At 42.3% G+C, this 57,671-nt stretch carries 48 protein-coding genes and 2 tRNA genes (2 of these 50 cut by a window edge); 31 read left to right on the forward strand and 19 right to left on the reverse strand.

Features of this window, described 5'->3' with window-relative positions:
* The 3 genes from AACU25_RS27290 to psbD form a co-directional block, all read right to left on the reverse strand.
* Positions 1-1,281, reverse strand: partial view of an iron uptake porin gene (locus AACU25_RS27290; protein WP_096581045.1) — the 5' portion only. It extends 504 nt beyond the left edge of the window; only the first 1,281 of its 1,785 coding nucleotides appear in the window; it begins with the start codon at positions 1,279-1,281; its stop codon lies beyond the left edge, outside the window.
* 404 nt (positions 1,282-1,685) lie between these two features.
* Positions 1,686-1,967 carry a 4a-hydroxytetrahydrobiopterin dehydratase gene (locus AACU25_RS27295; protein WP_096581047.1) on the reverse strand — a complete coding sequence of 94 codons (282 nt, stop codon included), beginning with the start codon at positions 1,965-1,967 and terminating at the stop codon, positions 1,686-1,688.
* A gap of 720 nt (positions 1,968-2,687) precedes the next feature.
* Positions 2,688-3,743, reverse strand: coding sequence for a photosystem II D2 protein (photosystem q(a) protein) (psbD, locus tag AACU25_RS27300; protein WP_045869084.1), 1,056 nt, complete (start codon positions 3,741-3,743; stop codon positions 2,688-2,690).
* A 401-nt stretch (positions 3,744-4,144) separates the two neighbouring features.
* Between psbD and AACU25_RS27305 the strand changes: the two genes are divergently transcribed.
* The 5 genes from AACU25_RS27305 to AACU25_RS27325 all read left to right on the forward strand — a co-directional run bounded on the left by AACU25_RS27305 (position 4,145) and on the right by AACU25_RS27325 (position 7,339).
* Entirely contained in the window at positions 4,145-4,417 is a 273-nt protein-coding gene (locus AACU25_RS27305; RefSeq protein ID WP_045873276.1) for a UPF0367 protein family, read from the forward strand.
* 13 nt (positions 4,418-4,430) lie between these two features.
* The gene (locus AACU25_RS27310) at positions 4,431-5,108 is read left to right on the forward strand and encodes an ABC transporter ATP-binding protein (RefSeq protein ID WP_096581049.1); all 678 of its coding nucleotides are present in this window, start codon (positions 4,431-4,433) and stop codon (positions 5,106-5,108) included.
* Between the two features lie 217 nt (positions 5,109-5,325).
* Positions 5,326-5,877 carry an NYN domain-containing protein gene (locus tag AACU25_RS27315; protein ID WP_096581051.1) on the forward strand — a complete coding sequence of 184 codons (552 nt, stop codon included), beginning with the start codon at positions 5,326-5,328 and terminating at the stop codon, positions 5,875-5,877.
* 149 nt (positions 5,878-6,026) lie between these two features.
* Positions 6,027-6,098 (forward strand) — tRNA-Asn (locus AACU25_RS27320).
* 23 nt (positions 6,099-6,121) lie between these two features.
* Positions 6,122-7,339: an aminotransferase class V-fold PLP-dependent enzyme gene (locus AACU25_RS27325; RefSeq protein WP_096581053.1), complete on the forward strand. Its 1,218-nt coding sequence runs from the start codon at positions 6,122-6,124 to the stop codon at positions 7,337-7,339.
* Between the two features lie 159 nt (positions 7,340-7,498).
* Here the strand turns inward: AACU25_RS27325 and AACU25_RS27330 are convergent, their stop codons facing one another.
* Positions 7,499-9,691, reverse strand: coding sequence for a CHASE2 domain-containing serine/threonine-protein kinase (locus AACU25_RS27330; RefSeq protein WP_096581055.1), 2,193 nt, complete (start codon positions 9,689-9,691; stop codon positions 7,499-7,501).
* Positions 9,692-10,048: 357 nt separating this feature from the next.
* On the opposite strand from AACU25_RS27330, the gene AACU25_RS27335 reads away from it, so the two are divergent.
* From AACU25_RS27335 to truB, 3 genes are all read left to right on the forward strand, one after another.
* Complete coding sequence (locus AACU25_RS27335) at positions 10,049-10,966, forward strand: DMT family transporter (RefSeq protein WP_096581057.1); 918 nt, start codon at positions 10,049-10,051, stop codon at positions 10,964-10,966.
* A 332-nt stretch (positions 10,967-11,298) separates the two neighbouring features.
* Positions 11,299-13,083, forward strand: coding sequence for an alpha/beta hydrolase (locus AACU25_RS27340; protein ID WP_096581059.1), 1,785 nt, complete (start codon positions 11,299-11,301; stop codon positions 13,081-13,083).
* Positions 13,084-13,343: 260 nt separating this feature from the next.
* Positions 13,344-14,216 carry a tRNA pseudouridine(55) synthase TruB gene (gene truB, locus AACU25_RS27345; RefSeq protein WP_096581061.1) on the forward strand — a complete coding sequence of 291 codons (873 nt, stop codon included), beginning with the start codon at positions 13,344-13,346 and terminating at the stop codon, positions 14,214-14,216.
* A 316-nt stretch (positions 14,217-14,532) separates the two neighbouring features.
* Here truB and AACU25_RS27350 read toward each other — a convergent pair.
* A tRNA-Ser gene (locus AACU25_RS27350) sits at positions 14,533-14,619 on the reverse strand.
* Between the two features lie 94 nt (positions 14,620-14,713).
* Here AACU25_RS27350 and AACU25_RS27355 point away from each other — a divergent pair.
* The 11 genes from AACU25_RS27355 to moeB all read left to right on the forward strand — a co-directional run bounded on the left by AACU25_RS27355 (position 14,714) and on the right by moeB (position 24,033).
* Positions 14,714-15,082 (forward strand): 2Fe-2S iron-sulfur cluster-binding protein, encoded by a 369-nt coding sequence (locus AACU25_RS27355; protein WP_096581063.1) that lies wholly within the window; start codon positions 14,714-14,716, stop codon positions 15,080-15,082.
* Between the two features lie 113 nt (positions 15,083-15,195).
* On the forward strand, positions 15,196-15,741 hold the full coding sequence (locus tag AACU25_RS27360) for a thermonuclease family protein (RefSeq protein WP_190446045.1): 546 nt from the start codon (positions 15,196-15,198) through the stop codon (positions 15,739-15,741).
* Positions 15,742-15,929: 188 nt separating this feature from the next.
* Positions 15,930-16,739: an inositol monophosphatase family protein gene (locus tag AACU25_RS27365; RefSeq protein WP_096581067.1), complete on the forward strand. Its 810-nt coding sequence runs from the start codon at positions 15,930-15,932 to the stop codon at positions 16,737-16,739.
* 390 nt (positions 16,740-17,129) lie between these two features.
* Positions 17,130-18,107, forward strand: a complete 978-nt coding sequence (locus tag AACU25_RS27370; RefSeq protein ID WP_096581069.1) for a J domain-containing protein — start codon at positions 17,130-17,132, stop codon at positions 18,105-18,107.
* A complete protein-coding gene (locus AACU25_RS27375) occupies positions 18,107-19,318 on the forward strand; it encodes an ATP phosphoribosyltransferase regulatory subunit (protein ID WP_096581071.1) in 1,212 nt (403 codons plus the stop codon). Before AACU25_RS27370 ends, AACU25_RS27375 begins: the two co-directional genes overlap by 1 nt.
* 62 nt (positions 19,319-19,380) lie before the next feature.
* Positions 19,381-19,608, forward strand: a complete 228-nt coding sequence (locus AACU25_RS27380; RefSeq protein WP_096581073.1) for an indolepyruvate ferredoxin oxidoreductase subunit alpha — start codon at positions 19,381-19,383, stop codon at positions 19,606-19,608.
* Positions 19,609-19,943: 335 nt separating this feature from the next.
* Positions 19,944-20,672, forward strand: coding sequence for an ABC transporter ATP-binding protein (locus tag AACU25_RS27385; protein ID WP_096581075.1), 729 nt, complete (start codon positions 19,944-19,946; stop codon positions 20,670-20,672).
* 201 nt (positions 20,673-20,873) lie between these two features.
* On the forward strand, positions 20,874-21,617 hold the full coding sequence (locus tag AACU25_RS27390; RefSeq protein ID WP_096581077.1) for a carbonic anhydrase: 744 nt from the start codon (positions 20,874-20,876) through the stop codon (positions 21,615-21,617).
* 359 nt (positions 21,618-21,976) lie between these two features.
* Positions 21,977-22,336, forward strand: coding sequence for a four helix bundle protein (locus AACU25_RS27395; protein ID WP_096581079.1), 360 nt, complete (start codon positions 21,977-21,979; stop codon positions 22,334-22,336).
* On the forward strand, positions 22,336-22,794 hold the full coding sequence (locus AACU25_RS27400; protein ID WP_096581081.1) for a M67 family metallopeptidase: 459 nt from the start codon (positions 22,336-22,338) through the stop codon (positions 22,792-22,794). The genes AACU25_RS27395 and AACU25_RS27400 overlap by 1 nt, the downstream gene beginning before the upstream one ends.
* 66 nt (positions 22,795-22,860) lie before the next feature.
* Complete coding sequence (moeB, locus tag AACU25_RS27405) at positions 22,861-24,033, forward strand: molybdopterin-synthase adenylyltransferase MoeB (RefSeq protein WP_096581083.1); 1,173 nt, start codon at positions 22,861-22,863, stop codon at positions 24,031-24,033.
* Between the two features lie 533 nt (positions 24,034-24,566).
* On the opposite strand, the gene AACU25_RS27410 is transcribed toward moeB, so the two are convergent.
* Positions 24,567-26,339, reverse strand: a complete 1,773-nt coding sequence (locus tag AACU25_RS27410) for an SWIM zinc finger family protein (RefSeq protein ID WP_096581085.1) — start codon at positions 26,337-26,339, stop codon at positions 24,567-24,569.
* Between the two features lie 383 nt (positions 26,340-26,722).
* Between AACU25_RS27410 and lpdA the strand changes: the two genes are divergently transcribed.
* The 3 genes from lpdA to AACU25_RS27425 all read left to right on the forward strand — a co-directional run bounded on the left by lpdA (position 26,723) and on the right by AACU25_RS27425 (position 29,638).
* A complete protein-coding gene (lpdA, locus tag AACU25_RS27415) occupies positions 26,723-28,150 on the forward strand; it encodes a dihydrolipoyl dehydrogenase (protein WP_096581087.1) in 1,428 nt (475 codons plus the stop codon).
* Between the two features lie 128 nt (positions 28,151-28,278).
* Positions 28,279-29,166 (forward strand): indole-3-glycerol phosphate synthase TrpC, encoded by an 888-nt coding sequence (gene trpC, locus AACU25_RS27420; RefSeq protein WP_096581089.1) that lies wholly within the window; start codon positions 28,279-28,281, stop codon positions 29,164-29,166.
* A gap of 223 nt (positions 29,167-29,389) precedes the next feature.
* Positions 29,390-29,638 (forward strand): DUF5340 domain-containing protein, encoded by a 249-nt coding sequence (locus tag AACU25_RS27425; RefSeq protein ID WP_096581091.1) that lies wholly within the window; start codon positions 29,390-29,392, stop codon positions 29,636-29,638.
* 780 nt (positions 29,639-30,418) lie between these two features.
* Here the strand turns inward: AACU25_RS27425 and AACU25_RS27430 are convergent.
* The 6 genes from AACU25_RS27430 to petM form a co-directional block, all read right to left on the reverse strand.
* The gene (locus AACU25_RS27430; RefSeq protein ID WP_096581093.1) at positions 30,419-30,646 is read right to left on the reverse strand and encodes a DUF2949 domain-containing protein; all 228 of its coding nucleotides are present in this window, start codon (positions 30,644-30,646) and stop codon (positions 30,419-30,421) included.
* A 489-nt stretch (positions 30,647-31,135) separates the two neighbouring features.
* Positions 31,136-31,666: a DUF192 domain-containing protein gene (locus AACU25_RS27435; protein ID WP_096581095.1), complete on the reverse strand. Its 531-nt coding sequence runs from the start codon at positions 31,664-31,666 to the stop codon at positions 31,136-31,138.
* A gap of 599 nt (positions 31,667-32,265) precedes the next feature.
* Entirely contained in the window at positions 32,266-32,952 is a 687-nt protein-coding gene (nblR, locus tag AACU25_RS27440) for a response regulator transcription factor NblR (protein WP_045867913.1), read from the reverse strand.
* A gap of 412 nt (positions 32,953-33,364) precedes the next feature.
* Entirely contained in the window at positions 33,365-34,282 is a 918-nt protein-coding gene (locus AACU25_RS27445) for an NAD(+) kinase (protein WP_096581097.1), read from the reverse strand.
* 139 nt (positions 34,283-34,421) lie between these two features.
* Positions 34,422-35,420: an SDR family oxidoreductase gene (locus AACU25_RS27450; RefSeq protein WP_096581099.1), complete on the reverse strand. Its 999-nt coding sequence runs from the start codon at positions 35,418-35,420 to the stop codon at positions 34,422-34,424.
* Positions 35,421-35,618: 198 nt separating this feature from the next.
* Positions 35,619-35,723, reverse strand: coding sequence for a cytochrome b6-f complex subunit PetM (gene petM, locus AACU25_RS27455; protein ID WP_045867910.1), 105 nt, complete (start codon positions 35,721-35,723; stop codon positions 35,619-35,621).
* Between the two features lie 260 nt (positions 35,724-35,983).
* Between petM and pdxA the strand changes: the two genes are divergently transcribed.
* Positions 35,984-37,084 carry a 4-hydroxythreonine-4-phosphate dehydrogenase PdxA gene (pdxA, locus tag AACU25_RS27460; RefSeq protein ID WP_096581101.1) on the forward strand — a complete coding sequence of 367 codons (1,101 nt, stop codon included), beginning with the start codon at positions 35,984-35,986 and terminating at the stop codon, positions 37,082-37,084.
* Positions 37,085-37,296: 212 nt separating this feature from the next.
* On the opposite strand, the gene AACU25_RS27465 is transcribed toward pdxA, so the two are convergent.
* Positions 37,297-40,707 carry an ATP-binding protein gene (locus AACU25_RS27465; protein ID WP_096581103.1) on the reverse strand — a complete coding sequence of 1,137 codons (3,411 nt, stop codon included), beginning with the start codon at positions 40,705-40,707 and terminating at the stop codon, positions 37,297-37,299.
* Positions 40,708-41,376: 669 nt separating this feature from the next.
* Here AACU25_RS27465 and AACU25_RS27470 point away from each other — a divergent pair.
* From AACU25_RS27470 to AACU25_RS27500, 7 genes are all read left to right on the forward strand, one after another.
* Positions 41,377-41,961, forward strand: coding sequence for a KaiA family protein (locus AACU25_RS27470; protein ID WP_190445931.1), 585 nt, complete (start codon positions 41,377-41,379; stop codon positions 41,959-41,961).
* 104 nt (positions 41,962-42,065) lie between these two features.
* Positions 42,066-42,380 (forward strand): circadian clock protein KaiB, encoded by a 315-nt coding sequence (gene kaiB / locus AACU25_RS27475; protein WP_045867907.1) that lies wholly within the window; start codon positions 42,066-42,068, stop codon positions 42,378-42,380.
* Between the two features lie 284 nt (positions 42,381-42,664).
* Positions 42,665-44,227, forward strand: a complete 1,563-nt coding sequence (gene kaiC, locus AACU25_RS27480; RefSeq protein WP_096581105.1) for a circadian clock protein KaiC — start codon at positions 42,665-42,667, stop codon at positions 44,225-44,227.
* Positions 44,228-44,330: 103 nt separating this feature from the next.
* Entirely contained in the window at positions 44,331-46,580 is a 2,250-nt protein-coding gene (locus AACU25_RS27485) for a TolC family protein (protein ID WP_096581107.1), read from the forward strand.
* A gap of 196 nt (positions 46,581-46,776) precedes the next feature.
* Complete coding sequence (locus tag AACU25_RS27490) at positions 46,777-47,154, forward strand: hypothetical protein (protein WP_045867904.1); 378 nt, start codon at positions 46,777-46,779, stop codon at positions 47,152-47,154.
* 159 nt (positions 47,155-47,313) lie between these two features.
* Positions 47,314-47,817, forward strand: coding sequence for a hypothetical protein (locus AACU25_RS27495; protein ID WP_096581109.1), 504 nt, complete (start codon positions 47,314-47,316; stop codon positions 47,815-47,817).
* 358 nt (positions 47,818-48,175) lie between these two features.
* Complete coding sequence (locus tag AACU25_RS27500; RefSeq protein ID WP_096581111.1) at positions 48,176-48,955, forward strand: photosystem II electron transport protein, Sll1252 family; 780 nt, start codon at positions 48,176-48,178, stop codon at positions 48,953-48,955.
* 147 nt (positions 48,956-49,102) lie between these two features.
* Here AACU25_RS27500 and AACU25_RS27505 read toward each other — a convergent pair whose 3' ends face one another.
* From AACU25_RS27505 to mnmA, 3 genes are all read right to left on the reverse strand, one after another.
* Positions 49,103-49,879, reverse strand: a complete 777-nt coding sequence (locus AACU25_RS27505) for an SDR family NAD(P)-dependent oxidoreductase (protein WP_096581113.1) — start codon at positions 49,877-49,879, stop codon at positions 49,103-49,105.
* 159 nt (positions 49,880-50,038) lie between these two features.
* A complete protein-coding gene (locus AACU25_RS27510; protein ID WP_096581115.1) occupies positions 50,039-51,445 on the reverse strand; it encodes a hypothetical protein in 1,407 nt (468 codons plus the stop codon).
* 738 nt (positions 51,446-52,183) lie between these two features.
* On the reverse strand, positions 52,184-53,239 hold the full coding sequence (gene mnmA, locus AACU25_RS27515) for a tRNA 2-thiouridine(34) synthase MnmA (RefSeq protein ID WP_096581117.1): 1,056 nt from the start codon (positions 53,237-53,239) through the stop codon (positions 52,184-52,186).
* Between the two features lie 422 nt (positions 53,240-53,661).
* Between mnmA and AACU25_RS27520 the strand changes: the two genes are divergently transcribed.
* Positions 53,662-54,495, forward strand: a complete 834-nt coding sequence (locus AACU25_RS27520) for a hypothetical protein (RefSeq protein WP_096581119.1) — start codon at positions 53,662-53,664, stop codon at positions 54,493-54,495.
* Between the two features lie 425 nt (positions 54,496-54,920).
* On the opposite strand, the gene psb28 is transcribed toward AACU25_RS27520, so the two are convergent.
* From psb28 to AACU25_RS27535, 3 genes are all read right to left on the reverse strand, one after another.
* Positions 54,921-55,289, reverse strand: coding sequence for a photosystem II reaction center protein Psb28 (gene psb28 / locus AACU25_RS27525; RefSeq protein ID WP_096581121.1), 369 nt, complete (start codon positions 55,287-55,289; stop codon positions 54,921-54,923).
* Between the two features lie 356 nt (positions 55,290-55,645).
* Positions 55,646-57,271 (reverse strand): serine hydrolase, encoded by a 1,626-nt coding sequence (locus AACU25_RS27530; protein ID WP_096581123.1) that lies wholly within the window; start codon positions 57,269-57,271, stop codon positions 55,646-55,648.
* Between the two features lie 166 nt (positions 57,272-57,437).
* Positions 57,438-57,671, reverse strand: the final stretch of a protein-coding gene (locus AACU25_RS27535) for an RNA methyltransferase (protein ID WP_096581125.1). The gene runs 513 nt beyond the window's last position; 234 of the gene's 747 nt are visible here — the last part of the coding sequence; its start codon lies beyond the right edge, outside the window; it ends in the stop codon at positions 57,438-57,440.

Genomic DNA, 57,671 nt, shown 5'->3' on the forward strand with positions numbered 1-57,671 from the left:
AGTACCAGCAGCATGATAACCGTGGACATAGGTAGCAGCCAATGCCAAGCGATCGCCTACTGCAAAGTTCAACTGTCCTAAAGCAGCATAGCTACCATTGAATAAACCTGTATTGTTACCAGGGTTATTGGCATCTGAAGCTAAGTAACCTAAGGTAATGGAGCTGGGCTTAAATATACTGCCACCGCTGCTAAAGGGTAGATTAACCGCGATACCAGCACCACCACCAATCCGATAGATGGGGCTTTCAGAAGCAAAGGTAGTTAAAGCTCCGTTACCACCGTCATCTCCATCATGGAAATAAGGATTGTTAACAGCCGCATAGTGGTCATGACGACCGCCACTAGCAGCAAGATAAACTTGAGCTGGCCCAATGGGAGCTTCATAGGTTAATCTATCAATTCTCACACCATTATTACCAGTGCTACCAACTTGATAGGTTTGAGTTCCTTCTCTGGTACCATTCAGTGGGGTATTCAGAATAGTATTAGCTTGGTCTCTCAAGGAGAAAGCGGAAGCATTACCAGCAGCTAGACGAGTTGTTAACTTGTCTCTACCAGTGAAGCTGGTTTCCAACGCTAAACGAACTCTGTCTTGGAATACAGTATTGTTAGCATCACCTGTTCTGCCACCAAAAGCATCGCTCACAGCAAAAATAGCTTCACCGACTAGCTTGGTGGTAGTGGAGAACTGATTGGCTTCCAATTCAGCAGTACGTGCTTCTAAAGAATCAACGCGACCGCGTAAGGTTGCTAGTTCTGCAGAAAATTCTTCTTGTAACCTTTGTAAGGTGGCTAAATCTTGCTTGGTTACCAAATCAGCTGTTGCTGTGGCAATCAATTCGTTAACACGGTCTAAACAAGCATTCAAACCAGCCGCAAATTCATAACGGGTTAAAGCACGGTTACCGCGATAAGTACCATTTGGATAACCTGCGATACAACCATAGCGCTCAACCAACGATTGCAATGCTTGGAAAGCCCAGTCAGTTGGTTGCACATCGGAGAATTGTGAAACCGATGTCACTTGAGCTTGAGAGTTACTGCTACCTTCTTTGCTGTAGCGGTTAACTTGATCTAAAACTTTGGCATCATCGCTGCTTGGGGCAGCTTGCGCGATGATTTCTGCTGCCTTGGGAGCGATTTCAACTGCTGCTTGTTTATCAGCTGCAGATACTTCTTTTGTAGTATTGGGAGCTGCCATTGCTGATGCTGAAACTAGCAGCGTTGCTCCTAAAACTGCTGGACTGACGACCAGGGATTTCCATAATATATGAGACATTTTGTCTTTTCTCCTCACACCTTGTATAGATAATTGTTTTCGTTGCACCTAATTCTCAAACATGCGACATCTCGTTAGGGCCTTTCGATGAGGCATAGTTGCCACTACTACAATTCTAGTTTTTGCAAAGCTAATCACCGATTAACTTGATGTTAAATATTGATGGAATTAACTTATGCAAAAACACACCTTTATAGCATATCATTATAAAACATCTCAGGCAGATGACAACATCACAGCGATCGCCAAAACAACTGTCACACCCTTAACCTAATATATTTCTTCTGGGAGTAGCTTTAGAGAATTTACTAAATTCCTATTTACTTAAGTAGTAAGTATGAACTACGTACACCAGAATGCATAAAAATTAGTTTTTCCGCTTCTGCCTCCAGTATTTTTTCAGGTCAGTTAATTTGGGAAATTACCTCTGCTAGATGAAAATCTTTTGGTGTTAAACCACCTGAGTCATGTGTGGTTAATTGGATTTTCACTTTGTTATAGGAAATCTCTATATCAGGATGATGTCCTGCGGACTCAGAAGGTTCCACTAATTTGTTAACAAACTCAATTGCTTGAATAAAATCTTTAAAAGTACGCGTAGTCTTTAATTTAGATCCTTCAACAGTCCAGCCTGAAAGCCCACTTACTTTTTCTTGAATTTCCGTCTGCGTGAGTAGCTGCGCCATATTCAACTCCTCTTGTTGTAATATTAGTTACTTTTTAGCTTTCAGGGTGCTACTAGTATTTGTACTGCATCTATTATGAAGATTGCATAGATGCTGATTTTATGTTTTAAGTAAATACTTTTGTTATTAGCCACCTCCAAAAACTATCCGCTCTGATTTAGATCGGATAATCTAAGTCAGAGCGGTCTAGTCGGGTCTTCAGGTTGCAACCAGACTGCCGGAAGGAACTCCGTGCATCAGCCTAGCTACTTGAGCTACACTTAGTATCTCTAAGAGAACTAAGGCTAACTTTTAGAGAACAGCCCCGGCGCACAGCCGGCTAACTGCAACCTGATGACCCATGCGTTTACTACTTTCTATCATGGGCATCACCTCCTTGTTGCCTAAGCGGTCTTAGTCTCAATAAGGCAGAGTATCTTTACTCCGGGTTTAGAACCTTTACTAAATATAGCACATAAATTTTCTCTAATTCACCAACTGGGGGCTTCCAACTAAAAAAAGATACTATCGCTGAGTTTGAGGAGGAGGCATGAATGAAACGCGATTACTCGCGTCTCAACCAGCAGGGGGGAAAAAGAAAATGTTCTCGGAGTATATTGGAGAATTTATTTTCTGGCAGTTCCCAACTAGATAAAAAAATCCCCCGTCCAAAATGGTCGAGGGATTTTCAAACCTAGAGAATGATGAATGTTAAAGGTCAATCAACTCTTGATGAGCTAATTAGAGAGCATTACCACGAGGTAGCACTTCTTCAGGGAAGACAAATTGTTCGTGGGGCTGATCTTGAGGAGCCATCCAAGCGCGGATACCCTCGTTCAGCAAAATGTTTTTGGTATAGAATGTTTCAAATTCTGGGTCTTCAGCCGCCCGCAATTCCTGCGATACGAAGTCGTAAGCCCGCAGGTTGAGAGCGATACCGACGATACCCACTGCTGCCATCCACAGACCTGTGACTGGCACAAACAGCATGAAGAAGTGTAACCAGCGTTTGTTGGAGAAGGCAATCCCGAAAATCTGTGACCAGAAACGGTTTGCAGTCACCATTGAGTAGGTTTCTTCTGATTGGGTGGGATTGAAGGCGCGGAAGGTGTTCGCAGCTTCACCGTCTTCAAACAGTGTATTTTCCACTGTGGCACCGTGAATCGCACACAGCAATGCACCACCCAATACACCTGCTACTCCCATCATGTGGAAGGGGTTGAGGGTGAAGTTATGGAATCCTTGTACAAATAGGATGAAGCGGAAAATTCCTGCTACGCCAAAGCTGGGTGCAAAGAACCAGCTCGATTGTCCCAAGGGGTACATCAAGAACACGCTGACAAATACTGCAATTGGTGCAGAGAATGCCAAGGCGTTATAGGGGCGGATTCCTACTAGACGAGCAATTTCAAACTGCCGCAACATGAAGCCAATTAATCCAAAGGCTCCGTGTAGCGCCACGAATGTCCATAACCCCCCTAGTTGACACCAACGGGTGAAGTCTCCTTGCGCTTCTGGCCCCCACAGCAGCAGGAGGGAATGTCCCAAACTATCGGCTGGGGTGGATACAGCTACTGTGATAAAGTTACAGCCTTCTAAATAAGAAGATGCTAAACCGTGGGTGTACCATGACGTGACGAAGGTTGTGCCTGTGAGCCAACCGCCTAGTGCCAGGAAAGCGCAGGGGAATAATAGTATCCCTGACCAACCTACGAATACAAAGCGATCGCGCTTCAACCAGTCGTCTAGAACGTCAAACCACCCTCTACTGGGGGCGCGCCCAACTGCGATGGTCATGAGAATAAATCTCCAAAATGTTTATAAGTACGGGTTTTTACTTCTGTATTATAGATCGCTAAGATTTAGCTCTCTATGAACAGAAAGTGAACTGGCTTTTGTTTCCAGTTTACAATTTTTTACTGTCTCTAATTATGTTAGGTGCAAATCTCTAATATTTCCAGGTATATTTAAATTTTTTTTAAGATTTGTATATATTTATGGGAAAGGGGCATAGGGCATGGGGGATTGGGTAATAGGTAATTGGTAATTGGTAATTGGATTTCCCCCTAATTTCCCTTATCCTCAGTCTCTTATCCCCTTGCCCCCTGCTCCCTGCCCCTTTTCCCTCCACCGCCCTACACCAGTAATCAAGCAGCTAGCGCTAGAATGAGTGCTACAGTTAAATTGATTAATGCTAAATGTTTACCATCGACTTAACCGTCAGAAATACGGCTTTCCCAGTATCGGTACAACGTAAGTCAGCAGAGGATGCTGAGGCTGTCTATCAACTGATTTTGGCAGCGATGCGGTCTGGTAACCCGGACATTGTGGAACTAAAGTGTGAAGGCAAGACAGAGAAAAAAATTGCTGTTCGTGCTAGTGAAATTTCTGGGGTACAGATTATGCAAAAAGATGGTGTTACCACTAGCAGTGGTAGGCCACCTGGATTTGTTTCCCTGACTGCTGAGTAAGCAGGTTATCTAAATGGCGGAAGCGGGAATTAAAGTTAAGGATTTACACTTTAGTTGGCCAAGTGGGCAGAAAGCCATTAAATCTTGCTCTCTAGAAGTCCCTAGAGGCGAATTTTGGATGCTTCTGGGTACAAATGGCAGTGGTAAATCAACGCTACTAAGATTGTTAGCAGGATTATTAGCTCCCACATCAGGAGAAATTGGTGTGTTGCATCCCGTGGGCTTTGTGTTTCAAAATCCCGATCATCAACTGGTAATGCCCACAGTTGGTGCAGATGTGGCTTTTGGATTAGTCGAAGAAAAATTGCCCCCTGCAGCAGTTAGAGCCAGAGTAGAGGAGGCTTTAGGGGCTGTGAATTTACACACCCTACAACGTCGCCCTATATATGCTTTGAGTGGTGGACAGAAACAGCGAGTGGCAATTGCTGGTGCGATCGCACGTCGCTGTGAAATCTTACTATTAGATGAACCCACTGCCCTCTTAGATCCAGATAGCCAACTAGATTTAGTGGCTGGTGTCCGTAACCTTGTCAAAAGTCGTGGTATTACAGCGCTGTGGGTAACCCATCGCTTAGATGAGTTGAATTATTGTGACGGTGCTTTCTTATTAGAAAATGGTTTGCTTGTAGATCAAGGTGAACCCCTGCGCCTCAAACAGCGTTTGATGGAAGTACACAAAGAAGTGTCATAAAATCACAATTTCTTTGCTAGTTCTTTGTCCGCATCTCACAATTCAACAAAATAACTTCAACAACTGCAACGCGCCTGTGAAAGGCGCGTTTTCAATTTTTAGCTGTATTTTTAAACAACTTTTGTGTTCTGTAACATAGTGTGACAAGCGGTGCTTCAATTACTATATAAAGTTATGAACGAATCTTGTCAACTCTAGATAATTGTGATTAAAAACCATGCCCCGTTCCTTAACCCAAGCCGTTTTGTTAGTAGACGGCTACAACATAATTGGCGCTTGGCCTTGTTTGAAAAAAACTCGTGATAATTCAGGACTTGAAGCTGCACGAGTTGAATTAGTGGAAACGATGACTAGTTATAGTTCGTTTCAAGGTTACGATACTCAAATCGTTTTTGATGCCCAATATCAAAATACCTGTAGTAACAAAGAAGTTATTACAGAGCTATTATCAGTTCACTATACTGATTTTGGGCAAACAGCAGATACCTATATTGAAAAACTCTGTGCGTCTTTACGCTACCAAATAATTCAGTCGCGAATTTCTCGCGTGATTGTCGCTACGTCAGATCGGGCACAGCAGCTGATGGTACAGGGGTATGGTGCTGAATGGTTGTCTGCACAACAACTATGTGGCGAAGTAGAAACTACTGTTTGCCGGATGCGACATAAGTATCAATCACGCAAACAATCTAAAAGCAGATTTTTGGCTAACGCCATTGATGCTAAGTCTCGGGAGCGTTTGGTAGAACTGCGAATGGGATTGAAGTAGATCGATATTTTGAATCTGTGAAATCTCTGCTTTAAATCCAGAGCCTATTTGGACTGCAAAAATTACCCAGTTTTAGGCATTTAAAAAAAAATTGGCCCAGGTACTTGCCAAATATTATTTTTACCTTTAAGATTAAAAACTGTGAGCAATCCTCAGTAGCTCAGTGGTAGAGCGATCGACTGTTAATCGATTGGTCGCTGGTTCGAATCCAGCCTGGGGAGTTAAAAAGGATAAAAGGTGAAGAATGAAGGATGAAAAGGTAAATTTCAAACTTCAATCTTCAGAATATGCAAACTTATGGATTCTTGATTCAGGAATAACATTTCTGAATCATGGGTCTTTTGGTGCTTGTCCGAAAGCGGTGCTAAGAGTTCAGCAAGAATTGCGATCGCAGCTGGAACAAGAGCCAATCAACTTTTTTGGCAGAGCGTGGGAACCCCTGATAGATAACGCTAGAAGCAAACTATCGGAGTTTGTGGGTGCAGATAGCGAGGATGTGGTATTTGTCAATAATGCGACGACTGGTGTAAATGCAGTATTGCGATCGCTTACCTTCACTGCTGAAGATGAAATTTTGACAACCAACCACGAATATAACGCTTGCCGCAATGCTTTAGATTTTATTGCTAGTCGCACTGGTGTAAGAATAGTAATTGCTAAAATTCCGTTTCCGATTGAGTCGCCACAGCAGTTAATAGCGGCGGTAATGGAGCGAGTTTCGCCAAAAACAAAGTTAGCCCTAATAGATCATATAACCAGCCAGACAGGGCTGATTTTCCCGATTCAGCAGTTAATTCAGGAATTGCAACAGCAAGGCGTAGATACACTCATAGATGGTGCCCATGCTCCGGGAATGATAGCGCTGAATCTGCGAGAAGTTGGGGCAACTTATTACACAGGCAATTGCCATAAATGGCTATGTGCGCCCAAGGGAGCCGCATTTTTGTACGTGCAACGAGATAAACAGCCAGAAATTCGTCCTCTGACAATTAGTCATGGTGCTAATTCACCCAGAACTGATAAATCGAGATTTCAACTAGAATTTGATTGGATGGGTACAGACGATCCTACAGCTTATATGTGCGTTCCCGAAGCGATCGCTTTTATGGGTTCCTTGCTTCCTGGTGGTTGGGATGAGCTGAGGCAGCGAAATCATCAGTTAGTGTTAGAAGCCAGACAGTTACTTTGCCAGTCCCTGGGAGTTTTACCACCTTGTCCCGAGTCAATGATTGGGTCGATGGCAGTTGTACCCATGCCAACTGCATCGGAAAATCGGCATTTTATGTCTGTACATGATGAATTATTTGATAAATTTGGCATTCAAGTACAGGTAGTACCCTGGCAGGAATCCCCGCGCCTGCTGCTGCGGATATCCGCACAAATTTACAATACGCTAGAGCAGTATGCATATTTAGCAAAAGCGCTGAGTCAGCTCGCAGAGGATTGGGGAGAAGGGAGATGAGGGGGACTGGAGATTGGGGAAAAGGGGAAAGGGGAAAGGGGAAAGTGGAAGAACCAACAGCAAATGACAAATGACGAATGACAAACTCCAATTACCAATTACCTATTACCAATTACCCAATGCCCAATGCCCAATGCCCAATGCCCAATGCCCAATGCCCTAAAAATTTTCCAAAGTATTCAATACTTCATTGGCTGACTGATATCTTTGGGTAAAGTCGAGGTGTACCATTTTATCTAGGACTCTGGCAAAGGTATCGGTCGTTTCTGCTAGTTCCCACCAATATTTCCAAGCCTGATCGTCTGTTTCGGATTCTACTGGGAGAATAACTGCTCCTGTATTGATATCTCTGCGGAAGACTTTGGGGTATACCCCTGTTAAAGCTTGGATAGCAATCATTCCTAAGGCAAAAATATCGCTGTTGAGGGTGGGTTGACCACTCAATTGCTCAGTTGCTGCATAGCCAGGTGTACCAATGGCGATCGTTTGGTTGTCTTGTTCTTGTGGTTGTACTTGCTTGACTGCACCAAAGTCTATTACAACAATGCGTCCATCTGATTCTCGCCTAATTAAATTACTAGGTTTGAGATCTCGATGAATCACACCATAGCTGTGAATAAAAATTAAGACTTGCAAAACATCCTTGAGAATATCTATAACTTCAGTTTGTGGGAGGCGTTTATCTGAATTGATTTCTTCAGAAAGAGGATGCCCAGATATAAATTCTTGTACTAAATAAAATTGCTTATTTTCTTCAAAAAACGCCAGTAAAGATGGTATTTGTGGGTGGTTACCCACAATTTCTAAAATTTTGGCCTCTGTTTTAAATAAGCGTCTGAGAATATCTAAATATTCAGTATCTTGGCTAGCAGGACGCAACTGTTTAACTACACATTGAGGATATCCAGGGCGTTGGGTATCTTCTGCTAAGTAAGTATAGCTAAAGCCACCAGAACCTAAATTACTAGTAATTCTATAACGCTTGTTGAGTATGGTGTTTGTTTGGAGTTCTTGAGTGATGGGAGAGAACGTATGTGTGATGGCGGCTACTGTGGTAGCGTCGTTACTCCGGCTAACAAAGTTTTGCAGTTGAGCAATTAATTCTTTTTGCTCTTGGACTTTTTGCATCATCACTGCTTGTTCTTGCTTGCTTTGGTAGGCTGTATAAGCTAGCACGCCTCCGCTTGCAAATAATAATCCCAATACTGGAGATACTACAGGAAACCATCCAGCTTGGGTAAAAATTACAAAGCTGCTACCACATAACACTAATATGCTTGTGGCTTCTGCGATGCCTAAGCCAAGTGGATGCTGAATGCGCCAAGCGATTAATCCCCCTACTAAAGTCCATCCCCAAATCCACAATACTTCTCCCCACTCTGGTAAAAACCAAAATAGCGGCTGCTTGTTGAGAACTACACTCAGAATTTGGCTGATGCTGTGGGCGTGAAGCTCAATTCCAGGAATTTTCCCAGAACGATCTGATTTACCCGTACCATAGGGCGTGTTAAAAAAATCATTGAGGCTAGATGCTGTAGAACCAATTAAAACGATGCGGTCTTTGACTAATTCTGGTTTTACTTGGTCGGAAAGTAGTTCAGTAATTGTCACCTGCTGGGCAATTTGGCGGGGAGAACGATAATTGAGCAGGATTTGATAACCTGTGTTATCAGCGTGCTGATACGCACCATCATTAGGTTGTAGAGGTTTGAAGATAATATTACGCAGTTGCAGTTGTTTGTTAGAGGTTAATTGGGGTTGAATGCCTCCTACTGCTAAATATTTGAGTGCTAACTGCCAGCTAAAGGAAAAAACAGCTTGGCATGAATCTTTGGGATCTGTACCTACTGAGAAAAGATTACGGCGAATTACGCCATCAGTGTCTTCTACAACATCGCTAAATCCTAATCGTTCTGTTTCTATGCCTTGAGGTGGTGCTGTTCCGGAATTTCCTGGGTTGGCTTTTTCGGAATGTTTACATACAGGAGTGATAATATCGCTATCTTGTAGGCGCTTTAGCAGTTTTTCATGTCCTGGTTGTACTGGTAAGTCACGAAAAATATCTAAACCTATGGCCCGAGGTTCAGATGCTTCTAGTTTGCCTAAAGCCCGGTCTAAAACTTCCCCAGAAAGGGGCCAATTCCATTTTTTGAGGTCTTGTTCTGTGACTGCAACAATTAACAACCTGGGATCTACCCCTGGATCGGCGCGCATTTGCATCATGCGGTCATACACTTTTAGTTCTAGCGGTTCTATAACTCCCAGTTTTTGAATACCTAGCATCAAAACAGTAATACAGGCACTGGTAATAATAGCTGGCTGTATGAATAAAGTTTTAAAATCTGCAAACATAATTACTAAATGAAAGTATTTTCAAAAATAAGTATGTTTTATAGTAAATTTTCCATGTCTAAGTTATTCAAGACAATTTACAAGTTGTAAGAAAGTAAAAATACTTTGTGCTGATGAATGCGCTACTGGTGTCTTAGTAACCTATGAAAAATTTTGGCAGTGATGCGTTACGCTATCGCTAACGCATCCTACGTGAACGAATTTATTTAGCTGTTTCACATTTAAATTGCATATTTTGTACAGGCTAGATACCAATTCCTCAAGATTTATAGACATTTGAAATATGCAAAATAGATGTAGTTTAGCTTGACCACTAATTCCTAAATACAATCTATAATTTTCTCTTTACCTTTAACTATGCATCAAAGTTCTGGTCGCTGGCGTTTAGGGCTGGCTTTATCGCTGCTAACGGTGATATTGTGGGGTGTTCTACCTATCGCCCTGATGGTGACTCTTAAAGCGCTTGATGTCTATACAGTTATATGGTTTAGATTTTCGGTAGCTTTTGGTTTGTTGGCTGTATATTTAGGGGTACAAGGTAAATTACCGACATTCGCACAATTGCGTTCTGCATCTTGGAAGTTATTAGCGATCGCAACCATTTTTTTAGCGTTGAATTACTTTTTATTTTTGCAAGGTTTGTCACTGACTTCACCTGCAACTGCGGAAGTAATTATTCAGTTGTCTGTAGTTTTCTTGGGTTTGGGAGGGTTAATTGTTTTTCGAGAACGTTACAAACTACATCAATGGATGGGAGTATGTGTACTGACTCTCGGTTATATTTTATTTTTTCACGAACAGTTGACTAATTTAATTACAGACCATCATAATTATCTTTTTGGCAGTGCCTTAATTGTCTTAGGTGCAGCAGCATGGGCTATTTATGCTTTAGCACAAAAACAATTATTACAATCTTGGTCTTCTGCACAAATTATGCTTGTTGTTTATGGTGGATGCGCTGTTTTATTTGCTCCCTTAGCGACAAGTCAAACAATTTTTACACTTAGTAATTTCTATTTGGGCGCATTGGTTTTTTGTGCATTAAATACAGTAATTGCCTATGGTGCTTTTGCTGAATCATTGGCACATTGGGAAGCCTCACGAGTGAGTGCAGTATTAGCTTTGGCACCTGTTGTAACTTTAGTTGCAGTTGGGATTGTATCAGTAATTGCACCTTCATTACTTCTACCAGAAAAATTTACATTTTTAGGACTGATTGGATCTGCTTTAGTTGTTACTGGCGCTGTGGCAATTGCTATAGTAAAAACTGAATAAATCGTAGATATTTCAGAGTTTTTACTGTCTCTTGATTGTACTAAATTAATCATCAATGGAAAGCTACATTAGAAATACTGAGGCAGGGTATTTTTTTCTTTGTTATGATTTCACAGTAAGCATCAACCAGTTGAGTAACTCTCTTGCCAAGTAGATATTTGTAGTATCAGGATGGCTTTGTTACATTTAATTTTTGGCATTGTAACAACGAGATAAATACTCAAAAATCTGCGAATTAATGAGGCGATTAATATTAAATAACCTTACCAGGGTGTCCGAATAACTACCAGAGCCAACGCCTCGTGACACCACATCACCGAAACAGTTGAGCGATGATTAGTTTGTATGGTAAGTGGGCCAGCAGCCTGAGAAGAATTTCAATAGTGCTGGTTCTTTCAGTGTTGCTGCCAACATTTGGAATGAGTAATTCTGTGTTAGCAGCAGAACAAGTTTATGGTTCTTATTCAGCTTTCAGACTTTCTATACCGATAACTTCTTTAGAAACTTATGCCCAAACTGGTGTAATTGATAACAAGCTGAATGTTTACCAACAGTACCTACCACCACAAAAACTCCAAGATTTACGGAGAATTTTACTTACCCCTGTAAAAGTAAGTCCGGTCGTGGTTGCACAATTTCTCTACACACCACAAGGGGAATTTATTCTCCGACGGTTAGCAGAAGCAATTAAAACAACATCTCCACAAACACAACCGGAATATCAAACTTTACGTGAGGCGTTTATTTCTGCGGCTGCGGAACCGGGAGGGCTAACATTATTAAATCTGTTACGCAAGTATCCCAATAGCAGTATTAATATCGATTTAGCGCACAGTATGGGGATAGCTGGGGAACTAGAACAGCTGATCAATGAAACTAGCCTGGCGATCGCAGAAGTTAACCGTAAGTCCAATATAGAAGCTACTAACCAAGAATCAATAAATTTCTCGCAATTGCCAGATTTACGACAACTAGGAAAATTTACAGCGCAAAAATACGCACTGGAGTTTTTCGACTTGTCACGACGTAGGCAATTATCAACGGATGTTTATATACCTAATGTCCAAAGTCCAGCACCAGTAATTGTCATTTCTCACGGTTTGGGTACAGATAGCAGCAATTTCCGTTATTTAGCTACTCATTTAGCTTCCTATGGATTTGCCCTTGTTGTGCCTAATCATAGCGATGCGGAACAATTGCGATCGCCAATTAATAACAAGACTATTGAAGTTACACAAGCAGATGAATTTACCAATCGACCCTTAGATGTGAAATACATCCTGAATCAACTGGAAGCAGCGAACCAGTCTGATTCTCGGTTTAGAGGTAAGTTAAATCTGCAACAAGTAGGAGTGTTTGGACAATCTTTAGGCGGTTATACAGCCTTAGCTTTAGCGGGCGCTAAGATTAACTTTGAGCAACTGCAACGAGATTGTCAGCCAAAGTTACTCGAAGATACTTGGAATATGTCTTTACTTCTCCAATGTCGCGCCTTAGCGTTAAAAAATGGGCAGTCTGGGGAAGAAATCAACTTGCGGGATGAGAGAGTTAAAGCTGCGATCGCAGTTAACCCGATTACTAGCTCTATTTTTGGTAAAGCTGGCTTGAGCCAAGTTAAAATTCCCGTGATGCTGGTTGGTAGTAGTGATGATACGGTTGCACCAGCTTTATTTGAGCAAATTGTCCCCTTCTCCTGGTTTGCGAATTCTCAAAAGTATTTAGTAATGCTAATTGGTGCAAGTCACTTTTCTACCATTGGTAATGGTAATAGCGATCGCGAGGCTGTAGGGTCGCTGGCTCAAGTTATTGGTGATAATCCAGCTCAAGCACATCGTTACATGAATGCTTTGAGTTTACCCTTCTTCCAAACGTATGTTGCAGGAACTTCAACATACTTCGCCTATCTGAACGCCGCCTACGCCAAAGCTATTTCTAGTCAGCCTTTAAGTGTGAGTTTTGTGCAATCTCTACAACCCACCGAATTAGCACAAATCGTTGACACCGAAGGTAAAGCAGCTAAAGGATTGAGCCAAAAGTCACCTAACTCCATCGTTAGTTTTGGATTTTGGATGTTGGATGTAGGTATGGCGCTGCTGCATGTGATTATGTTTCTGTAAGTTGGGGATTGGGGATTTCCAACCAAAAAAATATCCTATTGCTTTGTCAGCAGAGGGGCAGGGAGCAGGGAGCAGGGGGGAGTAAAATTCATATTAAGTCCAGAAATTGGCAGAATTTTTTGAAGCTCCCTTAGGAGTTAGGAAAATTCTTGTGAGTGAATGAGGTGGAGTTTCATACAAAAATTATGTTGAGTGCGATCGCTCGTGTCTCTACATAATTTTTGTGGGAGAATATCATCTTCGGTTTCTAAAATTCAACTGTGCAAGGTTTTCTTAACTTAAACAAACCATTTGACTGGACTTCTCATGATTGTGTGGCGCGGGTGCGGAAACTCCTGCGCCTCAAACGTGTGGGACACGCGGGAACTTTAGATCCAGCAGCTACGGGGGTTTTACCCATCGCATTTGGTAGAGCTACCAGATTATTACAATATTTGCCAGGTAATAAAGCTTACAATGCCACCATTAGGTTTGGCGTGCAGACGAAAACCGATGATTTACAAGGGGAAGTTATTACTTCTGCGCCTTGTCCTCGCTTGAGCTTGGCTGAGGTAGAAACAGCTTTACCGCAATTTTTAGGAAAAATTGAGCAAATTCCCCCTAGTTATAGCGCTATTCAAGTAGATGGACAGCGTTTATATGATTTAGCAAGGCGAGGGGAAAAAGTAGAAGTTCCTGTACGCACAGTAGAAGTGTTGCAAATGGAGATTTTAGCTTGGCGGGAAGGGGATTTTCCGGAGTTAGATATTGCGATCGCTTGTGGTGCTGGAACATATATTAGAGCGATCGCGCGGGATTTAGGTGCAGTTTTACAAACTGGGGGAACCCTCGCCGCTTTGACGCGTACTGTAAGTAGTGGTTTTGAGTTAGCAGAAAGTTTAACATTGAGCGATTTAGAAACTCAACTGCAAGCCGGCATATTTCAACCAATTCCTCTTGATGCACCTTTACAACATCTGCCCTCAGTTATTTTACCAGCAACATCTGCTCAAAAATGGTGTCAGGGACAACGGGTTAGTGTAAGTTCAGATATACCCGGTATTGTGCGAGTTTATGAAGCCGAGACTCGCTTTTTAGGAATTGGAGAAGTCAATAATGAATTGTTAATTCCAACTACAGTTTTGCCACTTTAGTTATCAAATCATTGTAGAAAAACATGGTGGTAAGCTGTTACGCATTTAAATTGTATATTTCGCGCTTAGTTGGTCAAAAGGAGTCAGTGTCTTCGGTCGCCAGACTTGTTCGCGTAGCGTATCCAAAGGATTCACCCGTTCGCTGTTCGGCAAAGTCGTTCTCGAGGAGTAAGCGTTCCCGCAGGGTAGGGAGCTTCCCTCCGTTGAGTGAACTGGCTTTCCAAAGTCCAAGCTAGGCTTTGACTCTGGACTCTTCACACTTGACAGCCATAACAGCAAAAGACTTGGTCTAGGTGCTTGAATTGAGCTTTTAAAACGGAGAGGGAGGGATTCGAACCCTCGTATACGTTGCCGCATAACAGCATTTCCAGTGCTGCGCCTTCAACCACTCGGCCACCTCTCCAGGTGCCACGATTTACAATTATAAGATGAAATCGCAAAAAATGCAAAGATAATTAAGAAGATATTTGAGAAAAAATCAAAAGTTCCCAATCATTATGTCCCAAACATACAAAATTAGAGTTCGCGATCGCAATACTGGCAAGGAATACACCCTACAAGTTCCAGAAGACCGCTACATTTTGCACAGCGCTGAACAACAAGGAACAGAATTGCCGTTTTCTTGCCGCAATGGTGCTTGTACTACTTGTGCTGTGCGGGTGCTGTCAGGAGAAATTTACCAGCCAGAGGCAATTGGACTATCGCCAGAGTTGCGGCGCAAGGGATATGCCTTATTATGTGTGAGTTATCCCCGTTCGGATATAGAAGTGGAAACACAAGACGAAGATGAAGTTTATGAACTTCAGTTTGGACGCTTTTTTGCACGAGGAAAAGTGAGGGCGGGTTTACCGTTGGATGAAGACTAAACAATGGAAAATACACAATTCAAAATCACGAGATGCAATCTTGGCAATCCTGGCTATTGATTAGTGGCTGTCGGCAGGGTAGATATAACGGTGTGAAGGTACAAATTCAGGCTATGGCAGCGCATTTTGGCGTATTAGTGCGAAAAATATTAATTTTGGCTTGCCTATTACTGCTAGTGAGTTGTCAAGGCAAAAGCCAGCCTACAGCTAATCAAGCACAGGTAAAAGTGGCGCGGGTGGTGAGTGGGCAAAGTTTGGAAGTTTTAGGGATGGCTGAACAACCAAACTTAATTTCCCAGGTGCGATTAATTGGTATTGAAGCACCAGATCTCCGCCAGCGCCCTTGGGGTGATGATGCCAAAGACGAGTTAGAGAAAATGATTGGAGGCGCAGAACAAATTGTCACTCTAGAGTTTGACATTGAAGGCAAAGACAAAATTGGTCGGACTGTAGCCTATGTATGGAAAGATAAATTGTTATTAAACGAAGAAATAGTCAAAAAAGGCTATGCATTATTTGTATCGCGATCGCCTAATCACAAATACGACCAGCGTTTAGAACGTGCCCAACAATGGGCAAGAATCATGGGACAAGGAATTTGGCAACCAGAAAAACCCATGCGCCTGACTCCCGCTGAGTTTCGGCGGCAGTATCGGTGAGTGGGGGACTTTGGGGAGGCAGGGGGCAGGGAGCAGAGAGCAGGGGGGAGAATAAATTACCAATTACCCATTACCCATTACCCATTACCAATTACCAATTACCAATTACCAATTACCAATTACCAATTACCCATGCCCAATGCCCAATGCCCCATGCCCCATGCCCAATAACAAATGACTAATAACAAATGACAAACTTACAAATATTTCTAGATATAGCTACAGAAGCGGCTTTGGCTGCTGGTGAGGTTTTGCAAGGCTATTGGGGGAAGTTAGAAGACGCAATTACGGAAAAAGGCCGTCCTGGTGATTTAGTTACCGCCGCTGATAAGGCTTCGGAAGTGGTAGTTTTGGAAGTTTTGCGTCGCCATTTTCCCCAGCATTCGATTTTGGCTGAGGAATCTGGGAAATTAGGCAATCAAGAGAGTGAATATCTTTGGGCAATTGATCCTTTAGATGGCACTACTAACTATGCTCATCAATATCCTTGTTTTGCTGTTTCTATTGGGTTGCTAATTAATGGCATTCCCCAAGTCGGTGTAATTTATAATCCTGCTAGTAATGAGCTGTTTCGGGCGGCTGCTGGTTTGGGTGCTACACGCAATCGTCGCCCGATAAAGGTTTCCGATAGTTCTGAACTGCGGAAAAGTCTGCTAGTCACCGGCTTTGCCTACGATCGCAGAGAAACCTCTGATAATAATTATGCAGAATTTTGTCACCTCACCCATTTAACCCAAGGTGTGAGGCGTAGTGGTTCCGCAGCAATGGATTTAGCTTATGTAGCCTGTGGGCGATTTGATGGCTACTGGGAAAGGGGACTTTCACCTTGGGATATGGCTGCGGGTATTATTCTCGTCCAAGAAGCTGGCGGCAAAGTCACAGCCTATGATCGCACCCCTTTCAAAATGGAAACGGGAAGAATCCTCTCTACTAATGGCTATCTGCACGACACCCTCAGCCATGAATTAATGAATATTCCACCTTTATCAAGTTGGTAATGGGGCATTGGGCATTGGGCATGAGTGGTAATGGGTAATTGGTAATAAATATTTCTCCCCTGCTTCCTCTGCTTCCTCTGCTTCCTCTGCTTTCCCAATCCCCATTACCCCTCAATACTTGTCGGTTAAGGGGAAAAGGGGAAGGGGAAAAGGGGCAAGAAAAAACCTTTAACCCTTACCCTTTCACCTTTTCCCCAAACCAAATTCCGAGTTGAAAATCCTTAACCGAGCAGTATTGCATTACCCCTTATCCCCAGAGGGGGCCCCGAGTTCCCCAATCCCCAATCCCCAAATCAATGTATGACTTTTAACCTTTAAATACTGAACGATCTATGGGATAGCGAAGTAAACTAGAAGCATTATTTTGCTAACTTTGGTGCATATCTATTTATGTCATTAAGAATAGATCGTGGTCTTTTTAAATATGATTTCATCGATCATCATGCGGTTTTGTGTGTTCCTATTGATGCTGATGTGAAAGAGATCCGCAAGCGCTATCTGTCGATTGCCCGGCGTTTGCATCCTGATGCTAATGGTAGTGTTAGTCCTACGGATAAGCAGCTAGCCAGTGAATTTTTATCTAAGTTGGTTAACCCAGCCTACGAAAAAATTACTACAGAGCGAAGTCGCGCAGAATACATGATAATTCTGTCTCACATGGGTAAGCGATTAGTGCAAGAGTTTACTTCGGTAGAATTACATACTGAGACCGGGAAAAAGTTAGCAACTGCTCCCGAATCAACCATAGATTCACTGTACAAAAGTGCGATCGCGAAAATAGCCGAAACTCAATATGAGAACTTGCACCATATACCGCAAGTAATCGCCCAAATTAGCGAGTTGAATTTAGTTTACTTAATGCGGACTGCTGGTAAATCATTGACAACGCCTAACCCGCTAATACAATCCACAATGAACTCAGGGCCATTAACTCCAAATCCCGCAACTAATACAACAGCGCCACCACCAGCGCCACCACCAGCACCAGCACCGGAAAATTCTGCGGTAGAACATTATCTGCGTCGCGCGCAAACTTTAATTGACAAAAACCAATTTCCGCAAGCTCAGGTGGAGTTGCAAGATGCGCTGAAATTAGAACCGAAGAATAGTAGATGCCATAGCCTGATAGGATTGGTGTATTTGAAGCAAAATCGGCTCAAAATGGCAAAGGTTCATTTTGACAATGCTTTAAAATTAGACCCCAATGACCAAACAGCTTTGTCTTGGAAACCAAAAATAGACAAGGCTTTAAGTCAACAATCTGGTGGTGCTAAAGTAACTACACCTCCTAATTCGACTGGTAAACAACCAGATAAGTCAGGAGGGGGCGGTTTGTTTGGTGGTTTGTTTGGTGGGAAGAAAAAGTAATGGTGTATCAACCAGCAGCGGGAGCTAGAGATTTATTACCTTTAGATGTGGCGCAAAAACGCTGGATTGAAGATAGGTTACAGCAAGTATTTCATCGTTGGGGGTATCACAGGATTATTACCTCAACTTTGGAACGGATGGATACCCTGATGGCGGGGGAAGCAATTCAACGCCAAACGGTAATTCAACTGCAAAATTCTGAAGATGAAGAATTAGGGCTGCGTCCAGAATTGACGGCTTCGATCGCGCGCACTGTCGTGACGCGCATGGCAGGTGTAACTTATCCGCAAAGGCTGTATTACAATGCTAATGTCTTCCGTCGCATCTGGGAAAATCGGCATAATCGTCAGCAAGAGTTTTATCAAGCTGGGGTAGAATTGCTCGGTGCTGCTGGATTGCTAGCAAATGCGGAAGTATTATTGTTAGTCGCTGATTGTTTAGCAGCGCTTTCGGTACAGCGATGGTATGTGATTTTAGGTGAAGCGGGAATTACCCGATCGCTGTTGAGTGTATTTCCGGCTCACCTACAGGGTAAAGTTCGTAGTGCGATCGCTAATTTAGATCGCATTGCCATAGAGAATTTACCCCTAAGTGAAGAACTACGCGATCGCGCCAAACTTATCTTAGATCTGCGCGGTAAAAGTTCCGAAGTTTTGCGAAAAGTCCAGACTTTAGATTTAGATCAAGCTCAACAAGAAGCGGTGAAAAACCTCGCGTCTTTAGTGAATTTGCTAGAATCGCGAGGAGATTATCCCTTAATTCTCGACCTCAGCTTGATTGAAACCATCGACTATTACACCGGTATCGTCTTTGAAGTAGTCAGCGATACTGCTGGACAAGTCCAGGTTTTAGGGCGAGGCGGTCGCTACGACAAGCTTTTAGGGCTATATCATCCCCAAGGCGAAGATATTCCCGGCGTTGGCTTTGCCCTTAACATCGAAGATTTATACCAGATAATTCAAGCTAATCAGCAATTACCGCAAGCACCCCCAGCTAGCGACTGGTTAATAGTACCAGAGACAGCCAATGCTGATGCCCCTGCCTTTGCCTACGCGCAAAAGCTGCGGGATTCTAGCGAGATAGTGCGAGTAGAAATTGATTTAGGGGGCAGAGATAGCGAAGCCATCAGAAAATACGCACGCGATCGCGGAATTGCTCAAATCGCCTGGATTAAAGCTGATGGTTCACCAACCATAGAATCATTGTCTTAGCTAGGAAATATATCTAATTGCTAGGCTAGAAAAGCTGACTTTTAAGAGAGGGAATCAAGAAAATGCCACACACAATTGTTACCGATGTCTGTGAGGGCATCGCTGACTGCGTAGATGCTTGTCCAGTAGCTTGCATTCATGACGGCCCAGGCAAAAACGTCAAAGGAACAGATTGGTACTGGATAGACTTCACCACCTGCATAGATTGTGGCATCTGTCTCCAAGTATGCCCAGTAGAAGGTGCGATCGTTCCCGAAGAACGCCCTGATTTGCAGAAGACTCCAGAATAGGGAGCAGGGAGATGAGGGGGATGAGGGAGATGAGGGAGCAGTGGTGTCAACTTAACGTGAAACCCGCTTGGTTGCAAGGTTTCGCCCTCACCCCCAGCCCCTCTCCCACAGGGAGAAGGGAGCTAGAGATTTAGTTCCCCTTCTCCAGGGGGAGAAGGGGTTAGGGGATGAGGGCGCGAGGTATCTGTACAACGCCCGCCCTATATAGCTTTTAGCTTAAGTTGACACCTATGGATGAGGGAGAAATCCCTTTTACCAATTACCAATTACCCATTACCTAATGCCCAATGCCCAATGCCCCATGCCCCATGCCCATACCTAATAACAAATGACAAATGACAAATGACTATTTACTAGAAGTTCAAAATGTTCATGCTGGATATATTAAAGATGTAGATATCCTGCAAGGTGTGAATTTTCAAGTTGGAGCGGGGGAATTGGTAACAGTGATTGGCCCCAACGGTGCGGGTAAATCCACCTTGGCGAAAACCATTTTTGGACTCTTAACTCCCCATACAGGCACGATTACCTTTAAGGGTGAAAATATTGGCGGGCTAAAGTCAAATCAAATAGTGCAAAGGGGAATGTGCTATGTACCGCAAATCGCCAATGTTTTCCCATCTTTGAGTATTGAAGAAAATTTAGAAATGGGCGCTTTTGTGCGGAATATTCCGCTCAAGCCCCTCAAAGATAAAATATTTACCATGTTTCCCAGGTTAAGCGATCGCCGTCGTCAACGCGCAGGTACGCTTTCCGGTGGAGAACGGCAGATGTTGGCAATGGGTAAAGCTTTGATGCTAGAACCCAGCTTGCTGCTATTGGATGAACCCTCTGCGGCTTTATCTCCTATCCTAGTTACACAAGTATTTGACCAAATCAAGGAAATTAACCAGAGTGGCACAGCCATAGTTCTAGTAGAACAAAACGCCCGTAAAGCCTTAGAAATGGCTGACCGTGGTTATGTCCTAGAATCTGGACGTGATGCTATCTCCGGCCCCGGTAGAGATTTATTGAACGATCCGAAAGTGGCAGAACTGTATTTAGGCGCAGGTAAGGGGCATTAGGGAACTGGGACAAAGCAGGGGGGCAGGGGGAAAAAAACAAATTAAGTATTCCAATTACCCATGACCAATTACCCATTACCAATTACCGATGCCCCATTCCCAAAAATTAAATAACTTTTAAAACGTGTAAGCGAGTACTCTTGCATCCCCTTAAAGTCTGATATCTTCCAGGCAACCACGAAACGGTTGTCAGGTAGAGGAATGGCTAGAATTAATGGATTTATTGGTCGTCGGAATTTTATACATTTAGCCGGTGTAGGTAGCATTGGTATTGGCGCTTTGATTGGCGCTGGCGGTATTCTGTGGAACAAAGAGCCTTCTCTAGCAGATCAAGCCTCAAATGATGTTGGTGAAAAACCGCAACCAGTTAATCCACAAGCAGCATTAAAACTTTTGCTTGAGGGAAATCAGCGATTTGTTGAAGGAAAGCGTCTGAATCCCCATCAATCGAAGTTGCGTTTACAAGAAACTGTTGCAGCTCAATATCCATTTGCAGCTATATTAGGTTGTGCTGATTCTCGAGTCCCAGCAGAAATTGTTTTCGATCAAGGATTAGGCGATTTATTTGTAGTGCGCGTAGCTGGTAATGTAGCTTCGCCAGAGGCTATTGGTAGCTTGGAATATGCTACATCAGTATTAGGAGCGCAATTAATTTTAGTGCTCGGTCATAGTAAATGTGGTGCGGTAAAAGCTGCGATTGAAGATAAACCTCTACCGGGAAGAATTGGTGTTTTTGTAGAAGAAATTAAACCTGCTGTAGAAATAGCAAAAAATAAATCTGGCAGTTTAGAAAAAAATACTATTGTTGCTAATATTCAATATCAAGCAGATAATTTAGCCAAGAAGTCAACAATTTTAGGCAATTTAGTTAAAGAAGGTAAATTGAAAATTGTTGGCGGTCGTTATGATTTGGCTACAGGGGAAGTAAGCATAACGAAGGGCTAGTAACGCAACACGGAAGTCAAAATTAATCTCAATTCAAATAATGTTTGCGACACATCAATCCTAGAGGGCAAGGCGTGCCTTGCCCCTACAAGATGTTTAAATTTTGTAGAGACGCGATTGATCGCGTCTCCACCACCCCAAAATCACGGCGAAAAATTATTAACCGCACCCTATTGACATCACCTCTAGCTCATCTTTGAGCATGACCAAATTAAAAGAAAAACTCGATAAAATCTTTTATTGGGTACAAAAGTAGAAATATTTCAGTTACCATTTTGGCTGTGTAGAGATGTTGCAATCCAACATCTCTTTATAATATATGGCTCATATGGCTCAGAGCAATGATTGAGGATTGCTAAATGGCAGAATTTAGAAATATTCCAGAGTGGGAAAAAGCCCATGAACTGACAGTTGCAGTTTATCAAGTGACTGGGGATTTCCCGGATGATGAATTATTGGGCTTAACGCAACAAATACGTTTAGCCTCGGCGGCTATTCCAATTAAAATTGCTCAAGGATGCGATCGCGATGATCGAGAAGAACAACTGGATTTTTTGCAATTGGCGAAGGATGCAGCAACTGAGGTGGAATATTACCTGTTGCTTTGCTATGAGTTGGAACTACTGCAAAGTTCTAGTTACGATCGCTTGGTGAGTGGTGTTGTGGAAGTGAAAGAATTACTGACAAGTAAGATTGACAAACTGAGTCGGAATTTTTAATGATTCTCCAACTCCTACCGGAACATTTACAAATTATCCGCACCCATGCCGAAAGCACTTACCCAGATGAATGCTGCGGTATAATTCTGGGTCATGTCACCCTTGAGGGTAAAACTGTAGTCGAAATTATGCCTACAGAAAATGCTTGGAATACAGAAGCAGCAAATTTTTCTGGCGATCGCACCACCGAAACCGAAAGGCGACGATATGCGATCGCACCCCAAGTTATGTTACAAGCACAAAGGAAAGCACGCGATCGCTCTCTCAATATTATCGGTATTTACCATTCCCACCCTGATGCAGCGGCGATTCCTTCAGAGTGCGATCGCCTCTATGCTTGGCCTGAATACTCGTATATAATAGTTTCCGTTCAAAAAGGTAAAGCTGAAACACTCCAAAGCTGGAGTCTAGATGAAAGTCATCAATTCCAACCCGAAGCGATTAACAACATAATTTAAACAACCGATCAATACGGATATCATTTTTCGCTACGATAAATAATCCGCCCTCCACTTGAAATTGCTATGCTCAATCCCAATCTGGATGAAATCCAGTTGACCAAAGACGACTACGAACGCTACTCCCGCCACCTGATTTTACCGGAGGTGGGACTAGAGGGACAAAAACGCCTAAAAGCCGCCAGTGTACTCTGTATCGGTACGGGTGGACTGGGTGCGCCACTGCTGTTATATTTGGCAGCTGCGGGTGTGGGACGCATCGGTATTGTTGATTTCGATGTCGTCGATACGTCTAACCTGCAACGCCAAGTAATTCACGGCACATCCTGGGTAGGTAAACCCAAGATTCAATCCGCTAAGGATAGAATTCTGGAGATTAACCCCTTCTGTCAGGTTGATTTGCATGAAGTGCGCCTCAGTTCCGAAAATGCCCTGAGTATTTTGGAACCCTATGATATTGTCGTCGATGGTACTGATAACTTCCCGACAAGGTATTTAGTAAACGATGCTTGTGTGTTACTCAACAAGCCTAACGTTTACGGTTCCATTTTCCGCTTTGAAGGACAAGCCACAGTATTTAACTACGAAGGCGGGCCGAACTATCGTGACTTGTATCCCGAACCACCACCACCAGGAATGGTTCCCTCCTGTGCAGAAGGTGGGGTGTTAGGAATATTGCCCGGAATTATCGGTGTGATCCAAGCTACCGAAACTGTGAAAATTATTCTGGGACAAGGTAACACTTTAAGCGGAAGGCTGCTCCTATACAACGCCTTAGAAATGAAATTCCGCGAATTGAAGCTGCGTCCTAACCCCATTCGCCCAGTTATTGAAAAACTGATAGACTACGAAGAATTCTGCGGTATTCCCCAAGCTCAAGCTGAGGAAGCAAAACAGCAGCAAGAAATTCAAGAAATGACTGTGGTGGAATTGAAACAGTTATTAGATAGCGGTGCAAAAGACTTTGTACTGTTAGATGTGCGTAACCCCCATGAATACGAAATCGCCAAAATTCCTGGTTCCGTCTTAGTACCATTACCAGATATTGAAAATGGCGATGGCGTAAAACAAGTCAAAGAAATTCTCAACGGTCACCGCTTAATAGCTCATTGTAAAATGGGCGGGCGATCAGCAAAAGCCCTGAGCATTCTTAAAGAATCTGGGATTGTTGGTACAAACGTCAAAGGCGGAATTACTGCTTGGAGTCGAGAAGTAGATCCTTCTGTTCCCGAGTATTAAATTCTGGTTGATGGTTGACTGGGAAGAGAAAATTTTATCCCTGAATTTGGGAATTTTTCTTTGATTGACTGATTTGTATAAAATATAAGCGATTCATAGGGTTACAGCATTGCTGTACCCTTATTTTGTCTTCGGGTGTGTTGTCACGCAGAGCAACGCACCATAAATTGTTTGATGATGCGTTAGCTACGGCATCACACAAGCTACCAATTTAATACTACTCGGTTAAGCGTTTTGAACTCAAAATTGATTTTGGGGAAAATGTTAAAGGTTTTTCCTTTTCCTTTTCCCATTCCCCTTTTTACCCTTAACCGACAAGTGTTGGCTACCAATTGATTTAATATTATGTTCTTTGAAGTAATACTAAATTAAATCATGTTTGCGACACATGAATAATATTCTAGAGGGCATGGCAGCGCCCCTACAATCTGTCGCATTCTTTTTTCAAATTAGTATAAACATGATTAGAAAATTTATAGTAATGACTTTATTCTTTATATTGAAAACTCAACTGCTCTTGAAGATAATTTTTACTACATACCTTTTTCCTTAAATAATCCCATTAATTTTCGCTTCCGCCCATGCTCCTGCATTAACTTGGCTTTATAGCTATCCCAATCTGCTTTTCTCCCAGATTCCAAGTAAGCGGCGCGCGCTTTTTTTAACCACTGAACAGCTTGATCGTAATATTCTGCTTTACCTGCATCCATAATCATTTCTGCACGGCGACGCGCATTTGCAATTACCCAACTAGGCTTATGAGATATTACTGCATCCATAACACGCTGAATTAAATCAGCATAGTAAGAACTAAGTTCATTCACAATGTGAATAGCATCATCAATCAAGCCTTCATATAAGAAAATATCTACCTTGGCTGCTTCGCTTCCCCAACTACCAAAAGTGCGGAGAATTTGCAGTAAATCTATTTTCACAGTCTCCCAGTTTTCCCCTGCTAATTCTGCCATTTTTTGATAATCAACAAAGGATGCTCTAACTTGAAAAGCAGCCATCAGTGCAGATAAAGCTGCTTCTTGATCGTTTAATTCTTGAGCTAAATCACTTGTCCAAATCCCCAATTCATACTGACAATTACCTGGCAAATTTAAGCCGATTTGGGCAATATCTAGGGCTTCCGATAATGAATCCTGTTGTGCTAGGGTTTTCGCTAAAGCAAAAGCAGCCTCCATCGTATTCATTTGGGATTGCGCTGCTGTTATGGCTTCATCTACTCTGCCCAAACGCCCTAACATTGTCAGATATTGTTCGGTTTGTCCTTCGGCTGCTGCCAAATACAAGTATTCTTGATATCGTTCCTGGCGTTCGAGAATTTTCAGGCGAATTAAGGCTAAATCATCAGCATAGTCTGGGATTTGTTCTTCCCAAACACCCATTTCGGGGATATTACCTTGGAGAACTTGCACCAATGGCGGGTAATCCCAACCTTGACGCAAGGCTTCCGAAGCTAAGTCAAAATCAGCGTCCCATTCTTCCTGCCATGATTCCAAATTAACTTGGATATCAACCTTTTCTCCTGGGGTAAGTTCCGCTATGAGAATGGCTTCACACCAAGCCGCATTCAATTCTGGGAGAAACTCATAATTATCAGCACCATAGTCTGCAACATCGTCCCAATTTTCCACACAAGCCGAAGTAATCGCCTCTAAAATTGCGATCGCATTATTACCATCTCCTCGTTCGCACAAATCTACCGCAGTTTCGATCAGACTCAGTAATTCTTCACCGATTGGGTCATCATCATAACCATCTTCCCAAGCACTCACTGCATTCCGGATAATCTGGCGGACTTTCTGCCCAAAGGGTTTGGCATCGATTGTGCTGTGAATTACAGGTTTGATTCTTGGTGGTTTAGCAGAAGAATATGTAATCAAATTAACATGGCGGTCAATTGCCTCAATCAACTTTGGATATTCCGCCACCAAACTTTGCAATAACCTGTGAGTTTGCTGATCATCCAGACGACTCAGCAATTCTTCTAAAGTCGGACGCTCATCAATACTTTCTGGCTGACGCACGCAAACCAGCAAGGTAGCTACAATATGTTTACACCAGCCATCGCGATCATAAGGACAGCTGCATTTAACAGAATTTAATCCGTCTGTATCAAAATTGAGGCGGACTTGATAAGGATGATTTTCATTGCCTTCAACTTCTGCCAACAGCAAATTACCACGTTGGGTAAGAGACATCACAGCATCAGCCTCATAATAAGCCTCACCTCGCTGGAAAGACTTAGCGTTAGCATGACGGCGGATTGTAAATTCACTGAGCTTAGGAATTAGCATGGAGGGATTGGGGATTGGGGACTGGGTACTGGGGAACTCGGGGCCCCCTCTGGGGATAAGGGGCAATGGGGACTGGGTACTGGGGATGAGGTAGATGAGGGGGATGAGGGGGATAAGGGAGATGACGGCAGAAAATCCCATTAACCAATGCCCCATGCCCCATGCCCAATGCCCCATGCCCCATTCCCAATGCCAAATTTTGCGAATTTTAAGTATAAGATACAGCGAGTATATAAGTTAAATTATGATACTGAAGATATTCAGTCCCTTGGCCTGCTAGCGTAAATCATAAATTGGAATTAGTAAGACCCGAACATTAAAGGGGTTGCGCTGATTGCAGGTCAAGTTGAGAATATATAGGCGAAGCACACGGGGAAACTAACGTGAGTCAGGGATTCGATTACGATTTAGTGATTATAGGCGCTGGTGTAGGTGGACATGGAGCAGCCCTACACGCCGTTAGCTGTGGTCTGAAAACAGCGATTATTGAAGCAGCTGATATGGGGGGAACCTGTGTCAACCGGGGCTGTATTCCTTCAAAAGCGCTGCTGGCTGCATCCGGACGTGTGCGGGAGTTACGTAATACTCACCACCTCAAGTCTTTGGGCATTCAAATTGGTAGTGTGGAGTTCGATCGCCAAGCGATCGCCAACCATGCTACCAATCTTGTCGCCAAAATCCAAGGCGATTTAACCAACAGCCTCAAGCGTTTGGGTGTTGATATTATTCGAGGCTGGGGAAAATTAGCTGGTACTCAGAAAATCACCGTGACTGGTGATGGTGGTGAAAAAACTATCACAGCGAAAGATATTATTCTTTCTCCCGGTTCTGTGCCTTTCGTACCTCCAGGGATTGAAGTTGACGGTAAAACTGTTTTTACCAGTGATCAAGGTGTGAAGTTAGAATCGCTACCAAATTGGGTAGCAATTATTGGTAGTGGTTATATCGGTTTAGAATTTTCCGATATTTACTCAGCATTAGGTGCTGAAATCACCATGATTGAAGCCCTCGATCAACTTATGCCAGGATTTGATCGGGATATTGCCAAACTTGCTGAACGGGTGCTGATTACCCCACGCGATATAGAAACAAAAGTGGGAATATATGCTAAGAGAGTCATTCCCGGTTCCCCGGTGGTGATTGAATTAGCTGATTTTAAAACAAAAGAAGATTTAGACGTGATCGAGGTGGATGCTTGTTTAGTTGCTACTGGACGCATCCCAGCTACCAAAAATCTCGGTTTAGAGTCTGTGGGTGTAGAACTCGACCGGAGGAATTTTATCCCAGTTAATGACAGCATGGCAGTGTTGTCAGCAGGTGAAGTAGTACCTCACCTCTGGGCAATTGGCGACGCTAACGGCAAAATGATGCTAGCTCATGCTGCTTCTGCTCAAGGTATCGTTGCAGTGGAAAATATTGTTGGTCGTCCCAGGGAAGTTGATTATCGCAGCATCCCCGCCGCCGCCTTTACCCACCCAGAAGTTAGTTATGTCGGCTTAACAGAAACCGCAGCCAAGGAATTAGGCCAAGCTGAAGGTTTTGAAATAGCTAATAGCAAAGGTTACTTCAAAGGTAACTCTAAAGCCTTAGCCGAAAATGAAGCTGACGGTATGGCAAAGGTAATTTATCGCAAAGATACCGGAGAAGTCTTAGGCGTTCACATCTTTGGACTACACGCCTCAGACCTCATCCACGAAGCCTCAGCCGCCGTTGCTAACCGCCAATCTGTACATACCCTCGCTCATTTAGTACACGCCCACCCAACACTTTCGGAAGTGTTAGACGAAGCATACAAAAGAGCGATCGCATAAAAATGGGCATGGGGCATGGGGCATAGGGCATGGATAATAGGTAATTACTTTTCTCCTCTGCTCCCTGCCCCCTTGCCTCATCTCCCTCATCCCCCTCATCTCCCTTATCCCAGCCCCCAGTCCCTAACATGCAAATCCGTCGCCGTTCCCCTAGTTCAACTGTTGCTGTTTCCGTCATCCGTTATGAGGTTGCAATGCCAGGTGCAGAACCAAACAACATTTTGGAGAAAATTGTTTGGCAAAAAGAAATCGAAGTTGACCAAATGCGGGAAAGAGTACCTTTGCGGGAATTGCAAAAGCAAGCGTTAACTGCACCGCCAACCCGCGATTTTGTGGGGGCGCTACGACAAGGTAAGACAAAACCAGCGTTAATTGCCGAAGTCAAAAAAGCTTCACCCAGTAAAGGCATATTACGGGAAAATTTTGATCCAGAAGCGATCGCTCTTTCTTACCAACAAGGTGGTGCTAGTTGCCTGTCTGTCCTCACTGATGAGAAATTCTTTCAAGGCAGCTTTGACAATTTAGCCAAAGTTCGTGCTGTCGTAGATTTACCGTTGCTCTGTAAGGATTTTATCATCTATCCTTATCAAATGTACTTAGCACGTTTGCGGGGGGCAGATGCAGTTTTATTGATTGCAGCGATACTCAGCGACCAAGATTTGCAGTATTTCATCAAAATTGCCAAATCTCTCAACATGGCAGCTTTAATTGAAGTTCATAGTTTAGCAGAACTTGATCGTGTGTTAGCCTTAGATGGCGTTACTTTGATAGGAATTAACAATCGCAATCTCGAAGATTTTTCAGTTGACTTGCAAACAACTTGTCAACTACTAAAAGATAGAGGTCAGCAATTACAGGAACGTCACATCTTGATTGTGAGTGAGTCAGGATTACATACACCAGATGACCTAAGTTTAGTAGCAACCGCAGGCGCATCTGCTGTACTGATTGGTGAATCTTTAGTTAAACAACCAGATCCAACAGTTGCGATCGCTAATCTATTCCCAAGGTCGTAATCTCAAAATACCGCTCCCGTTCCTGTAGATGAAATCAACCATACTAGGTATGGTTGGATAATAAGTTGTGCTAAACCCATCACTGGCTCTCTTTGTTAAATCTTTATAGCCCAGCCAATCTCATGTATCAGCAAATACTGGTTGCCTATGTAACAATTAAGTTAGTAGCAAAACAACCTTAGTTTATCCAAAAATCCCTTATTTGAAAAACCAAATCAACTTCATGGAGCAAATTCCTCTGCCCTCACCTATCCATTACGAACTTATACTGCAACTTTTAGAACGACAAACAATGTCAGCAGTAAGTAAAAATCCGGATTTGCGGCATCAGGTGAATCAGCTAATTATTACTTTACGTAAAGCAGCTGTTCAGCAAAAGCACCTGGAAGAAATTTGCCAGTTTTCTTCTGTAATGGTTGACCATCGTTGGTCGATCAATCATCATACTGAAAAAGCTGTTACCCCCGAATAAAAATCTTCATATCCTGCCCCACTGTATTCGTTCCTCGAAATATCACAGAGGGATTATAAACATCACTGCCGAGAGTTACTATTTCTCCAAGCAGAATTATCAAAATCAGGACACTTCACTCAATTTGACATTAAATTGAGTGAAGTGTTTTTTGACAATTTGTCAAAATATACTCATATTATTCAGCCCGAGAGTTTATTTAGCAGGACTTACGCAACTGGTACACCAATCTTCTGGTTTAACCCTCCTGCAGCGCTGGTCTCACCGCACGTGACTGGCTCCTCTTGACAGCCTAAATGAAAAAAATGTCACACTTGCTCCCGTCCTAACCATTTTGAAAAAAGAACGCAACGTATGAGTAGGGGCACGGCACCTGTAAGATATTTGATATGCCAAAAGATTGCGGATGCCGTGCCCTTGCAAAGAATTTATCTGTCGCAAACATTATTTAATTTAGTAGAATTTATTACAATAAAAAAATTCATCCGCGTTTATCGGTGGTTTATTTCATCAAATCTAATGCCTGATTTTAGGTGTGTCATAGACTACTTAAAATTTACTTTATAAATGGTTTCTCAATAATTTATTGTTTGTTATTTTTCTATAGCTATTGAATACAGTACTAAAGCAAAAGAGCGAGTTAAAAATTTAACTCGCTCTTTTGCTGGATAGGATAATAAATTAAGTCAAGGCAAATTTTTGATTCCCAATCTATTCGCCTGGGAAACAGGCATAGTTGATGTAACATACCTCAATTCTCCTCAATGAGCTATTCATAACCTATGCCGTCTCTAACCAATCATAAATTTTCTCTAACTGATCGAGCGTAACCAAACCATACTGCCAAAGAATCATCGGTAAAGGGCCTGGATCTTGCTCGCGATGTCGCAACGCTACAGCTAAAGATGCTGTAGAAATTGCCAAATCTTCTTGCAAAAAATTAATCAATCGAGAATACTTTGATGGTGACATTTGTATCTCACCTCCTAGTGCAGAGTGTATTGTCATATATCAGTTCACCATTTCTCAGTAGCTAGTAGCCAGTATCTTATCTGTCACTATCGCATTAATACTTAAAAGCAAGAGCAAACTTTGTCTAAATTTACCTTAAAGAATTGCTCCGAATCGCGAATGGGAAAAACTTTGAACTCTAGAACTATTTGTCTGCTTAATTCTCCAGTAGCTCTTTCCCTAAATCGCATTTGTGTCTTTTTTATGAAAAGCAGGTTTTATTCAATTACACATCTGGTAACAAATATTCCTTAGTTTATAGTCTCTTATGAGCGACCATTTACACGTATGTCAAAAGGAAGATATTTTGGTAATAAAATTTCAAGTTTAAATTCTATCATCGGGATAGATAGAGCTTCCAAAAGTTTGCAACGTGATAAATAGCAGCTTTGTGAGTGAATATTATACCATTGGCAGTGAGATTTTTTTTACCTTACATTATTTATTAAGGTTTGGCATGAGTTGAAAAGCGGACTTACAAAATTTTCATTTACGCAATGTTGCGGATGGTAAAAACTTTATTTTTATACTATCGCCCAGCTTCAAGCCTAATTCAGTAGCTCGACCAGCCCTAAGTTCGATTACTGTATCAACTAGTGTATTTGGCCCGTAAGTAGGACAAGGGTCACTAGTACAGGGAGGTGCAGAAGTTTTGATATATTTGACGACCCCATTCTGCATAAAAACCATATCTAGAGGTATGAGTGTATTTTTCATCCAGAACCGCACTGCTTGGGCTGAAGGGAATTTAAACAGCATTCCCCGGTTATCTGGCAAAGATTTTCTATACATCAACCCCATTTCTTGCTGTTCTGGAGTCTGGGCTACTTCCAATTGAATCTTTGTATTATTGGGAACAGTAGCCTCAGCTGTAATGGACAGTTGTTGACCAGCAGATACTGGTGCTTGAGTTTGAGAGCCAGATGTAGTGGACGGAGGTTTAGCCGTCGTGGGTGGAGAACAGCCCATCAACAAAACACTCAGCAATATTGAAATGAAACTTAGCAATTTGAGCATAATGATGAGTGATTTTGTAATTTAGATTCTGATTTTACAAAATTTAAGAAAAAAAACCCATAACTTATAGAAGTTTTTACTGGGATGAAGTAAAGGAATTGTGACATAAGATATTAGGGGATATCCTGGGGTAATTAATCAGGGGGTAACACCCCTCATCCATAATTTACCCAGATTCTAGCCCGTGTCAATGCATTTTAGCGATTAACTGATAATTTATTTATTACTGAATATTTTTATGTATTTAAAGATACTTCGTGCCAAGCTAAATTTGTCGAGTCAGTATCAATACTGCTCGGTTAGGGATTTTCAAACCGGAATTTGGTTTAGGGAAAAGGTGAAAAGGTCAGGTTTAAAGGTTTTTTCTTGTCCCTTTTGCCCCTAACCTACAAGTATTGGAGTCAGTATTACCCTAGTGAATGTTTTCTAAATCAGGCGAGCATTGTATTTGAATGGCAAAACTGGAAAGCTTATCTTATCGCTAGAATTCCAGCCTTTTAAGGCGAGATAATTTCAATTTTGAATAATAATCCCACCTAATTTCTAGGTGGGATGGGCAAATAATGCACTGTAGTTTCTGCGGCTCTAAGCATGAGCTTCTAAGATTCCCTTAAAACGTAACCTACGCCTCTTACTGTTTGAATCAGACGCTTTTGCCCTTCATCTTCGATTTTAAGGCGTAAGTAGCGAATATACACTTCAATTACATTTGATTCGCCCATAAAGTCGTAACCCCAAACATTTTCCAGAATTTGTTCTCGGGTTAATACTTCACGAGGATGTTCCATTAAGAACTTTAATAATTCAAATTCTTTCATAGTGAGGTCAATTACTCGACCGTTATGTATAGCACGGCGAGTAGCGATATCTAAAACTAGTTCCCCAAAACGTAACTGTTCTGTGGTATCGACATCAGGTTTTAAATAGAGACGAATCAACTTTAAAAAGTCTTCTGAACGGTAAGGTTTCAGAATGTAATCGTCAGCTCCAGCTTCTAAACAAGCTACTCGATCATCAACTGTATCCCTTGCCATCAGGACTAGTACAGGAGAGCGCAAACCAGAGGTTCTGAGATTTTTGCACAATGAAAGCCCTGATTCACCTGCCAACATTCTGTCTAAGACAATTAAAGCAGGTTGGCGATCGCGGCTATATTGTAAACCGCTATTGGCATCATGAGCCAAAATCGATTCATAGCCTGCCTCTTGCAAATCGAAAGACAGCTGATTTGCTAGGCTTTCATCGGTTTCAATCACTAAAACACAAGGACTATGAGCAGAGGTCATATTAATATTGCAATGTTAGGTATGGAATTTTGGATAGTACAAAAGTACATAAGCTAGAGATATAATTTCTCAGTTTTTGATGGTGAATCCTAATTTAGTGGGCAAAACCCTTATAGGAAATTTAGCGCTCAGAATTAAAGACAAATTATACAAATTATCTATTATTGAATATAACTTGCCCTGAGATAACGCCTGCGGATGTTTTAACACTTTCAGGGATTAACCATCAAAATTCTGCTAAGTAATTTTAATCGCTAGTTCCAAATACCATAACTACATCAGCAATTCTGGAAGGAAATTGGGAATTAGGGATTGGGTAATTGGTAATAGGGAAAGTTAAGAGTCATAATTATTGACCTTTGAGTAGAGACGCGATTAATCGCGTCTCTCCAACTCTTGACTTTTAACCCCTTTAAGGCAACTCTACCGAAGTTGGTTTGGCAATATGCGGTAGACCCCAGCCCAATTTTTCGCGCAAAATGCGGAAAAATTCTGGGGGTTGTAGGCGAATGAATTTGACAGTATATTGCGATCGCTCTAAATGTACTTTATCTTCTGGGAAGATATAACACCCACCATTACCATCTACTACCATTACCAGGCGGGGAATATTTACTGGATAAATATTGACTGGTTCCGTATCTGGAAATACTAATGCTCTAGAAGCTAGGGAATGGGGACAAATAGGCACTAATTGCAAGGCGGGTACGCCAGGGATGACTACTGGGCCACCAGCACTTAAAGAATAAGCAGTGGAACCAGTTGGTGTGGACACAATCACACCATCTGCGGCTATATCAACCGGCGCATGACGACCTATGGCTATTTCAAAATGGCACATAGAGGTCAATGGTTCTCGATGCAACACCATTTCATTCAGGCATAGTGCTTCCCAAAGCACTGCTTCTTCCCGCAAAACTTGGACGGTGAGCATTGCTCGTTCTTCAATTTCATAGCCACCAGCCATTACCTGTTCCAGGGCTTGGGGAAGCTGATTGACATAAGCTTCCGTCAAAAATCCCATGTGGCCAGTGTTGATTGTTAGTATTGGAACCCCGCAGGGAGCAACTTGGCGAGACGCAGCCAAAACAGTGCCGTCTCCCCCCAATACTACTGCAAACTCCATATCTGAGTCAAACCCAGGTGGCGTTAGCCCAGTAACTGGGGTGTGACATACAGGACTTTCGGGACTTGAGTAGCCCAGGATGCCACCGATACTCGATGTGATGCATACATTCCAACCGGCTGCGGTTAGCTTGTCTTTTAGTTCGATAGCGATGCGAGCCGCTATCGGTTTAACGTCGTTGTAAATAATGCCTGCTTTCGGCACACTCAAATATCCAAGTTTAGGCGATGCTCTATATTATGCTAATCGTTACACATTTTTGACCATGTAGTCATGAGTTTTAAGTCAAAAGTCAAAAGTCCACAGTCAAAAGTGTAATATCTATCTCAAAGTTGATCGTTAACTACTGACCATTGACTTTAGAAGACTGCTTAAACGGTGTCTTTTTAGATTTCTGCTTTTTACTTTGCTTCTTCTCGTAATCTAATTCTTTAAGTTTTTTCATAATGCGGCTAAAGTACTCTTGCAAGTAGCTTTCGAGGGTGGTAGTCTGTTGTGCATCTATCCCAAAGACTTGGTATACCTGTTCCATTGAGGCATTTAGAGGTTTACCACTAGCTAAAACTTCTGTAAATGCCAATCTATCAGCCACATTCCATCCCCACTGAAAGAACCGCAGGAAGTGTCTGACAGTACGCAGTAAATTAATTGGCATTCTTGTGACTCTCGCTTCTTTGCCGGATAAGCGTTCGCACACACTAATAATTTCCTCTGCACTCCAAGCACGAGTACCTACTACTGGGAAGGTTTGTTTTTCTGTTTCTGGTAGACTCAAAGCTCGAATCGCAAACTTAGCAATGTCCAGAGTATCCATATAGGCGACAGGAGAAGATTCACCTGTTACCCAAACCGGTTGGTTTTCCAAAATGGGAATTCCATATTGACCGATTAAGCCTTGCATAAATCCAGCTAGGCGTAAGATTGTATATTTCAAGCCTGATTCAACTAGGAAAAGCTCTGTACAACGCTTAATTTCCATTAAGGGTACTTCTGGGTACTTCTCAGATTCCAGAATTGAAAAGAAAATAAAGCGTTCTACACCCGCAGCCTTAGCAGCTTGGATTAATGATACTTTACCGTCCCAGTCCACCTGTTTAATGCTCAGTGAATCTGTGGGACGTGATGTAGCCGCATCAATTACTGCAGTAACCCCTTCCAATGCTCTGGGAAGGGTTTCGGGATAACATAAATCTCCGCCTACGAGTTCTGCACCCCACTCTTTCAGAAAAGCAGCTTTTTTGGTACTCCGGACAAGACAGCGTACCTTATACCCCTCATCGATAGCACGACGAGCCACTTGTCTTCCTAAGGTGCCAGTAGCACCGACGATTAATATAGTCATGAGGGTTGTAACAATTTTTTAAATTTATATGAAAAGAATTTTAACAGAATCGTTAAAGAAACAAAAGTTTACAATTTTTTCAGAAAGACATATTAATACAGACAGGCTACTGGAAAAAGCTTTGTCCGAAAACCGGACAAGCTATTTTCCGCCAGAGACAACAGCCTCTAGCTGCTGAAAATTGGTTCTCCAGAAGAATTATTCGTCTGCACCCTGAATTTTCAGTAATAAAGCACCTAAGGCCCAACCTACGAAGATTAAACCGAAGGACAACAGCGCTGCGTTCAACATTTCACCGCTCATTAGTGCGATTCTCCTTAGCGAAGGGTTTACTTAATATGTCTCGCCGTTAAAACCTGCTGACATCAGATTGCTAACAAGTTTAAGTCAACTAGGTCTACCAGAAGCTTGATCCCAGCCACTGTTGCATTAGACCAGTGTAAATAATTTTAAACCAGTTTGGGGGTTAAACCCTACTATTGGAGAGGGGATGAGGAGGATGAGAGGGACAAGATTGTTATAGGCTTGGTATTTATCGAAAGAACCATAAATTAATTAAATATATGTATCAAGTTAATCAAAATCTGGTGGGAAATTCATCTTTACAAAATTGCCCACGCTTGGCGTTGACATTGGGAGATCCGGCGGGAATTGGGACAGAGGTGATTTTGAAGGCTTTGGCTGATCAAGATATTCGCCAAAACTTTCATATCACAGTTGTAGGTAGCTTAGATTTATTGGTACAGACTCACACCAAATTGTTGAGTTTAACTAATAATCTTGTTCCTTTAGCAAATCCTGCCGAATTGTCGGTTATTGATGTGCCATTACCAAAGGAAATTCAAGCTGAAATTATCATTGGAAGAGGTAACCAGGCCAGTGGTGCGGCTAGTTTTGCCTATATGGAATATGCGATCGCTCAAACCCTAGCTGGTAAATTTGATGGTATCGTCACTGCCCCCATCGCTAAATCAGCTTGGAAGGCTGCAGGTTACAGTTATCCAGGGCAAACAGAACTTTTAGCTGAAAAATCTGGTGTTGAGCGCTTTGGGATGTTATTTGTGGCGCGATCGCCTTATACTGGTTGGACACTCAGAGCTTTACTCGCTACCACACATATACCCTTACGTCAAGTAGCATATACGTTAACACCGCAGTTACTCAGCAAGAAATTAGATTTGCTGGTGGAGTGTTTAGAGAAAGATTTTGGCATAGAGAACGGGAGAATTGCGATCGCGGGTTTAAATCCCCACAGTGGAGAACAAGGACAATTAGGAAGTGAAGAAATAGATTGGTTAATTCCTTGGTTAGAACAAGAACGCCAAAATCGCCCAAATTTGCACTTACAAGGGCCAATACCACCAGATACGATGTGGGTTAAACCAGGTCAAGCTTGGTATGGCAATAGTCAAAACCAAAACCCGGCTGATGGCTACTTGGCACTTTACCACGACCAAGGCTTAATTCCTGTCAAGTTAATGGCCTTTGACCGTGCAGTTAATACAACAATAGGTTTACCTTTTGTCAGAACATCACCCGATCATGGAACAGCCTTTGATATTGCTGATAAGGGAATCGCTGATGCTACAAGTATGAAAGCCGCGATTGAGTTAGCAGCAGAGTTAGTTAGTCAAAGACTCGCAAAAAAGTTGAGCAACGCGTAAAAGCAAATCATCAAACCTCAATCAGCAAAAGCATATACTTTGGGCAAGCTGGGAAAATCAGAGATGATTTATAAAGTAGGGTGCGTTAGCGATAGCGTAACGCGCCATCTTTCTCTCAATAATTATGATTCTGTTGTCATTTGCCATTATTATTAATTACGTAATTACGTAGGCGTTAGCCTTCCCGCAGGGTATTACGAATTAGTAATTAATTATTTACGACCAAGAGCCAAAGCTTGATTGACTTCATTTAGTAATTCTTCCATTGATATTGAACGCGGCAAAATTTGGGCGGAAATTGTATTTCCGACAGTTTCTATAGTTTCCAATCCATTCTTTTTCAATTTATCGCTGCCTGTCTGGACTTTAGCTCTGGAGGAATTTAATTGCCGATTGAGTATTAAAATCGGGGGCAAATTAATTGGTAAATCTCCTAATGCTTTTAATGCTTTCAGCATTTCTTTATGTATAGCAGATTCTCCTAGGCAAATTAATAATAAATCAACGCTTTGATGACGAATTTGTTGCAGCACTTCTGCCCAAGCACTACTCATTGCGGCTTTTAAGCCAGCTGTTTGCAAGTATTGAATTAAAGCTTGGAACCACTCATATCCCCGTTCAGCGTTTTCATTACTCAATGAAGAGTTATTTTCAGTACGATACCCCCTAACAGACTTACGTCTTCCTTGAGGTAGATCACGTAGCATTGTGGTGTCCACCACTAAAATGCTTGGTGGACAACATATCCCAGAGGCAATTTGCAGCACTGACAATAAAGCATCAGTTTTACGACTGCTATTGCTATTATCTTTGCCCAATGGGGTTAAGCAAGGAAACACAGATAATCCAGGGATTTGGGAAGCGGCTAGGGTAGTCACGACATCGCAAGTCACCAATGGTAACGCCGCTAATCGCGGATGCTGGCTGAGTTGTTGCAGGTAGGCTTGTGCTACAGGAGTTTCTACATCTAGTAACACAACATCGAACTGCCAAACTCTAGCTAAAAGTTCTGCCTGATCTAAGTCATCGACTTCGATAACTCGGTGTTCTCGCAATGAAGGGTAGGGATTAATTGTTTCCAATTCTGGATTGACTAATCGCAGAATTCGCAGGGGGGTTTTCATGACAGACAGATCATTGCTGTCCAACCCTGATTGCGAATTTGCTGGTGTCGCACAGAGAGTTTCTAACAGTGGTACCAAGGCTTGATGCTGCACTGGTAAGCTTAAAAAACCATCGGCTCTGTTAGCGAATGCTTGGTCTTTTTCGGCTCCTGTTGCTGTCACAATCAAAGGAATGTGGCGAGTTACTGTATCAGATTTGAGCAAGGTGAGTACATCCCAACCTGATAAAAGTGGTAGCAACGGATTTAAGAATATAGCTTTTGGTTGCAGGCGACGGGCTTTTTCTACTGCTTCTGTTCCCGATCGCGCAATCACTACGCGGTAACCTAAACCTTTGAGCTGATCGGTTAAATCTTCAATATATCTGGCTACTGCCTCAACTACTAATACCAGTCTTTTTGAGGATGTTGCTTGTGGTGTAGCTGTGTTAACTAACTGATGTGCTGATGTGCTGCGGCCAATTGTCCTGGTATTGGCTGTATCAGCGTAATCTATATTTTCCTCCTCTTGTTCAGAAAAGCCTGTTTTGGGTGGACTAGGTGGTAAAAGCAGTGTAAATTGGCTACCTTTACCTTCCCGTGACAGGAAGCTCACATCCCCACCATGCAATCTGGCTAAGGCTCTAGTTAAGACTAATCCTAAACCGGTACCTTCAAATTGCCTTGTGAGGGGATTTTCCAGTTGTTGGAATTTTTGAAAGATTAAATGTTGCTGGTGTTCGGGAATCCCGATGCCTGTATCCCAGATTGTAAAGGCGATCCACCCTTCCCAACGACTCACCCGCAAGCCAATTTCTCCAGATTCTTCAGTAAATTTAAAGGCATTGGAAAGCAGGTGTACTAACATTTGCCGTAGGCGTAATTCATCTGCCACCATCTGTTCTAAACCTGGTTCAATGACTATGCTCAATTGATGTTCCCGGGAACGGTTAGCTGGCGATGGGGTAGTAGTTTTCGGTTTACTGCTTTGATTTTGGATGGCTTTGGCTTCGGATAAGGCGCGATCGCAAACTGACTGAATATTGACTGGGGCCAGTGTCAGATCCATTTGCCCTGTTTCCATCCGGGTTAAATCTAAAATATCGTTGACGACACTCATCAAATGTCGTCCGCTTTGATGAATTAGTCCAGCATAACGGGCTTGACGTTCGTTTAATTCTCCTAATTGCTGATCTACTAACAACCGTGATAACCCTAAAACAGCCGTTAGGGGTGTTTTTAATTCATGACTTATACAAGCTAAAAACTCATCTTTTAAGCGATTTAATTGAATGAGATCGGCATTTTTAGCTGCTAATTCTTTACTGAGCTGCTGTTGCTCGGTTACGTCAGTAGCTAATACTAACCACAAATCATCAGTGTTAATATTTAAATCTTGATTACTCAGCGTAATTTCTGTATCAGAATTTAAAACTTTTAACTCTGGAGTATCTAAAGGAATTTTGGCAAATTGCCATACTCGTTCTTGACCATTTTGCACTTCAACAATGCAGGTGCAAGTACCCATTTGGCTGTCCCAGAAGCATTGGCTGGATGATGCATCTGGAGAATTTTGTTGCTCGTGCAGGTTGTTTGTAGATAATGAGTTAGATGTTAAATTGCCAGGTAAGCCTTCTCTCAAAAAGTTAGGAGTAGCAGCTTCAGCGCCTAGTTTGCGCTTTGGTGTCATAGTTTCTCTTCTCAGAGATAAGCTATTGTCATCCACCTGCAATTGCATCGGTATGGCTTGCTCTTCTTGAGGATAAGCACGATCCCCTGCACAGGGATAGCGCTGATTGCCTTGGGGGATGACATATTCTGGCTGTTTAACTCTGCTGGGGGTGAGTATCCTCTCCACTTGTCGCCTGACTGCTTCTGGATCTTTCAATATCCCCAATTGTTGCCACCAAGCGGGATTTTGGGTTACTACTTCTCCCGTACCAGTTTGCAACATCAAAGGCCAAGGCAATCGTTCCAACAATTGCACTAGTGGCTGATAAACTGGTGTTTGGTGTTGATTTGGTAGCTGTAGAGGTGATTGCGTGGCAACATCTTCTCTGGTGTCATCTTCTATGTACTCAGAAATCGCCACTTGCTGACGCGCTAATAATGCCAATAGCCGCGAGCTATCTAGCAAACCCACAAATTTGCCATCAGGATCGATCAGCGCCCAATTAAAATTATTGTGATTAATTTGAGTTTGTTGATAGCGCAAAAACAAGCCAAATTGCTCTACGCGCTCAACAGCTGGTATGGTTTGTATTGGTTCAATTAATGATAAAGCGAAATTTGTAATTGGTTGTTGAACATTGAGGCGATCGCCTCCCACTGCTGCCAAGAGTTTTTGAATACATCTGGCAGAGTGCAGCAATCCCACTGGGCATTGCTGCTGATTTACCACTACCACGCGATCGCACTGCTCTTTCTCAAAAATCTCCAGCACCATTGCCAGAGTACTTGTTTCTATGCAGATGGGTACGGTTGCTAGAAAGTCATAAAGCGGGTACTGTAGCATTGACATACGGCTTCGGTGGTTGTTCTTCCTGAGGAAGCCTCTGGTCTTACCATTAGCTTTGGGGCAGATGACGCTCAGACCTGAAGCAATATCTCTGAAAGAAGACTCTAATAAAGAATTCTGGTGAAAATTTCAATGCCATTGAACTCTGGGCTTGGCCTTGACTGACACTTGTTTACCTATACTCATGTTCATGTCTGTGGCATTTCCCTTTTTTGCATTTCTCTGCGGACAAACATTCTAACCAGTATTATGACTGGTGTTAAAAATCCTCCTAGATCGCAATTAGCTAAAACAATTATGGCTCTAAAGATTCGCTTTAGAACCTTGAGGAATTATAATGATTTAGAATGCGACAATCCGTTAAGTTCGTTTAAGTATCTTATCAAGGAGCGAAACAAAATATCCTTATTTGGATAGATATACATCACAATCGTCATCGACTAAACAAGGACCTCTTTGAGAAACACAACATCAACAATTTACTCAGTCTTACGGCTCAATAACTGCATTAGTCCTTTTAGTGCCCCGCTCTTGGGCTGACACAAATTCTCCTCCGGATGGATACTAATCAGTTAAATTCACACCTAAATTGAGCCTAGAACTATTTTCCAGGATGAATAATCTCGCTAAAATTGCTCAAGGCGCTTGAGGATACGTATAGACCAAACACAAATGTTATTACCAATAATAATTCTCCCACTGCATATTAAAAAAACTTTATATTATTTATCAACCTTAGTTATTGCCCCCAGGGCGACTGAGTGGCTCTGGAACTTTCCTAATACCATTACCAATAACAAGCTTTATATCTCACCTTTTAACTTAATTGATACTTTTAATATAAATTTTTTAATAAAGGGCTTGCTACCCAACAGGAATGAAAACTTCCTTGCAAAATATTGCTATGAATTTGCATTTTATAAGGAAAAACACCAGAATTTGTTTCAACAGATGGATGCACACGAGCGAGAACAGTTGTTGAGAGAGATTAAATCTGATTACCGAGAAATACTTGTACACTACTTTACCACAGAACAAACTCTAAAAGAAAAGATTGATAAATTCATCAATGCAGTATTTTGTGCTAATATTCCTGTGCCCCAAATCATAGAAATGCACATGGAGTTAATTGACGAATTCTCTAAACAGTTAAGATTAGAAGGAAGGAGTGATGAAACATTACTCGATTATCGACTGACATTAATAGATATTCTGGCTCACTTGTGTGAAACTTATAGATGTTCGATATATAAATAAAGTAAATGTATTGAAGTTATGCTGGTCAAAAGCATCTGCTATGACTGCCTATCAATGCGCGAACACATCTTACTTTCTAGCCTCAAGTTTAGCCTGTACCTTATATGAATAAAGCACGAAAGACCTATGTTCTCAAGCTTTATGTAGCTGGAAACACACCTAACTCAGTACGGGCATTAAAAACACTAAAAGATATTTTAGAGCAAGAATTTCAAGGTGTTTATGCTTTGAAAGTCATTGATGTTTTAAAAAGCCCCCAACTAGCAGAAGAGGATAAAATATTAGCCACACCCACATTATCTAAAATTTTACCTCCACCTGTGCGGAAAATCATTGGTGATCTTTCAGACAGAGAAAGAGTATTGATTGGATTAGATTTACTATATGAAGAACTAAGTGAAGAAGGTTGGGAAGAGTAAAGGGAAGTATGAACTATCAACTATGAAATTATCTGTTTTCCCAAATCATCAGGGATCAATGACTAAAGAATCTGAAAAAAATCGGATTTTATCGTCTATCAGTAGTGAAGTATTATAGTCAGGTTTTACTTGCTTCTTGAAACTTCAGCCCTCTGTATCGTTTATCCTTTACACTTTCAGCTTCTTTAGTAAAATATTTAAGCTTCTCAGCGTAAAATTTTGATGTAATCTTCCAAACATTAGTAACATAAAACCTGGGTAGAATACCCCTTTTTTAACAAGCAATGATTGAAAAAGACCAGCCAGAGCAAAGCGTAACACCGTTAATTGGGGGTGTAGAAAAGATTAGCACAATGATAGAGGGCTTTGACGATATCAGTCACGGTGGTTTGCCTATTGGAAGAACTACCTTAGTCAGTGGCACCTCTGGCACCGGTAAAACTTTATTATCTCTACAATTTCTCTATAACGGTATCACATTCTTTGATGATCCTGGGGTATTTGTCACCTTTGAAGAATCCCCTAGCGACATTATTAAAAATGCCCATATTTTTGGGTGGAATTTGCAACGTTTAATAGACGAGGGTAAATTATTTATTCTCGATGCTTCCCCTGATCCTGAAGGTCAAGATATTGTAGGTAACTTTGACCTTTCAGCCTTGATTGAGCGGTTGCAATATGCAATTCGCAAATACAAAGCCAAACGCGTATCAATCGACTCCATTACAGCTGTGTTTCAGCAGTATGAAGCAATGGGAGTAGTGCGACGTGAGATATTTCGTTTAGTCGCCCGTCTCAAACAGCTGAGTGTCACGACTGTGATTACCACCGAACGCAGCGAAGAATATGGGCCAGTCGCTTCTTTTGGAGTAGAAGAATTTGTTTCTGATAACGTTGTCATAGTTCGCAACGTTTTAGAAGGAGAACGCCGCCGCCGCACCATTGAAATTTTGAAATTGCGCGGTACAACTCATATGAAAGGTGAATATCCTTTTACCATTACCAATGAAGGAGTGAATATTTTCCCATTGGGAGCAATGCGCTTGACACAAAGGTCTTCTAATGTGCGAGTATCTTCCGGGGTGAAAACCTTGGATGAAATGTGTGGTGGTGGCTTCTTTAAAGATTCGATTATTTTAGCCACAGGAGCCACAGGTACTGGTAAAACATTATTAGTCAGCAAATTTATTCAAGATGGCTGCCTCAATGGTGAACAGGCGATATTATTTGCTTACGAGGAATCGCGTGCCCAGCTTTCTCGGAATGCTTCCTCTTGGGGAATTGATTTTGAGGAATTAGAAAAACAAGGCTTACTCAAAATCATCTGTACCTATCCTGAATCAACTGGCTTAGAAGACCATCTGCAAATTATTAAGTCAGAAATCGCTGTTTTCAAGCCAGCGAGAATTGCTATTGACTCTCTTTCGGCTTTAGCTAGAGGAGTCAGTAATAATGCCTTTAGACAGTTTGTTATTGGTGTTACTGGTTACGCAAAACAAGAAGAAATTACAGGGTTTTTTACCAACACAACTGACCAATTTATGGGATCGCATTCGATTACTGATTCCCATATTTCCACGATTACTGACACAATTTTGATGTTACAGTATGTAGAAATTCGGGGAGAAATGTCCCGGGCAATTAATGTATTCAAAATGCGGGGATCTTGGCATGATAAAGGTATCCGCGAGTACAATATAACTGCTGCCGGCCCAGAAATTAAAGATTCTTTCCGGAATTATGAAAGAATTGTTAGTGGTGCCCCTACCCGCGTTAGTATCGATGAAAAGGCGGAACTTTCTCGCATAGTCAAAAGTTTTGAAGGTAAACAGAGTTCCGATTCCTAAATTTGGTATCGTACTATATTCTCTTCTCAATTTAGTGACGTGCTATATTCTGTGGTGAAGAAAAGGTTTCTGCCGCTAGATTGATTTTGTGTGAGGGGATGCGGTGAAAGGACAGCAATTATTCCATACTTTTTTGCCTGGTGTAACAGCAGCAGTATTGACAAGTCAGCCTGCTTGGGCTGGTACTGTGAAAGTTGATCGGGTACAGCTGACATCTTCTCCTAATGTTGTGACTTCTACATATAGTCAAACCTTAGTTGCAGATGGTACGAATTTCCAATTGAATGACCCGGTGGGGAATAAGTTTACCACCTTAGTACCTACCAGTAATTGGAATTTACGGGATGTGAAACGGTTAAGCGATCGCACTTTACCCGCGATCGCTATAGGCAATAATAGTTCGTTTAAAGCACAAATACTTAGAGAAAATCAAAGTAGATTTTTCCATCTGACATCTACCTCATATATTTCCCAACAACCAGATTTAAAAAAATCTCCTGAAAGCAACCAAATACAAAATAACTTAGCCACCACTGGAGAAAAATTAGAGCAGAAAGTCGTTTCTAGTTCTAGAAGAAAACTGTCGCTGATTGAGCAAAGAAACTTACTGTTGTCTGCTTCACAACCAGTAATTACCCAAAAGAAAAATCCTCAAGCTCAATTGCAGGCAGCTTTATCACCTAAAACTATAAATCTCGGCTCGGCAAAGTTGTTGGAAATACCCAATTGCTCAGAGGGATCAGGGAACAACTCAACCTCTTCAGGCTATTTACTTTTAAAATCTGGAAGCTGTCAAACCGCTACAACTGCTAAGGATCTACTGGCTCAAACACCTGGTAGTGCTGTACAGGTTCCCACCGCGCCAGCAACAGGAACTCCCACGCCTGGTAGTGCTGTACAAATTCCCACTACACCAGCAACAGGAACTCCCACACCAGGGGTTACGGTACCTGTAACTGCGCCAGCTACCGGCACTCAGACACCCAGTGGTACCGTGCAGGTTCCAGAAAACTTAACTCCTAACCCCAATCCGCTGCAATTTCCTACTAAACCCGAAGAAGTTACCATCCAAGGAAATCAGCCGATTACTTTGGCGCAAGCATTGGAGTTAGCAAAGCGTAGCAATCGGCAGTTACAGGTGTCGCAGTTAGAGTTGGAGCGTAGTCGAGCCGCGCTACGTGAAGCGCAAGCTGCTCTGTTTCCCACTGTTGGTGTGAGTGCTGATGTGACTCGTCAGCGTACTGTTTCCGAGACCTACAATGTCAAAGTCCAACAGCAGGGACAAGAAGGACTACCACCTGCATTCCGCGAACAAATTGACCCAGCACCCAGTACAACAAATTTTAATGGTCAAGCTCAACTCAGCTATGACATCTATACTTCTGGTAGCCGCCAAGCTAATATTCGTTCAGCTGAAGAACAGGTACGTTTTAATGAGTTGGCGGTAGAGAATCAGGCTGAAGAAATTCGCTTGACTGTCTCTACAGATTATTACAATCTGCAACAACGTGACGAACAAGTACGCATTGCTCAGTCGGCGGTAGCAAATGCCCAAGCGAGTTTGCGGGATGCCGAAGCATTAGAGCGAGCTGGGGTTGGTACGAGATTCGATGTGCTGCGTTCTCAGGTAAATTTAGCGAACTCACAACAGGATTTAACTAATGCTATTTCCTTACAGCAAATAGCTCGCCGTCAGTTAGCAGCTCGGTTGAGTTTGCCACAGTTGGTAAATATTACAGCCGCAGATCCTGTAAGATTAGCTGGCCTTTGGAACCAGACATTAGAACAAAGTATTATCCTCGCTTTGCAAAACCGCCCAGATTTACAACAACAATTGGCACAACGGAACATTAACGAACAACAAAGACGGCAAGCATTAGCAGCTTTAGGGCCACAGGTGAGTTTAATTGCTAGCTATCAGTTGTTCGATCAGTTTAACGATAATATCAGCGTTGCCGATGGTTATTCAGTAGGGGTCAGAGCGACACTCAACTTATTTGATGGTGGAGCAGCTAGAGCCAGAGCAGCACAAGCCAGAGCAAATATTGCGATCGCGGAAACAAATTTTGCTGAACAGCGCAATCAAATCCGCTTCCAAGTAGAACAAGCCTTTTCTACCCAGCAATCTAGTTTAGAAAACGTTCAAACTGCCAATACTGCTCTCGAACAGGCTAGAGAAGCTTTGCGCCTAGCACGTTTGCGTTTCCAAGCAGGTGTAGGTACTCAAACTGATGTGATTAACTCAGAAAACGATTTAACCAGAGCCGAGGGTAATCGGATCACAGCAATTTTGGACTACAACCGCGCTTTAGCTCAGTTACAACGCGCTGTCACTTTAAGAGCATTTCGGTAAGGGTCAAAGGTCAAGGGTCAAGGGTCAAAGTTTGTAGAGACGCGATTCATCGCGTCTTTACTCAAAGGTCACCCTTGCTCCCCAATCCCCAATACCCAGTCCCCAATCCCCAGCCCCCCTAAGCCGAACGATGAATAATCAATCAAAATTGGAATAACATAGCTGAGTATTTAATTACTCGGCTGACGATACGCATATGACTACAGTTACATCACAAGAAATTGCACAGTTTCGCTCTCAATTAACAGATGATCCTAGGGCAATGGAAGTACTGGACTTAATTGAGGACTGTGAGGGGGATTTAGAAGATGCTGCGATGACCCTAGCCATTAAAGCAGGACAGGAGCCAGAAAGGGCTAATTCTGAATGGTTAGATGCTTTGGCAAGAAAGTGGCGGGCTGTAATTTGTGAGCAAGAATATCGGGGTGAATTGTTGACTGGTTCAATTAAAGAGATGATGGCATATCTTTATACAATGCCGACATTTCCTAAAGTTTTGGCAGTACCCGTTTTAATATATGTAATCAAACAAGGTGTAAATAATTTTTGCGAACCGTTAGATTTGCTCAAATGATTGGTAGGGCGGCGCAATTAAATTTAACTGGCTAAGGCTACCATTGTTTATTGTTCATTCGCCAATCGAAAATCTCAAATCTCAAATCCAAAATTGTCTGACCTGCACTGGTACGCTGTTAATTAAGGCAAATTTTCCAAAGACAACCTTTCTGAAACAATGTATTACCTTGTTGCCGTATTAGCAGACCGTATCCAAGCTGAAGCTGCTTACTTAGCTCTAGAAAAAGAAGCCATAAAAAGTACTATCCTTGGTAGAGGTTATAAGACTGCCGATGAGTTCGGCTTGATTGACCCTCAAGAACAAGCCAAGAAGCAAGTACGGCTGATGGCAATCTGGTTAGTACCCTTCGGCTTTTTTGCGGGCTTTACCTTTAGCTACATTACGGGTTTAGATACCTTTGCTTGGGCTGGTGAAATTGGCAATCACATTGTCGGGGGACTACTAGGTGCAGCTAGTGGTGCTATGGGTAGTGTGTTTGTTGGTGGTGGAGTCGGTTTAATTTCAGGTGGTGGAGATGCTTTACCCTACCGGAATCGCTTAGATGCAGGTAAATATCTCGTAGTAGTTCAAGGTTCTGAAATTCTCACCAAGCAAGCAACCAGAATTTTACGCCAGTTTGAGCCAGAAAATATGCAGGGTTACGCAGATACCACAAGTTAAGGGACTTCTACGTAAAAAATATCCCATTGATGGGCAGAGGGGCAGGGGGCAGGGAGCAGGGAGCAGGGGGAGTAAAATTCATACTAAGTCTAGAAATTGGAATAATTTATTTTTTGGAGTTCCTAAAGGCTAAAGGATGAAAAAAAGTAATTAGATACAAATCCTAAATTTGTAATTTTATGGGATATTCTCTTAATCCTTCATTCTTCTCCTCTCGGAGACGCTACAGGTAGCTTGCTTCTTTGCTGGGGTAAGTACTTCACACTTCAGATAACGTTAAAATTAAAGAGTAGTCAGGAGTAATGAGTCAATATTGTTTGATTGTTGACTTGTAGCTCAAAACTCTTAATTTTTAAGAATGTTGCCCAGAGAAGAACTTTTAAAAGGCGTTGAAAATCGAGACAGTGTAGCGCGTGTAATCGATCAAGCAGAACAAGCAATTAAAACTTGGGAAGTTGTGCTGACAGATTTTTTGTCTCCCCCAGAATTAGCAGAAATTCAACGCGTATTTAGTCGGTTAACAGAGGTGCAGTTGGTGGCGTGGGGTGGATATCCGCAAGCTGAACGCCAAAGATTAGCGATCGCACGCGCAGAAATACCTTTAGATCAGTCTCAAGTTGCTGTAACAGCATTAGAAATTGCTGGGAATTTTTTGTTTGATACCGCCACACACCGCGACTTTTTAGGCGCAATGTTAGGGACAGGCATCGTCAGAGAAAAGACAGGAGATATTATTGTCTTAGGCGAACGCGGCGCACAAGCAATTGTTGCACCAGAGTTAGCAGAATTTTTAGAGATGAATCTCAAGCAGGTGCGATCGGTTCCTGTAAAAACCCAACCTATTGAAATTAGCGAATTGAAGGTTAGAGAACCGAAGAAAAAAGAAATGACTACTGTCGAGGCTTCTTTAAGATTAGATGCGATCGCCTCTGCTGGTTTTGGGATGTCTCGAAGCAAAATGGTTGATTTAATCGATTCCGGTGATGTGCGCGTTAACTGGAAGGATGTTTCCCAAGCTAGTTCTCAAGTAAAAACAGGGGACTTAATTGCCATTCGTGGTAAGGGACGTTTAGAAGTTGGGGAAGTTGCTGTTACGAAAAAAGACCGTTATCGCGTACAGTTAACTAGATTTATGTAAACCATTGTTAGTACAACAAAGTTGTCATCCCAATTCACATAAGGTTCCAATAAATCCATGATTAAAAAGGACACAACATAGTTGTGTCCATATTTATATTTCGCGTTCTTTTTCCAAATCTAATTACGAATTACGAATTACGAATTATTAGACTTTAAAACTTCTTGCCAACATATTTAGCAAAATTTTTCTTGGTACTACTCTAGCTAATGTAGTTCTAACTTGAGTTTTGACATCACCAATTACAACGCTTGGTTGCCAATTCTCCAAAGCTTTTAAAGAAGCTTGGACAACTTCTTCACTAGTAAACATTTGATTTGTATTACCTGCTAAAGTTGGTGGAAAATTAGCTTCAGCAAAAAAGTTAGTTTCTATTGGGCCCGGACAAGTCACAAGAACACGAATACCATAAGGGCGATTTTCTGCCCATAATGCTTGACTAAAACTGAGAATAAAAGCTTTGCTAGCAGCATAAACCGAAAGATAGGGCATCGGTTGAAATGCCGTAATTGAAGATACATTAATAATGCTGCCTGATTGACGTTGGCGCATCAAAGGCAGAAATTTATGAGTTAAATCTACTAAAGATAGAATATTTAATTGGACTATTTTGACTTGCTTTTCTCCATCGGAACTAGCAAAATCTCCATAATCACCGAACCCAGCATTATTAATTAATAAGTCAATAGATAACCCCTTGGCTTGTATGGCTTCAAAAACTGCTTGAGCCGCATTAGGTTCTGTTAAGTCCTTAACTATAAATTCAACTTTAATTTGATAATTTTTTTGGATTTCTTCAGTAAGCTGATGCAGTTTATCTGCTGAACGTGCCACTAAAACTAGATTTGTATTACGTGCAGCTAGTTCTTGGGCAAAGGCTCTACCAATACCACTAGAGGCACCTGTAATTAAAGCAGTTGACATTCTAAATATTTTACGGAAAATTCTATCAACTAATAGATATTAACAATAGTTATTGTACTTTTTACCCATCTGAAGTGATATAGCAAAATTCCAAAAGTCATACTCAAAGGTATATGAATGTTTTGTAGCGGCACAGCATTGCTGTGCCCTCAGCAGCTATTATCTACTTCTGCGAATAGCACCTTGCCAATTAATAGTTTGCTTCGCCGAACGTCCACCCAACGAACGAGTAGCGACAACCTCAATATCAACATTTACACCGGAAGTCAACTCTACAGGACGCGACATCGGTAGCTTACCTAATGCTAAGGTAAAACGATTATAGTCGCGGCTGACAAGTTCCGCAGGTATATCACCTTCGTATAAAGTCAGGTAATCAGACAAGCCAGAAGAACTATCCTTTGCCCGGAATTTTACCCGAAACTGAGTCTGAATTGCTTGAGATTTTGCTGCCAAATCGACAATTTTCAAATTGAGATTCTGTTCTGCACCAGCAAATTCTGCTACTGCTAACCTTGTCACATCTTGCTTGGAGATTGCATTCTTGACTGTAAAAGTAGTCAAATTAGTCGTAGTCTGGCTGCTACCATCAACCCACAAATCCTCTGGAAAAGTAATTTCTACTTCCTTACTATCATTTAAATTCAAGGTGGCTACAGGATTACCAAAGCTGCTAATGGGTTGCTTTTCTTGCCAAAGTAGCTGAAAAGCCCCTTCTAAACGGCGATCAAATTCCCGATATTCATCTGCAATTACTGAACCAGACGCAAGTAAAGAAGCAGCCCCATTGCGATTATTCCATTTATTTTTGGAAAGGTTAAATTGTTTACCAGTTAATTCTGCAACAGCAGCTTGCAAAGTTGGTAAATCCCCCGCTAAGGATTCTTTACCTTGAATAATACTTAAAATTCCTAAGCGCCCTTGCCTACCATCGCCACCATCGCTACCATAGCGCCCATCTCTGCCATCGTTACATCGGTAAACCTTATCCGTACATTTATAATCGGGGCTTCCAGGGGTTCCCGTACAAGTTTTGACTTCCCAACTGCGTACACGACAATTGCAACCTCTAGCACCATTACCACCGCGTCCACCGCGTCCACCTTCGCCCCCACTAGCGCGAATTAAAACTTGCCGCAAGTCTGCCAAATTGGTGTAATAGGCTGTAACAGAACCTCCATTTCCGCCATCTCCGCCTCTACCACCGGCACCACCATTCCCACCACTGGGTGCATTAATATCACGGTTGACGTTCTCATGTTTGTAACCGCAGTCAGCTTTACTCCCACGTTGGCCATCTTCTCCATCCTCACCATTTTCCCCGGCGAGATTGAGATTCACAGGAGTACCATCTACAAAAATAGTTTGGTTTTGACCGTCGCGCCCATTTCTTCCTGTTCGCCCATCACTTCCTGTATTACCATCTGTGCCATAATTCTTACCACCTTTCCCATATTCCCCCTGAGCAAATGCTGGGCATAAAACTGAGCCAGAGGCAGGTAAAAAGCTAGTAAATAAACAAAAGGTCAACAGCAGTGGCAGCTTACGCGAAAAACCCTTGTACATCGGTGAACACTTAAATAGTTGCAACTATTTATGACGCTATATTTCAGTATTTTGCTCCCCTATGTCAAGTGGTGCGGAATACTGAAAAATGCAGTACTGGATTATACCAACTTAAATAATGTTTGCGATCAATAAATTCTTTGTGGGGGCACGGCAGCAGTAAGATAATTTTATGTACCACAAGATTGTGGACACTGGTGTCAACTTAACGTGAAACCCGCTTGGTTGCAAGGTTTCGCCCTCACCCCCAGCCCCTCTCCCACCTGGCTATCCATTAGTCACATCTTTCTTTACAATCTTGAAATGCTTATTTTGTGGGCATCTTGAACACTGAGGTGTCAAACATACTTGACAGATTAACTCTTAGTCTTCTCGCTAAAATTAGGTTTTTATTGAGAATTGATGACGAAGGAATCAGGGTTATAAAAAGCGTGAGTGAATACTCTCGTAAATGTTGAGAAAGATCCGGGTAATGGATAGCCCACCTGGAGAGGGGAGCAAGAGATTTAGTTCCCCTTCTCCCGGGGGAGAAGGGGTTAGGGGATGAGGGCGCGAGGTAATTGTACAACGCTCGCCCTATATAGCTTTTAGCTTAAGTTGACACCAATGGTGGATGCCGTGCGCCTACAATCTGTCGCATTCTTTTTTCAAATTGCTATAAGAGAAGCGGGCAAGATGCCCGCTCTACAAGAGTTATATGATTAATGTTTGGACATTATCTGGTTGCAATCTCAGACTTTAGGCAAACTGCTCAATAATTCCGCCGCCTAAGACTTTCTCGCCTTCGTACCACACCGCAGCTTGTCCGGGGGTGATGCTGAACTGGGGTTCATCAAACACTAAACGGACGCGGGAGTTTTCTAAGGGAATTACCGTGACTGGGGTAGGTTGGGAACGATAGCGAATTTGCACTTCAGCGTGAATAGGGGCGGATGGTTCAGCAATGGAAACCCAATTTACCCGATTAACAGTGCATTCTGGTTGGGTGGCTTTAGTGCGATCGCCTACTACCACTTTATTATTAACTGCATCTAATTCAATCACATACAGGGGTTCGGCGGCAGCAATACCCAAGCCTTTACGCTGCCCAATGGTGTAATGATGGACACCATCGTGCTGTCCCAAAACTTTACCGGATGCATCGACAATATCGCCTGTTTTGGGAGCGAGATATTTATCCAAAAATGCCCGCATGGAACCGTTGCTTTCTACCAAGCATAAATCTTGGCTTTCTGGTTTGTCGGCGGTTGCAAGATTGTATTCAGCCGCAATCCGACGGGTGTCAGCTTTTTGCATCTCACCTAGGGGAAATACGGTAGCTGCTAGTAAATCTTGAGACAAATCGTAAAGGAAGTAAGATTGGTCTTTATTGCGGTCGATAGCTCTTAAAAGCTGATAACGTCCAGTAGCTTGATCATAGTTAATGCGGGCATAATGACCCGTAGCGATGCGATCGCATCCCAGTTGTTCGCGAGCATACTGTACCATTGGGCCAAATTTCACAGTTTTATTGCACTGCGAGCAAGGCAGAGGAGTGATCCCAGCGCTGTAACCAGAAACCAAGAAATCGACAATATTGGTCTGAAAGACATCGCGAATATCAACAACTTGATGGGGAATACCCAATTGTTCGCAGATATTAGCCGCGTCGATCATTCCTTCAGAGCAACATTGACCTTTGCCTTTCATTAGCCAAAGGGTCAAACCAATAACTTCATAGCCCTGATTGTGTAGAATTGCAGCAGCGGCGGAACTGTCAACGCCACCGGAAAGACCAACGACGACTTTTTTCATATCCTTTAAATATTTATGCGGCCAGATTATGAGGCTAGTGCCTGCTTATCACACTCATGCTAAACATCAAACGCAGGTTTTGCGGTATTAAAATCCATGCCATGCAGCTTGATTCTGTTAAATTGTAGCATATGTAACTTAAAAGCCTTGCTAGATAAGCACTTCAGGATATATAAGTAATAATAACCAAATTTGAGATTGTGAATTTTTGGTTTTCCCTGCAATCTTAAGGATAAAAATCCACTCACTCTAGCCTAAGCCCCTGTTTATTATTCAGCGTTAATCATAAATATTCCAGATTTTGTGGAAACCTATGCAATGCCACTCAGCCGGAAAAAAACTTTCTAAGTTAACACTGATGTAGGTGCTACGACAGACGGCTCTATTTCCCAAGGAAATTATTGAGAACACCTGTTACTACTATGTCCAAACAAATACCAGATCAACTGATTGCATTTCCGATTGTGCCTTTTTTCCTGGGAGGATGCTTGGCGTTACTCCCCGACTCGACAACTCCGGTACAAGCACAAACTCCCAAAGGTAGCTTTTTAATAGCAGAACGAACAGTGGTTAACACTTTACCACCGCCGCCCAGTTTCCAAACTATTCCTTATAATCAACCACGAACCACAACACAAGCAACACCCTGGAATACATATAATCCAAAATTTCAGCCCTCACCTAAAGTGAGGGTTAATAAATATAATCAAACCTATCGTTCTTACCAAACAGTGCAAGCTACTTCCTATAGTTGGAGTGCCGAGCGCTATATAGTATATGTTGAAGGCAACGATTACCAGCAATTGCAACGTATACGTCAGCTAGAACGCAGTGCTTATATCCGCCATTTCAATGGACGTGCTGTGATTCAGTCGGGAGCCTTTAGCAGACAAACTAATGCCCAACAACGAGTTAGAGAGCTGGAATTAAGCGGAATCAATGGGGCAAAAATTGTCAAATCTAATGGGCAGGCAGTTGCTGGTTCTTCTTATGGCACTGGTGGAAGAGGGCCTTCGAGACAAGAGCAGACCAATTATTACTATGTAACTATTCCTGCGAGAGCGCAAGATTTATCATCTATTGCCAGTCGCATTCGCCAAAACTCTGGACGTTATGACATTGTAGTAGAAAGGCAAGAACCACTGGGGCCTCATGTTGCTGTAGGGCCTTTTGCTGAACGTTCAGATGCGGAACGATGGAATGACTATCTGCGAGAGTTGGGATTTGATAATGCCAGAGTTTATTACGGTAGGTAAGTTGCTACAGACGCGATTAATCGCGTCTGTACAAGAGTGCTGAGTAAAAATTCCATTCCGACTTTTATGCAACGCTTGTGAAATTTTTTCATCTAGGCTACTTACTGATATCTTGCCTTGCACGTGAGTGCAAGGCTGATAAGTAGGTCGGCGAAATTAAAGATAACTGGCTGAGGCTGTCATTCTTACAAAGTTCTGAGCGGAGGTTTCCTCCGCTCAACGCCAGTTCGTTCAAGTCGGGAAACCCACCCACACGACTGGCTCGACTTTGCGCTTTGTCCTTGGTCATTAACTCTTGGGTGAGCATCTCGACGTAAATGTTTGAGGATTTGTAATTCTACATCCATTGCCCTACTTACCTTTCAGGGTTTTTTATGTTCATCTTTTTATTTAGAATACCCGGAAAGTGACAGAAAATGGATAAGTTAACGTTCGCCATATTCCATGCCATTTGCTTCAGCGTAGCGGTGCATAAAACGCATAAATCTTTCCCAATGATCATCTTGCTCTATTTCAAATTTACATTCAACTTGCTGTAATTCATCACCTTCATCACCACCAAAAATGAAGCGAGTAGAAGAAGGAGTTACATTAATTTCTCCTTCTTCATCAGTTAAACGTAATGAATTTAAAGATGGTTTAGTAAAGCTATTAAACCCTTCCAAAGCTTGTAATTTTTCAAAAAACATGACTACTATGCGTTTACCCGTGCGAACTTCACGCCGCAAGCTGACATTACTCAGTTCTTCAAAAAGTCCTGAAAAAAATTGGATAGAAGGTGTTGTTGATTCCATATTTAAATGAAGAATTAAAAACTATGAAGGATAAAGGATGAAGATTAGAAATCTGATGATTTCTTACTTCATCCTTTTAAGGAGTATTCTTCATTTATTTTCAGTCTTAAGTGGTGTTCAGTAATTCGTAATTCGTAATTCGTAATTAAGAACCTCAGGTTTTATCTGGGCTTGCAGGTTTAAATATATTGCCGAATTCACAATAATTTAGTATAAAAACCTACAAACCCCAAATGCCAGACCACAACCTTTGTGGCTGCTTCCCAATATCATATTCGTCTAAAAATAAACGATAATTCCTATATTTGCCCAAAAAACAGAAATATTCTTTTTCCCCCTGCCCCCTGCCCCCTGCCTTATCTCGGTGGGTAATATTGCGGGTTCATGACTGGATATGGATAACCAGTATTTGGCATAGGATTTACCATACCATTTGGGTAAGGAGCCATAACTGGGGCCGGATAACCATTCATTGGTAATGCATTACCCCCATTGTTAGGCATCATGGGTACATTGTTAACCCCATTATTGGGCATTACTGGTACAGTATTAACACCACTGTTGGGTACAGAGGGTGACATAACTGGAGTCTGATAACCAGTGGTTGGTATAGGGCTACTTGTCACATTGGGGATAGCACCATTTTGGCTAAATTGTTGGTAAGCTGCACGCGAAATGCCGCTAATCAGTTTTTCGGCGCGGGCATCGTTGTTGGGACGCTGTACCATGACTGCGGCTATGTAGCGCTTACCAGTAGGAATATCAACTAAACCTGCATCTGCCAGCATTGTACCAATATCGCCTGTTTTATGGGCAATAGTAGCGCCTGTGCCCAAACCGGATGGGAGTAAATTATCTCTTTCAGTTTGGCGCATAATATCGAGTAGGCGATCGCGCGATCGCATATTCACCAAGTTACCCTGATTTACCATCGCCATTAATGTGGCTAATTCCTTGGGACTGGTGGTATTGGTTCCTTGTAAATCGGGGAGTTGATTACGAATGGCTGTAGTTGTTAAACCCCAACTGCGGAACCTTTGGTTAAGTGCTTCTATACCTCCCAAGCGCGCAATCAGCATATTTGTAGCTGTATTGTCGCTGATCGTAATCATTTTTGTGGCGACTTCTAAAGCCGAATACTGGGTTCCCGCCGGCTTGTATTGCATATTTCCGGAACCACCAGCAATCATACTTTGCTGCATGGTCAGCATTTCATCTAGCCGGATTTTCCCTGCATCTAAATCTTGGAAAAAGGCTACTAAGATAGGAACTTTAATTGTACTAGCTGCGGGGAAACTGGCGGCACTATTAATATCTACATAAGAACCTGTATCTAAATCAACTAATAAAACCCCTGGTGTGAGACTAGGGTTTGCCGCCGCCAGGTTTTGCACGGCAGTTTTTAATGAGGGAATTTCTTGTGATAAAGATAGTCCCGAGGGTGTTGCAGCATTGGGTGTAGGTTGGGTTTGTCCGGCGTTGGTATTAGATGAGGATGAAGATGTGGGAGTCATCCGCGAAGCTGGATCTAATATAGATAACACCGTACCCATAATGGCACCAATCCCAACACCTACGATTAACAACCGTAAGGTATATAGCAGGGTTCTAGCCATTGGCTTTAAACGCGTCTTGCGCGATCGCACCACAGTTTTTGCCACCCCATGCTGATTTACCCGCACTGTTTTTAACTTCACAGTGTTGGATTGCACTTGTGGAGTCGCTACCTTGTTTCTAGGTATGGGTTTGACTGCGGCTGGCATGACTAATCCTGCCTTGGATCTAGAGCCGCTAGCCACCATTGGTGTATAACTGTTACTATTTGTTACACGCGTCAGTGGCGCTTCTTTTGCACCAGCACGTTTCTGCGCGGGTACTTTCGTCTTTTTTTGTTCCACCTTTTGGACTTTGCGTGGACGCTGGCGGCGGTTTTTGGGTTCACGCCGCGAGAAAGGTATTTGTTTGTCAATCGATTCTGACACGGCTACTCCTTGCGACCCAATGCACTGGTATTATGCCAACTCCCAAACCAAAAATTTCTTCTCAAGCACTGAAATACAGACATCACTTTTTGCCACTAAGTAGCATTTTTGTGTTTAGTTTAGGCCATATTATCTATTTTGGGGGGAGTAATGGGTATATGTTAATCTACGAATCGCAGTTTTCGCGATCGCGAGCATTTTTCAGTGCCCATTCTACCTGCCGCAAAATTCCCCGTAACATAGCTACTTCTGTAGTTTGCAGCTGTGTACGATTATATAACTGGCGGAATTTCTCCATCCGACTGGCGGCGGTATGGGGGTAAAGATAACCAATTTGCAGCAATAAAGCTTCTAATTCTTGATAATATGCTTCCCGCATCTCCCAAGGAGCAATTTCTGT

This window comes from Tolypothrix tenuis PCC 7101, from assembly GCF_963874875.1.
In the GTDB taxonomy this organism is placed as follows: Bacteria; Cyanobacteriota; Cyanobacteriia; order Cyanobacteriales; family Nostocaceae; genus Aulosira; species Aulosira tenue.

What these genes read in the sequence shown, in the direction of transcription:
- AACU25_RS27295 (WP_096581047.1), bottom strand. Translation starts at nt 1,967, where the DNA reads ATGGCGCAGCTACTCACGCAGACGGAAATTCAAGAAAAAGTAAGTGGG.
- psbD (WP_045869084.1), bottom strand. Translation starts at nt 3,743, where the DNA reads ATGACCATCGCAGTTGGGCGCGCCCCCAGTAGAGGGTGGTTTGACGTT.
- AACU25_RS27305 (WP_045873276.1), top strand. Translation starts at nt 4,145, where the DNA reads ATGTTTACCATCGACTTAACCGTCAGAAATACGGCTTTCCCAGTATCG.
- AACU25_RS27310 (WP_096581049.1), top strand. Translation starts at nt 4,431, where the DNA reads ATGGCGGAAGCGGGAATTAAAGTTAAGGATTTACACTTTAGTTGGCCA.
- AACU25_RS27315 (WP_096581051.1), top strand. Translation starts at nt 5,326, where the DNA reads ATGCCCCGTTCCTTAACCCAAGCCGTTTTGTTAGTAGACGGCTACAAC.
- AACU25_RS27325 (WP_096581053.1), top strand. Translation starts at nt 6,122, where the DNA reads ATGAAGGATGAAAAGGTAAATTTCAAACTTCAATCTTCAGAATATGCA.
- AACU25_RS27330 (WP_096581055.1), bottom strand. Translation starts at nt 9,691, where the DNA reads ATGTTTGCAGATTTTAAAACTTTATTCATACAGCCAGCTATTATTACC.
- AACU25_RS27335 (WP_096581057.1), top strand. Translation starts at nt 10,049, where the DNA reads ATGCATCAAAGTTCTGGTCGCTGGCGTTTAGGGCTGGCTTTATCGCTG.
- AACU25_RS27340 (WP_096581059.1), top strand. Translation starts at nt 11,299, where the DNA reads ATGATTAGTTTGTATGGTAAGTGGGCCAGCAGCCTGAGAAGAATTTCA.
- AACU25_RS27355 (WP_096581063.1), top strand. Translation starts at nt 14,714, where the DNA reads ATGTCCCAAACATACAAAATTAGAGTTCGCGATCGCAATACTGGCAAG.
- AACU25_RS27360 (WP_190446045.1), top strand. Translation starts at nt 15,196, where the DNA reads ATGGCAGCGCATTTTGGCGTATTAGTGCGAAAAATATTAATTTTGGCT.
- AACU25_RS27365 (WP_096581067.1), top strand. Translation starts at nt 15,930, where the DNA reads ATGACAAACTTACAAATATTTCTAGATATAGCTACAGAAGCGGCTTTG.
- AACU25_RS27370 (WP_096581069.1), top strand. Translation starts at nt 17,130, where the DNA reads ATGTCATTAAGAATAGATCGTGGTCTTTTTAAATATGATTTCATCGAT.
- AACU25_RS27375 (WP_096581071.1), top strand. Translation starts at nt 18,107, where the DNA reads ATGGTGTATCAACCAGCAGCGGGAGCTAGAGATTTATTACCTTTAGAT.
- AACU25_RS27380 (WP_096581073.1), top strand. Translation starts at nt 19,381, where the DNA reads ATGCCACACACAATTGTTACCGATGTCTGTGAGGGCATCGCTGACTGC.
- AACU25_RS27385 (WP_096581075.1), top strand. Translation starts at nt 19,944, where the DNA reads ATGACAAATGACTATTTACTAGAAGTTCAAAATGTTCATGCTGGATAT.
- AACU25_RS27390 (WP_096581077.1), top strand. Translation starts at nt 20,874, where the DNA reads ATGGCTAGAATTAATGGATTTATTGGTCGTCGGAATTTTATACATTTA.
- AACU25_RS27395 (WP_096581079.1), top strand. Translation starts at nt 21,977, where the DNA reads ATGGCAGAATTTAGAAATATTCCAGAGTGGGAAAAAGCCCATGAACTG.
- AACU25_RS27400 (WP_096581081.1), top strand. Translation starts at nt 22,336, where the DNA reads ATGATTCTCCAACTCCTACCGGAACATTTACAAATTATCCGCACCCAT.
- moeB (WP_096581083.1), top strand. Translation starts at nt 22,861, where the DNA reads ATGCTCAATCCCAATCTGGATGAAATCCAGTTGACCAAAGACGACTAC.
- AACU25_RS27410 (WP_096581085.1), bottom strand. Translation starts at nt 26,339, where the DNA reads ATGCTAATTCCTAAGCTCAGTGAATTTACAATCCGCCGTCATGCTAAC.
- trpC (WP_096581089.1), top strand. Translation starts at nt 28,279, where the DNA reads ATGCAAATCCGTCGCCGTTCCCCTAGTTCAACTGTTGCTGTTTCCGTC.
- AACU25_RS27425 (WP_096581091.1), top strand. Translation starts at nt 29,390, where the DNA reads ATGGAGCAAATTCCTCTGCCCTCACCTATCCATTACGAACTTATACTG.
- AACU25_RS27430 (WP_096581093.1), bottom strand. Translation starts at nt 30,646, where the DNA reads ATGACAATACACTCTGCACTAGGAGGTGAGATACAAATGTCACCATCA.
- AACU25_RS27435 (WP_096581095.1), bottom strand. Translation starts at nt 31,666, where the DNA reads ATGCTCAAATTGCTAAGTTTCATTTCAATATTGCTGAGTGTTTTGTTG.
- nblR (WP_045867913.1), bottom strand. Translation starts at nt 32,952, where the DNA reads ATGACCTCTGCTCATAGTCCTTGTGTTTTAGTGATTGAAACCGATGAA.
- AACU25_RS27450 (WP_096581099.1), bottom strand. Translation starts at nt 35,420, where the DNA reads ATGACTATATTAATCGTCGGTGCTACTGGCACCTTAGGAAGACAAGTG.
- petM (WP_045867910.1), bottom strand. Translation starts at nt 35,723, where the DNA reads ATGAGCGGTGAAATGTTGAACGCAGCGCTGTTGTCCTTCGGTTTAATC.
- pdxA (WP_096581101.1), top strand. Translation starts at nt 35,984, where the DNA reads ATGTATCAAGTTAATCAAAATCTGGTGGGAAATTCATCTTTACAAAAT.
- AACU25_RS27465 (WP_096581103.1), bottom strand. Translation starts at nt 40,707, where the DNA reads ATGTCAATGCTACAGTACCCGCTTTATGACTTTCTAGCAACCGTACCC.
- AACU25_RS27470 (WP_190445931.1), top strand. Translation starts at nt 41,377, where the DNA reads ATGTTATTACCAATAATAATTCTCCCACTGCATATTAAAAAAACTTTA.
- kaiB (WP_045867907.1), top strand. Translation starts at nt 42,066, where the DNA reads ATGAATAAAGCACGAAAGACCTATGTTCTCAAGCTTTATGTAGCTGGA.
- kaiC (WP_096581105.1), top strand. Translation starts at nt 42,665, where the DNA reads ATGATTGAAAAAGACCAGCCAGAGCAAAGCGTAACACCGTTAATTGGG.
- AACU25_RS27490 (WP_045867904.1), top strand. Translation starts at nt 46,777, where the DNA reads ATGACTACAGTTACATCACAAGAAATTGCACAGTTTCGCTCTCAATTA.
- AACU25_RS27495 (WP_096581109.1), top strand. Translation starts at nt 47,314, where the DNA reads ATGTATTACCTTGTTGCCGTATTAGCAGACCGTATCCAAGCTGAAGCT.
- AACU25_RS27500 (WP_096581111.1), top strand. Translation starts at nt 48,176, where the DNA reads ATGTTGCCCAGAGAAGAACTTTTAAAAGGCGTTGAAAATCGAGACAGT.
- AACU25_RS27505 (WP_096581113.1), bottom strand. Translation starts at nt 49,879, where the DNA reads ATGTCAACTGCTTTAATTACAGGTGCCTCTAGTGGTATTGGTAGAGCC.
- AACU25_RS27510 (WP_096581115.1), bottom strand. Translation starts at nt 51,445, where the DNA reads ATGTACAAGGGTTTTTCGCGTAAGCTGCCACTGCTGTTGACCTTTTGT.
- mnmA (WP_096581117.1), bottom strand. Translation starts at nt 53,239, where the DNA reads ATGAAAAAAGTCGTCGTTGGTCTTTCCGGTGGCGTTGACAGTTCCGCC.
- AACU25_RS27520 (WP_096581119.1), top strand. Translation starts at nt 53,662, where the DNA reads ATGTCCAAACAAATACCAGATCAACTGATTGCATTTCCGATTGTGCCT.
- psb28 (WP_096581121.1), bottom strand. Translation starts at nt 55,289, where the DNA reads ATGGAATCAACAACACCTTCTATCCAATTTTTTTCAGGACTTTTTGAA.